The sequence below is a fragment of the Streptomyces sp. NPDC028289 genome (genome assembly GCF_055565975.1).
The window spans coordinates 1-56363 of record NZ_JBVHTI010000014.1; the positions used below are offsets into that span (position 1 = coordinate 1).

Annotated in this window: 49 protein-coding genes and 1 pseudogene (1 of these 50 running past the window's edge); 14 read left to right on the forward strand and 36 right to left on the reverse strand. The window is 71.4% G+C overall.

All coding sequences use genetic code 11. From position 1 onward, the window contains the following. On the forward strand, positions 1-590 hold a 590-nt coding region (locus tag ACZ4UV_RS47845), incomplete at its 5' end, for a DUF5753 domain-containing protein (RefSeq protein ID WP_467848042.1). Further along, on the forward strand, positions 587-769 hold the full coding sequence (locus ACZ4UV_RS47850) for a DUF397 domain-containing protein (protein WP_467848047.1): 183 nt from the start codon (positions 587-589) through the stop codon (positions 767-769). The genes ACZ4UV_RS47845 and ACZ4UV_RS47850, both read left to right, overlap by 4 nt. Before the next feature lie 294 nt (positions 770-1063). Here ACZ4UV_RS47850 and ACZ4UV_RS47855 read toward each other — a convergent pair whose 3' ends face one another. Further along, positions 1064-2119, reverse strand: coding sequence for an FUSC family protein (locus ACZ4UV_RS47855; protein ID WP_467848052.1), 1056 nt, complete (start codon positions 2117-2119; stop codon positions 1064-1066). Between the two features lie 62 nt (positions 2120-2181). On the opposite strand from ACZ4UV_RS47855, the gene ACZ4UV_RS47860 reads away from it, so the two are divergent. Then, entirely contained in the window at positions 2182-2604 is a 423-nt protein-coding gene (locus ACZ4UV_RS47860) for a MarR family winged helix-turn-helix transcriptional regulator (protein WP_467848056.1), read from the forward strand. Position 2605: 1 nt separating this feature from the next. On the opposite strand, the gene ACZ4UV_RS47865 is transcribed toward ACZ4UV_RS47860, so the two are convergent. Beyond that, a complete protein-coding gene (locus ACZ4UV_RS47865) occupies positions 2606-3985 on the reverse strand; it encodes a hypothetical protein (protein WP_467848061.1) in 1380 nt (459 codons plus the stop codon). Positions 3986-4027: 42 nt separating this feature from the next. Next, complete coding sequence (locus ACZ4UV_RS47870) at positions 4028-7039, reverse strand: glycoside hydrolase family 3 protein (protein ID WP_467848067.1); 3012 nt, start codon at positions 7037-7039, stop codon at positions 4028-4030. A gap of 127 nt (positions 7040-7166) precedes the next feature. On the opposite strand from ACZ4UV_RS47870, the gene ACZ4UV_RS47875 reads away from it, so the two are divergent. Next, the gene (locus ACZ4UV_RS47875; protein ID WP_451020081.1) at positions 7167-9032 is read left to right on the forward strand and encodes a ricin-type beta-trefoil lectin domain protein; all 1866 of its coding nucleotides are present in this window, start codon (positions 7167-7169) and stop codon (positions 9030-9032) included. Between the two features lie 141 nt (positions 9033-9173). On the opposite strand, the gene cimA is transcribed toward ACZ4UV_RS47875, so the two are convergent. The 6 genes from cimA to ureA form a co-directional block, all read right to left on the reverse strand. Beyond that, positions 9174-10784 (reverse strand): citramalate synthase, encoded by a 1611-nt coding sequence (cimA, locus tag ACZ4UV_RS47880; RefSeq protein WP_451023176.1) that lies wholly within the window; start codon positions 10782-10784, stop codon positions 9174-9176. Positions 10785-11060: 276 nt separating this feature from the next. Next, the gene (locus ACZ4UV_RS47885) at positions 11061-11264 is read right to left on the reverse strand and encodes a hypothetical protein (RefSeq protein ID WP_451023175.1); all 204 of its coding nucleotides are present in this window, start codon (positions 11262-11264) and stop codon (positions 11061-11063) included. A 49-nt stretch (positions 11265-11313) separates the two neighbouring features. Continuing rightward, complete coding sequence (locus tag ACZ4UV_RS47890) at positions 11314-11913, reverse strand: TetR/AcrR family transcriptional regulator (protein WP_451023174.1); 600 nt, start codon at positions 11911-11913, stop codon at positions 11314-11316. Between the two features lie 42 nt (positions 11914-11955). Next, on the reverse strand, positions 11956-12993 hold the full coding sequence (locus ACZ4UV_RS47895; protein ID WP_467848083.1) for an agmatine deiminase family protein: 1038 nt from the start codon (positions 12991-12993) through the stop codon (positions 11956-11958). A gap of 24 nt (positions 12994-13017) precedes the next feature. After that, positions 13018-14730 (reverse strand): urease subunit alpha, encoded by a 1713-nt coding sequence (locus ACZ4UV_RS47900; RefSeq protein ID WP_451019368.1) that lies wholly within the window; start codon positions 14728-14730, stop codon positions 13018-13020. Further along, the gene (gene ureA / locus ACZ4UV_RS47905; RefSeq protein ID WP_467848093.1) at positions 14727-15425 is read right to left on the reverse strand and encodes an urease subunit gamma; all 699 of its coding nucleotides are present in this window, start codon (positions 15423-15425) and stop codon (positions 14727-14729) included. Before ureA ends, ACZ4UV_RS47900 begins: the two co-directional genes overlap by 4 nt. 191 nt (positions 15426-15616) lie before the next feature. Here ureA and ACZ4UV_RS47910 point away from each other — a divergent pair, with 191 nt between their 5' ends. Further along, on the forward strand, positions 15617-15910 hold the full coding sequence (locus tag ACZ4UV_RS47910; RefSeq protein ID WP_451019383.1) for a cytosine permease: 294 nt from the start codon (positions 15617-15619) through the stop codon (positions 15908-15910). Further along, positions 15844-16308: pseudogene (locus ACZ4UV_RS47915) on the forward strand (cytosine permease); the annotation flags it as partial. The gene ACZ4UV_RS47910 and the pseudogene ACZ4UV_RS47915, both read left to right, overlap by 67 nt. A 614-nt stretch (positions 16309-16922) precedes the next feature. Here the strand turns inward: ACZ4UV_RS47915 and ACZ4UV_RS47920 are convergent. The 4 genes from ACZ4UV_RS47920 to ACZ4UV_RS47935 form a co-directional block, all read right to left on the reverse strand. Continuing rightward, on the reverse strand, positions 16923-18224 hold the full coding sequence (locus ACZ4UV_RS47920) for a KamA family radical SAM protein (protein WP_467848098.1): 1302 nt from the start codon (positions 18222-18224) through the stop codon (positions 16923-16925). A 14-nt stretch (positions 18225-18238) separates the two neighbouring features. Next, positions 18239-19312, reverse strand: a complete 1074-nt coding sequence (locus tag ACZ4UV_RS47925; protein WP_451019371.1) for a hypothetical protein — start codon at positions 19310-19312, stop codon at positions 18239-18241. Between the two features lie 81 nt (positions 19313-19393). Continuing rightward, positions 19394-20482, reverse strand: a complete 1089-nt coding sequence (locus ACZ4UV_RS47930) for a branched-chain amino acid aminotransferase (protein ID WP_451019372.1) — start codon at positions 20480-20482, stop codon at positions 19394-19396. Between the two features lie 274 nt (positions 20483-20756). After that, a complete protein-coding gene (locus tag ACZ4UV_RS47935; RefSeq protein WP_451019373.1) occupies positions 20757-21800 on the reverse strand; it encodes a 3-isopropylmalate dehydrogenase in 1044 nt (347 codons plus the stop codon). Between the two features lie 132 nt (positions 21801-21932). On the opposite strand from ACZ4UV_RS47935, the gene ACZ4UV_RS47940 reads away from it, so the two are divergent. Continuing rightward, entirely contained in the window at positions 21933-23504 is a 1572-nt protein-coding gene (locus ACZ4UV_RS47940; RefSeq protein ID WP_451019374.1) for a purple acid phosphatase family protein, read from the forward strand. Positions 23505-23627: 123 nt separating this feature from the next. On the opposite strand, the gene ACZ4UV_RS47945 is transcribed toward ACZ4UV_RS47940, so the two are convergent. The 3 genes from ACZ4UV_RS47945 to ACZ4UV_RS47955 form a co-directional block, all read right to left on the reverse strand. Continuing rightward, the gene (locus ACZ4UV_RS47945) at positions 23628-23759 is read right to left on the reverse strand and encodes a hypothetical protein (RefSeq protein ID WP_294004210.1); all 132 of its coding nucleotides are present in this window, start codon (positions 23757-23759) and stop codon (positions 23628-23630) included. 274 nt (positions 23760-24033) lie between these two features. Further along, positions 24034-24579: a GNAT family N-acetyltransferase gene (locus ACZ4UV_RS47950; RefSeq protein WP_467848117.1), complete on the reverse strand. Its 546-nt coding sequence runs from the start codon at positions 24577-24579 to the stop codon at positions 24034-24036. A gap of 20 nt (positions 24580-24599) precedes the next feature. Next, positions 24600-25295, reverse strand: a complete 696-nt coding sequence (locus ACZ4UV_RS47955; RefSeq protein WP_451019375.1) for an SDR family NAD(P)-dependent oxidoreductase — start codon at positions 25293-25295, stop codon at positions 24600-24602. A 95-nt stretch (positions 25296-25390) separates the two neighbouring features. On the opposite strand from ACZ4UV_RS47955, the gene ACZ4UV_RS47960 reads away from it, so the two are divergent. Beyond that, complete coding sequence (locus ACZ4UV_RS47960; protein WP_451019376.1) at positions 25391-26230, forward strand: helix-turn-helix transcriptional regulator; 840 nt, start codon at positions 25391-25393, stop codon at positions 26228-26230. Between the two features lie 77 nt (positions 26231-26307). Here ACZ4UV_RS47960 and pruA read toward each other — a convergent pair whose 3' ends face one another. Together pruA and ACZ4UV_RS47970 are read right to left on the reverse strand one after the other, a co-directional pair. Next, positions 26308-27939, reverse strand: a complete 1632-nt coding sequence (gene pruA / locus ACZ4UV_RS47965) for an L-glutamate gamma-semialdehyde dehydrogenase (RefSeq protein WP_451019377.1) — start codon at positions 27937-27939, stop codon at positions 26308-26310. 182 nt (positions 27940-28121) lie between these two features. Then, complete coding sequence (locus ACZ4UV_RS47970) at positions 28122-29048, reverse strand: proline dehydrogenase family protein (protein ID WP_451019378.1); 927 nt, start codon at positions 29046-29048, stop codon at positions 28122-28124. A 142-nt stretch (positions 29049-29190) separates the two neighbouring features. Here ACZ4UV_RS47970 and ACZ4UV_RS47975 point away from each other — a divergent pair, with 142 nt between their 5' ends. Both ACZ4UV_RS47975 and ACZ4UV_RS47980 read left to right on the forward strand, forming a co-directional pair. Continuing rightward, on the forward strand, positions 29191-30489 hold the full coding sequence (locus tag ACZ4UV_RS47975; protein ID WP_451019379.1) for a PucR family transcriptional regulator: 1299 nt from the start codon (positions 29191-29193) through the stop codon (positions 30487-30489). A gap of 94 nt (positions 30490-30583) precedes the next feature. Next, the gene (locus ACZ4UV_RS47980) at positions 30584-31171 is read left to right on the forward strand and encodes a hypothetical protein (protein ID WP_451019380.1); all 588 of its coding nucleotides are present in this window, start codon (positions 30584-30586) and stop codon (positions 31169-31171) included. 34 nt (positions 31172-31205) lie between these two features. Here ACZ4UV_RS47980 and ACZ4UV_RS47985 read toward each other — a convergent pair whose 3' ends face one another. Further along, positions 31206-31781: a TetR/AcrR family transcriptional regulator gene (locus ACZ4UV_RS47985; protein WP_451019381.1), complete on the reverse strand. Its 576-nt coding sequence runs from the start codon at positions 31779-31781 to the stop codon at positions 31206-31208. A 96-nt stretch (positions 31782-31877) separates the two neighbouring features. On the opposite strand from ACZ4UV_RS47985, the gene ACZ4UV_RS47990 reads away from it, so the two are divergent. Further along, complete coding sequence (locus ACZ4UV_RS47990; RefSeq protein WP_467848141.1) at positions 31878-33398, forward strand: MFS transporter; 1521 nt, start codon at positions 31878-31880, stop codon at positions 33396-33398. Positions 33399-33463: 65 nt separating this feature from the next. On the opposite strand, the gene serA is transcribed toward ACZ4UV_RS47990, so the two are convergent. The 6 genes from serA to ACZ4UV_RS48020 form a co-directional block, all read right to left on the reverse strand. Next, positions 33464-35053, reverse strand: coding sequence for a phosphoglycerate dehydrogenase (gene serA / locus ACZ4UV_RS47995; RefSeq protein WP_390040687.1), 1590 nt, complete (start codon positions 35051-35053; stop codon positions 33464-33466). 230 nt (positions 35054-35283) lie between these two features. Next, complete coding sequence (gene ilvC, locus ACZ4UV_RS48000; RefSeq protein WP_351961305.1) at positions 35284-36282, reverse strand: ketol-acid reductoisomerase; 999 nt, start codon at positions 36280-36282, stop codon at positions 35284-35286. A gap of 141 nt (positions 36283-36423) precedes the next feature. After that, positions 36424-36948, reverse strand: coding sequence for an acetolactate synthase small subunit (gene ilvN / locus ACZ4UV_RS48005; RefSeq protein WP_046726929.1), 525 nt, complete (start codon positions 36946-36948; stop codon positions 36424-36426). 20 nt (positions 36949-36968) lie between these two features. Next, complete coding sequence (locus ACZ4UV_RS48010; protein WP_451020710.1) at positions 36969-38819, reverse strand: acetolactate synthase large subunit; 1851 nt, start codon at positions 38817-38819, stop codon at positions 36969-36971. Between the two features lie 243 nt (positions 38820-39062). Beyond that, positions 39063-42065: a putative bifunctional diguanylate cyclase/phosphodiesterase gene (locus ACZ4UV_RS48015; protein ID WP_467848160.1), complete on the reverse strand. Its 3003-nt coding sequence runs from the start codon at positions 42063-42065 to the stop codon at positions 39063-39065. A gap of 402 nt (positions 42066-42467) precedes the next feature. Then, positions 42468-43418: a 2-hydroxyacid dehydrogenase gene (locus tag ACZ4UV_RS48020; protein WP_390040680.1), complete on the reverse strand. Its 951-nt coding sequence runs from the start codon at positions 43416-43418 to the stop codon at positions 42468-42470. A gap of 74 nt (positions 43419-43492) precedes the next feature. Here ACZ4UV_RS48020 and ACZ4UV_RS48025 point away from each other — a divergent pair, with 74 nt between their 5' ends. Together ACZ4UV_RS48025 and ACZ4UV_RS48030 are read left to right on the forward strand one after the other, a co-directional pair. Further along, on the forward strand, positions 43493-44494 hold the full coding sequence (locus ACZ4UV_RS48025; protein WP_390040678.1) for an aldo/keto reductase: 1002 nt from the start codon (positions 43493-43495) through the stop codon (positions 44492-44494). Between the two features lie 156 nt (positions 44495-44650). Further along, a complete protein-coding gene (locus ACZ4UV_RS48030) occupies positions 44651-45808 on the forward strand; it encodes a PQQ-dependent sugar dehydrogenase (protein WP_451020708.1) in 1158 nt (385 codons plus the stop codon). A 21-nt stretch (positions 45809-45829) separates the two neighbouring features. Here the strand turns inward: ACZ4UV_RS48030 and ACZ4UV_RS48035 are convergent, their stop codons facing one another. From ACZ4UV_RS48035 to ACZ4UV_RS48060, 6 genes are all read right to left on the reverse strand, one after another. Then, entirely contained in the window at positions 45830-46051 is a 222-nt protein-coding gene (locus ACZ4UV_RS48035) for a DUF6191 domain-containing protein (protein ID WP_467848179.1), read from the reverse strand. Between the two features lie 22 nt (positions 46052-46073). Continuing rightward, positions 46074-49139, reverse strand: coding sequence for a helix-turn-helix transcriptional regulator (locus tag ACZ4UV_RS48040; protein WP_451020707.1), 3066 nt, complete (start codon positions 49137-49139; stop codon positions 46074-46076). A 161-nt stretch (positions 49140-49300) separates the two neighbouring features. Next, a complete protein-coding gene (locus tag ACZ4UV_RS48045) occupies positions 49301-49504 on the reverse strand; it encodes a hypothetical protein (RefSeq protein WP_451020171.1) in 204 nt (67 codons plus the stop codon). A 207-nt stretch (positions 49505-49711) separates the two neighbouring features. Next, the gene (locus ACZ4UV_RS48050) at positions 49712-50329 is read right to left on the reverse strand and encodes a hypothetical protein (protein WP_451020170.1); all 618 of its coding nucleotides are present in this window, start codon (positions 50327-50329) and stop codon (positions 49712-49714) included. Positions 50330-50364: 35 nt separating this feature from the next. After that, on the reverse strand, positions 50365-50940 hold the full coding sequence (locus ACZ4UV_RS48055) for a GNAT family N-acetyltransferase (protein WP_390040668.1): 576 nt from the start codon (positions 50938-50940) through the stop codon (positions 50365-50367). Positions 50941-51041: 101 nt separating this feature from the next. Next, entirely contained in the window at positions 51042-51368 is a 327-nt protein-coding gene (locus ACZ4UV_RS48060) for a hypothetical protein (protein WP_451020169.1), read from the reverse strand. 186 nt (positions 51369-51554) lie between these two features. On the opposite strand from ACZ4UV_RS48060, the gene ACZ4UV_RS48065 reads away from it, so the two are divergent. Continuing rightward, positions 51555-52364, forward strand: a complete 810-nt coding sequence (locus tag ACZ4UV_RS48065; RefSeq protein WP_451020168.1) for an SAM-dependent methyltransferase — start codon at positions 51555-51557, stop codon at positions 52362-52364. A 57-nt stretch (positions 52365-52421) separates the two neighbouring features. Here the strand turns inward: ACZ4UV_RS48065 and gatB are convergent, their stop codons facing one another. From gatB to ACZ4UV_RS48090, 5 genes are all read right to left on the reverse strand, one after another. Further along, on the reverse strand, positions 52422-53936 hold the full coding sequence (gene gatB, locus ACZ4UV_RS48070; protein ID WP_451020167.1) for an Asp-tRNA(Asn)/Glu-tRNA(Gln) amidotransferase subunit GatB: 1515 nt from the start codon (positions 53934-53936) through the stop codon (positions 52422-52424). Between the two features lie 15 nt (positions 53937-53951). Further along, positions 53952-54194 (reverse strand): hypothetical protein, encoded by a 243-nt coding sequence (locus tag ACZ4UV_RS48075; protein ID WP_123973960.1) that lies wholly within the window; start codon positions 54192-54194, stop codon positions 53952-53954. Then, entirely contained in the window at positions 54191-55684 is a 1494-nt protein-coding gene (gene gatA / locus ACZ4UV_RS48080) for an Asp-tRNA(Asn)/Glu-tRNA(Gln) amidotransferase subunit GatA (RefSeq protein WP_451020166.1), read from the reverse strand. The genes ACZ4UV_RS48075 and gatA overlap by 4 nt, the downstream gene beginning before the upstream one ends. A gap of 6 nt (positions 55685-55690) precedes the next feature. Beyond that, positions 55691-55987 (reverse strand): Asp-tRNA(Asn)/Glu-tRNA(Gln) amidotransferase subunit GatC, encoded by a 297-nt coding sequence (gene gatC, locus ACZ4UV_RS48085; protein WP_293990396.1) that lies wholly within the window; start codon positions 55985-55987, stop codon positions 55691-55693. A gap of 279 nt (positions 55988-56266) precedes the next feature. Next, on the reverse strand, positions 56267-56363 hold the final stretch of the coding sequence (locus ACZ4UV_RS48090) for a cupin domain-containing protein (protein WP_467848206.1). Its footprint extends 395 nt past the window's final position; the window shows 97 of its 492 coding nt (coding positions 396-492); its start codon lies off the right edge, out of view — the gene reads right to left on this strand; it ends in the stop codon at positions 56267-56269.

Sequence of the window (56363 nt, forward strand, 5' to 3'; positions counted from 1 at the left end):
CCAAGATGCCGGTGCGGGAGCGGATCGTGCAGTTCGCGCAGGGGCTGGTCGATCACGAGCAGGAGGCGGTGGGAATCCTCTCGTACGAGAGTCTGGTCGTTCCGGGGCTTCTGCAGACCCGTGACTACTGCCGTGCAGTCTTCAGCTACCGGTATCCGGCCCTCGGGAGCGAGACGTCCGAGCAGTGGGTGGACGCCCGCATGGAGCGGCAGTTGGTCTGGCAGCGGGAACGGCCGCCCGTCGGTCACTTCATCATCGAGGAGAGCGTCCTGCGGCGGAAGGTCGGGGGCCCGGAGGTGATGCGGGAACAGATCCGGCAGATCCTGGAGTACACCGAGCCGGTTCACATGAGCTTTCAGATCATGCCCGAGGACCGGACACCGCACGCCGGTCTCGGTGGCCCCATGGTCCTGCTGGAGACACCCGAACACGAGCGTCTGGCGTATCTGGAAGTGCAGCGGGTCAGCTTCCTCGTGGACGACCCCGACGAGGCCAGCGACTATCACCACAAGTATGGAATGCTGCGGTCACAGGCCCTCTCACCCGATGAGAGCGTGCGCCTCCTCGACGGACTGCTAGGAGACCGATGAGCACCGCACTTCAGTGGTTCAAGTCCAGCTACAGCAGCAGCGAAGGCGGCAACTGCGTCGAGGTCGCCGCCACGTCCGCGACGGTCCACATCCGTGACTCCAAGACCCCCGACGGTCCCGTACTCACCGTCTCCCCCTCCATCTGGAGCGAGTTCCTTGACCGCGTCACCCGCGACTGAGCAGACCGACTGGGTCCTCGTCACCTCGTACGAGAACGTACCGGGACGCCCCCGTCCCCTCGCCGCCCTCTGCGCTTGACTGCGTGAACGCGGCATCGACTGGATGCCGTTCGCGGAAGCAGAACTCCGCTGGGACCTCGCGTGTCGGCGGGAGGCCGACGGGCACTGGCGTGGGTGGATCGGCCTGTCGGTCGACGCCCGCGCCCTCTGGCGGCTCGGTCTGCACCCGGATCAACCGTCCTCCGTCGTCAACGGACCGTCTCCGCCCGCCTGGTGGCATGCCGCCGGGCTGCGTTACGCCACCGCCGGCCGGGTCGCGCCAGGCTCGCGGCGCTTCGGTACCGGCAGCAGCCACCACGCCGACACCACCGACAGGACCGCGCCCACCGCGATGCCTTCCAGGCGGGTGGGCAGCAGGGACGCGGCGTCCTGGCCGAAGTAGCCGAGGAGGAGGGAGAGGGCGCAGGTCATACCGGCCGCCCAGTAGGCGTAGCTGAGGGGGCGCAGCCAGAGAGCGACGGCGAGGGTCGCGAACATGAGGGTCACCGCGGTGTGGCCGGTGGCGCCGACGGCCGCCACGCCCGCCGCCAGGAGCGTGCCCGCGCAGGCGCCGGCCAGCCGCTCGATTCCCTTGCGCAGTACGTCGGTCCGGCCACGGTTGCCGCTCGCGGCGACGTAGGCCGTCAGCACGACCCAGGGCCAGTGGTCGTCGAAGAGCAGGTGACCGAGGACGAAGGCGGTGGCGATCCCGGCCGCCATCTGGAGTGCCATGCGGGTGCTGGGGCGCGGGTTGAGGCGGGAACGGCGTGAGGGCGGGTCGGGGGTCGGGTCCGGGCGCCAGGGGCCGAAGCGGTCGCCCAGGGACTGCACCAGCCAGACCGAGCCGCACGCCATGGCCCCGATCAGCGCCGACCAGCCCCAGGTCACCAGCCCGCTCTGTGCCTCGGGCGGCAGCGCGGGGCCGGGGACCACGAGCAGGGCGACCAGCGGGAGGGCGATCAGTGTGCCGGCCTTGGTGGCGGCCGGGCCGTAGCGGCGGATCCAGATGGCCAGCGCCATCCCGGCCGTGTAGACGGCCGCGCCCGCCGCGTAGTGGGAGGCGAGCAGGCGGCCGACGAAGATCGAGACGGCGGCCGTCGCGGGCAGCAGCACCAGTGAGATCAGCCGTCGGCGGGTGTCGGCGGTGCGCTGGGTCGAGGCGAGGGTCAGGGTGAGGGCGACCGCGAGGACCAGCACGTCGGTGTGCAGCCCCGCCGTTCCCTCCAGTGCCAGCGCGGCTCCCCAGGAGAGCAGCACGGCCGTCATCGTCAGCCCGGCTTCGTACGCGTTGCGTATGAGTTTGACGGTCACGAGCCGAGAGTACCGGGCAAGTCTCACAGTCAATAGTAAGTATTCGCGTACGATCCGTCGCCATGGACCACCTCACCGAAGCCGCCCGTATCCGTCGTGCCGTCCTCCGGTTCAACCGTCGGCTGCGGCAGGAGCGCGGGGAGGGGAGCCTCAGTCCCAATCAGCTGTCGGTGCTCGGCCATCTGTACCGGCACGGGCCGTCCACGCCCGGCGAGGTCGCGGCGGCCGAGCGGCAGCGGCCGCAGTCGCTGACCCGGGTCTTCGCGGAGCTGGAGGCGGAGGGGCTGGTCGGGCGGGCGCCGGACCCGTCGGACCGGCGGCAGTCGGTGCTGAGCCTGACCGGGGCGGGGCGGCGGGCGCTGGAGGACGACATGGCGCAGCGGGACGCCTGGCTGGCGGGGGCCCTCGGGTCGCTGAGCGAGACCGAGCGCGGGGTGCTGATGCTCGCCGCCGCCGTGATGGAGCGGCTGGGGCAGGCGGACTAGGTCAGAAACCGCCGCCGAAGTCCCCGCTGTCGCCGCCCCCGCCGCCGAAGTCCCCGCCGCCGCCCCCGAAGTCGCCGAAGTCCCCGGGGTCGAAGTCCCCGCCCGAGACGTCGCCGCCCTGGTAGCCGGCGGTGTCGAAGCCGCCGAAGTCGCCGTATCCGGTGCCGTAGTCGGCCGCGTAGGCGGGGGCGGACATCCAGCCGCCCAGGGCGGTGCCGATGAGGAGGCCGGGGAGGATGCCGCCGCCGAAGTAGCCGCCCGCCCAGGGGCCGTAGGCCGGGCCCGCGTCCCAGTAGGGGCGGCGGCCGTAGTCGGTGTCGACCTCGCGGACCGCGGGATCGCGGCCGTCGGCCAGGCGGGTGGCGTCGGCCGCGCAGACCGGGACCTCGCGGGGCGCGCCGCCGGCCGGGGTCCAGGTGGCGTCGGTGACCGAGGGGCCGTGCCGGGGGTCGAAGAAGCAGGGCGGGCGGCGCTCCGGGAGCGGGCGGCCCTCGCGGCGGGCGGCCAGCTGGGCGAGCGAGAAGCGGCCGTCCTCCAGCGCCTGGGTGACCGCCCGGACGTCCTCGGGTCTGCGGGCGTCGGCCATCGCGGACTTCGCCTGGTCGTAGGCGTTCAGCGCGCGCTCGTAGTCGGCGCGCATCGCGTCGTCGGCGCGCGGCTCGGCCGGGTGGAAGTCGAGGCGGTCCAGTTCCTCGCCGAACGCGGTGATGTCCTCGTCCACGACCACCCGGAGCCGGTCCAGGGCGGCCCGCCGCTCCTCCTCGTGGCGCCGGCGGTTGCGGCGGACCAGCGCGTACGCGCCCGCCCCGCCGGCCACGACCACGGCTCCGATCGCGATCAGCGCCGTACCGGAGACGCCCGAGCCGCCCGTGCTGCCGCCGCCCCAGCTCGCGGGGGCCTTGCCGCCCATGTTGGCCAGGGCGCGGTCGGTGAAGTCGGTCAGCTGGGTCTTCGCGCTCTCGCCCTGGACGCTGGTGACCAGGTTCTGGACGGCCGTCCGGGGCAGCACCGAGGAGTCGGCGCGGGCGTCGAAGCGGTCGCCGAGGCGGACGGCGTAGAGGCCGGTGATGCCGGTGGCGGTGCGCAGGTCCGTGAAGAGGTTCTTGGTGGGGTAGCCGGCGGGCAGGACGGCGACGAACAGGGGCTTGTCCGCGTCCTTGATCTGCCGGGCCAGCGCGTCGGCGTCGGCCGTGGAGAGCTGGGCGGCGGCGGCCGGGTCGACGTACACCGGGTTCTTGCGCAGGGCGTCGGCGACCGCCGAGACGCCGGTGGCCGCGCCCGCCCGTGGGGCGGGCGCGGCCACCAGGGCGGCCAGCGCCAGCGCAAGCGCCAGGAACAGCAGCCCCGGGAGGCTTCGGGTGGTCCGTCGCACCGCCTTCATGCTTCGAAACTACCCCGAAGCCTCCCCGGGAGCGCTGTCCTCCTACGCTGCCCGGTACGCCTCCGTCAGCTTCTCCACCGCTGCCGCGTACCTGCCGGTCAGCAGCAGGTGGTCCGCGTCGGCGAAGGGCTTCGAGACGGCCGCCGTGACCGCCTGCCCGATCTTCGCCTGGACCAGCAGCCGGGCCTTGCCGATCAGCTTCCGCCCCGCCGGGTCGGAGCCCGCCCGTTCGGCCGCCTTCGCCGCCACGCCGAGCGCCCTCAGGGTGGCCTCGCCGCCCTTGGGGGCCTTGGTCAGCGTGGTCAGACCCCAGCCGTAGGGGTACTGCGGGTCGTACGACGCGTCGCCCACGTTGATCGGCAGCTGCGCCTCGGACTTCGGCCAGGTGACCGGGAGCTGCCCGGTGAAGGCCTTCTTGCCGTAGAGCACGTCGGCCACGCCGTCGCCCTCCGTGCCCGGCAGCCAGGACGCCACCAGGGCGTCGATCTCGCCGAGCCGGTCGCCGATCAGCTGCGGGCGCCCGGAGACGACCAGCACCGCGCACTTCATGGCCGCGCAGACCTTGTCCACGGCGGCCTGGTCGGTGGCGGACAGCACGAGGTCGTTGCCGTTGCCGACGTCTCCGACGCCCTCGGCGTACGGGGTCTCGCCGACCACGACCACGCCCACGTCGTAGCCGCTCGTCGGCGCCGAGGCGTCCTTGGAGTAGGTGACGTCTCCCCCGGCGTTCTTCATGCCCTGAAGGATGGTGGTGCCGGTGGTGTGGGTGCCGGACTGGCCCTGCCAGGTGATGGTCCAGCCGCCGGTCTGGTTGCCGAGGTCGTCGGCGTTGGACCCGGCGACGTACACCTTCTCCGACTTCTTCAGGGGCAGGACGCCGCCGGAGTTCTTCAGCAGCACCTGCGACTCGGCGGCCGCCTGCCGGGCGACGGCCCGGTGCCCGGCGGAGCCGATCTTCGAGGCGTTGCCCGTCTCGGCGTACGGGTGCTCGAAGAGGCCCAGCTTGAACTTCTGGGTGAGGATGCGGGACACCGCGTCGTCGACGCGCCGCTCGCTGACGCCGCCCGCCTTCACCTGGGCGATCAGGGTCTTCGTGAAGTCCTGGTAGCTGTACGGCACCATCATCATGTCGACGCCCGCGTTGACGGCCGTGCTGACGTGGGACGCGTAGTCGCCCGGGAGCTGGTCGATGGCGTTCCAGTCGCTGATCACGAAGCCCTGGAAGCCCATCCGGCCCTTGAGCACCCCGTTGATCATGTCGGCGCGGGCGTGCATCTTCACCGGGCCCTGGCCGTCGCCGACGATGTCGAGCGAGGAGTACGACGGCATGACCGTGCCGACGCCCCGGTCCACGGCGGTCTGGTACGGCGCCAGGTGGATGGCCTCCAGCTGCTGCCGGGTGACCGTGGTGACGCCCTGGTCGGTGGTGTAGGTGCCGGTCGTGGACGAGCCGTAGGCGGTGCCGCCGTCGCCGACGAAGTGCTTGGCGGTGGCCAGGACCTTGTCGTCGTCCTTCAGGTCCCGTCCGTCGGCGCGCCCCTGCAGACCCTGGATGACGGTCTCCATCGACTTCACCAGCGCCGGGTCCTCGCCGAAGGACTCGTAGGAGCGGCCCCAGCGTTCGTCACGGGTGACGCAGAGGCAGGGCGCGAAGTCCCAGGAGACGCCGGTGGCACGGACCTCGGAGGCGGTCACCTCGCCGGCCTTCTCGGCGAGCCCGGGGTCGCGGGTGGCGCCGATGCCGATGTTGTGCGGCAGGATCGTGGCGCCGGCCAGGTTGTTGTGGCCGTGGACGGCGTCGGCGCCGTAGATGAGCGGGATCTGGTAGCGGGTCGCCTGCGCCCGGAGCTGGAAGTCGTCGATCATCTGCGCCCAGGCCGCGGCCGTGTTGGGCGTGGGGGTCGAGCCGCCGCCGGAGAGCAGCGAGCCGAGGTCGTACGCGGCGACGTCACCGCCGGTGCCCACGGCACCGCGCTCGGCCTGGGTCATCTGGCCGGCCTTCTCCTCCAGGGACATCCGGGAGAGGAGGTCGGCGACCCGCTTCTTCACGGGCAACTTGCTGTCCAGGTACGGCAGTCCGTGCGCGTCGACGACGACCTGCGGGGTCTCCGCGGGGGCCTTGGCGCCGGTGACCGTGAGCTTCAGCGGGATGGTCTCCGCCGACTCGGCCGAACGGTCCTTCAGCGTCGGCACCTTGATGGTCTGCGTGGCCCCGGAGGCCGTACCGGCCGGGAAGGTGAGGGTGCCGGAGACCGCCTGGTAGTCCTTGCCGGCCTCGGCGGTCCCGCCCGTCGTCTCGTACGCGACGGTGACCGGGTCGTCGATGGGGGCGGAGCCGGTGGTGGCGACGGTGACCTTCACGGTCGCCGTGCCGCCCTCCTTCACCGGGTACACGGCCGCGTCGGTGGTGACCGACGCGCGCAGCGCCTGGTCGGCCTTGCCGTACAACTCCACGTCGTCCATGGCGAAATGACCCTGCACGCCGACCGGGAGGGTGACCGCGTAGCCCCACATCTGGGTCAGGCCGAGGACGTGGTCGATGCCGCCGACCGGCTGGTAGTCGGTCCGGTAGACGAAGTCGGTGAACGGGATCTCGATCTGCTTCCAGCCGGTGAAGTCGTCGGTGAAGGACGTCGTCCACAGCTCGGAGGCCTCGCCGTTGGCGCCGCCGTCCTTGATCTCGAAGGCGATCTTCTTGCCGTTGTCCTGGCCGTCCCACCAGAAGCGGATGCCCTGGTGCGCGGACCAGTCGTGGGCGGGCTCGGTGGCGGCGAAGTCGTGGGTGAAACCGCCGTAGCCGCTGATGTCGTAGGTCCCGGAGAGGACCTTGGCGCCCTCGGGGGCGTCGGCGCGGTCGGCGAGCTGGAGCGCGGGCGGGTCGTCGCTGTCGCCTCCCCAGGTGAAGATGCCCTCGGCGGGCTGGGAGGCGAAGGGGACCTCGCCCTCGAAGCGGTCGACGGGGGTGGGGGCCGGGTCGTCGGCGGCGCTGGCGGCGGACAGGGGGATCAGGGCTGCGAGCAGTGCGGTGGAGACGAGCAGGGCGGCTCTTGGCATGGACCTTCCCTCGACTCTCTGGTTCACTCTGGGCTCTCACAGTTCACTCATGGCTTAGATCACGTCGTGAGTTAACTAACGGCTCGCACCCCCGTCAAGACGTCCCGTCAGGAAGGGCGATGTGCCCATGAGGAGAACCCCCCACACACTGCGCCTGTTGCTGGCCGGGCTGCTCGCCGCGGCCGGCTTCAGCGCCGTCGTACCGCCGGCGCACGCGGCCGGCGAGCAGGTCACCGCGTACCTCACCACCACCGACGACTCCGCCGGACGCCACGTCACCCGCGGACTCCAGGCGCAGACGCCGTTCGCCTTCTCCTCCGGGACCGGGGGCGGCGGCACGAACATCACCGTCGACGAGAACACCCGCTACCAGACCTTCACCGGCGGCGGCGCGTCCTTCACGGACACCGCGGCCTGGCTGATGAACAGCAGCGGGGCGCTGTCCCAGGCCACCCGGGACGCCACCATGCAGAAGCTGTTCTCGCCGACGAACGGCATCGGGCTGTCGTTCCTGCGCAACCCGATGGGCGCCTCGGACCTGGCACGGTACGGGTACACCTACGACGACGTACCCGCCGGGCAGACCGACCCGAACCTCAACGGCTTCTCGATCGCGCACGACCTCGCGGACGTCGTGCCGCTCACCAGGCAGGCGCTGCAGCTGAATCCCTCCCTGACTGTCATGGCCTCGCCATGGACGGCGCCGGCCTGGATGAAGGACAGCGGTTCGCTCAACGGGGGCTGGCTCAAGTCCGAGGACTACGCCGCCTACGCGGCGTACTTCGTGAAGTACATACAGGCGTACCAGGCACAGGGCGTCAAGGTCTCCTACGTGACCCCGCAGAACGAGCCCACCTGCTGTTCCGGCTACCCGTCGATGAGCTGGAACGCCTCCGGGCTGCAGTACTTCCTCAAGAACGACCTGCTGCCGCAGCTCCAGTCGGCCGGCCTGTCCACCAAGGTCCTCGCGCACGACTGGAACTGGGACGTGTACGACTCCTACGCGTCCGCCCTCGTCAACGACGCGACGATCCGCAACCACCCCAACTTCGGCGGGATCGCCTGGCACGGCTACGGCGGTGACGTCTCCGAGCAGACCACCGTGCACAACCAGTACCCGACGCTGGACGCCTTCGGCACCGAGCACTCCGGCGGCACCTGGGTCGCCGACCAGCAGAAGGAGGACATGTCCAACATCATCGACTACACCCGCAACTGGGCGAAGTCGGTGACCAAGTGGTCGCTGGCCGTGGACCAGAACATGGGCCCGCACAACGGCGGCTGCGGCACCTGCACCGGCCTGGTCACCGTGCACAACGGGGACGGCGCGAGCGGGACGGTCGACTACACGGTCGAGTACTACGACATGGGCCACCTGACCAAGTTCGTACGGCCCGGCGCGCAGCGGATCGCCTCCACCGCGTCCAGCACCGTGCCGAACGTGGCCTGGCGCAACCCGGACGGGTCGAAGGCGCTGATCGCCTACAACGGCTCGTCGAGCGCGCAGACGGTGACCATCGACTGGGGTTCGCAGCACGCCACCTACGCGCTCCCCGGCAAGACCTCGGCGACCTTCACCTGGTCCGGCACCCAGTCGGGCGGCGGCAGCCAGACCGGTGCGTTCGTGGGGCTCGCGAGCAAGTGCCTGGACGTGGCGGGCGGTTCGACCGCGAACGGGACGGCCGTCCAGCTCTACGACTGCAACGGCACCACCGCCCAGCAGTGGACCGTGCAGTCCGACGGGTCGATCCGGGCGCTCGGCAAGTGCCTCGACGTGACGTCGGCGTCGACGGCGGACGGGGCGAAGGTGCAGTTGTACGACTGCAACGGCACCGGTGCGCAGCAGTGGTCGTACAACTCGTCCACCGGTGACGTGGTGAACACGGCGGCCGGCAAGTGCCTGGACGTCACGGACAACTCGTCGGCGAACGGGGCGCGGGCGCAGATCTGGTCCTGCACGGGCGCCGCCAACCAGAAGTGGCACCTGCAGTAGGCGAACCCACCCAGGGGGCTCCGCCCCCTGGACCCCCGGGCCTTCGCCCACCCACCACCCGACTCGGTCGGGAGAAAGGTGAGAGGTGAGGCCCGCCCGGCGTCCGGCACGGCCGGGGGGCAGCCGGACGCCGGCTTCCGCCTACTCGGCCGGCTCGACGCCCGCGCGCAGCAGGCCGTACGTGTACGCGTCCTCCAGGGCCTGCCAGGAGGCGGCGATGACGTTCTCCCCGACGCCCACCGTCGACCATTCGGCGCTGCCGTCGGAGGTCGAGATCAGCACGCGGGTGGTGGACTCGGTGCCGTGCTTGCCCTCCAGGATGCGGACCTTGTAGTCGACCAGGTCCAGCTTGGCGAGCTGCGGGTAGATCTTCTCGAGGCCCACGCGCAGGGCGCGGTCGAGGGCGTTGACCGGGCCGTTGCCCTCGGCGGTGGCGACGATGCGCTCGCTCTTGGCCCAGAGCTTGACGGTGGCCTCGTTGGCGTGGGTGCCGTCGGGGCGGTCCTCGACGATGGCCCGCCAGGACTCGACGCGGAAGTAGGAGCGGGGTTTGCCCTCGACCTCGGCGCGCAGGAGGAGTTCGAAGGAGGCGTCGGCGGCTTCGTAGGTGTAGCCCTTCAGCTCGCGTTCCTTGACGCGCTCCACCACCCGGCCGACCAGTTCGCGGTCGCCGCCGAGGTCGACGCCGAGTTCCTTGCCCTTGAGCTCCACCGAGGCGCGGCCGGCCATGTCGGAGACCAGCATGCGCATGGTGTTGCCGACCAGGGCCGGGTCGGTGTGCTGGTAGAGGTCGGGGTCGACCTTGATCGCGGAGGCGTGCAGGCCGGCCTTGTGCGCGAAGGCCGAGACACCCACGTACGGCTGATGCGTCGAGGGCGTCAGGTTGACGACCTCGGCGATGGCGTGCGAGATCCGGGTCATCTCACGGAGCCGGCCCTCGGGCAGTACCTGCTTGCCGTACTTCAGCTCCAGGGCGGCTACCACCGGGAACAGGTTGGCGTTGCCGACCCGCTCGCCGTAGCCGTTCGCCGTGCACTGGACATGGGTGGCGCCGGCGTCCACGGCGGCCAGGGTGTTGGCGACCGCGCAGCCGGTGTCGTCCTGGGCGTGGATGCCGAGCCGGGCGCCGGTGTCCGCGAGGACGGTGGAGACGACGGCGTTGACCTGGGCGGGGAGCATGCCGCCGTTGGTGTCGCACAGGACGACCACGTCGGCGCCGGCCTCGGACGCGGCGCGTACGACCGCCTTGGCGTACTCGGGGTTGGCGCGGTAGCCGTCGAAGAAGTGCTCGCAGTCGACGAAGACCCGGCGGCCCTGGCCCTTCAGGAAGGACACGGTGTCGCGGACCATCTCCAGGTTCTCGTCGAGGGTGGTGCGCAGTGCCAGCTCGACATGCCGGTCGTGGGACTTGGCGACCAGTGTGATCACCGGGGCGCCGGAGTCCAGCAGCGCCTTGACCTGGGGGTCGTCCGCGGCCTTGGCGTTCGCCCGGCGGGTGGCGCCGAAGGCGACCAGCTGGGCGTGCCTGAAGTCGATCTCCTGCTGGGCGCGGGCGAAGAACTCGGTGTCCCGGGGGTTGGCGCCCGGCCAGCCGCCCTCGATGAAGCCCACGCCGAAGTCGTCCAGGTGCCGGGCGATGGCCAGCTTGTCCGCGACGGTGAGGTTGATGCCCTCGCGCTGCGCGCCGTCGCGCAGCGTGGTGTCGAAGACGTGGAACGAGTCGTCCAGCTCGTTGGTTTCCGTCTCGGTCATGGTCTCAAGGCTCCTGATGTCGAATCTCGGTCGTACCGGAATGACCGGCTCCACCGTCCCTCCATGGTCCCTCGCGCCTGCCTTCCGGCTGAAGGTGGGCCGGAAAACGAAAAAACCCCTCGCGGGTGCGAGAGGTCTGCGCGCGGGTCGAGGACGACGATGGCCACCCGTACCTGGTCGTACGTGGTGGTCACTGCGGACCGGCGCGCCTGCTGCCAATAATCATGGCGAACGAGAGCACGGAGGCAGTCTGGCACAGCCCTGCCCCCGACTCACTCACTGTCTCAGCATGCGGTCGTCACGGACGGTGACATACACCACAGGTGTGACGGTTCCCGACCGCAGATGCCTGACGAACGCGTCCTGTTCGCCGCCGGTGCGGCCGTGCGGGTTGAGCGTGCCGTCGCAGGAGGCGAAGGCGACCCGGCCGGCGGTGACACCGCCGGGGGCCACGTACCCTTCGGGGGCGACCGATCGCACCACCGAATCCGGGCCAATCGCCCTTATTGCATACAACCCGGTCGGAAGGTCACGCGTCCGCGAGGAGATCCGCTTCCAGGAACTCGCGTACGTGGCCGAGAACCTGTGTCCGGTCCGTGCCGCGCAGGCCGATCGCCACGTGGATGGAGAAGCCGTCGAGCAGGGCGCGCAGCCGGGCGGCGAACCGGTCGGGGTCGACGGGCCGGAACTCGCCGCGCGAGATGCCCTCCGCGACCAGCGCCACCAGGTCGCGGTGCCAGGCGCCCTCGATGGCGGCCTGCCGGTCGCGGGCCGCCTCGTCGGCGTTCTGCGAGCGGTTCCAGACCTCCAGCCAGAGCGTCCAGTGCGGATCCCGGTGCCCGTCGGGGACGTACAGGTCGACGTAGGCGTCGAGGCGTTCGCGGGCGGTGCCGCGCCGGGTGAGCAGTCGGCCGCGTTCGGCGCCGAGCCTGCCCTCGCTCCACTCCAGGGTCTGGAGCAGGAGTTCGTCCTTGGAGTGGAAGTAGTAGAGGAGATGGCCGCTGCTCATGCCGACCTCGCGGCCGAGCGCGGCCATGGTGAGCTTCTCCAGGCCCCGTCCGGCGATCATCGTCATGGCGGCGGCGAGCACGTCCTCGCGGGGCGGGGCCTGTCTGCGCCCACCGGCCATCTTCGGCTCCTCGAACGGCGACTGGAACTGGATCTTCCAGAACTAGATCTTCGGCTGCTGCTGGGTGATGCAGTGGATGCCTCCACCCCCCGCGAAGATCGTACGGGCGTCCACCAGGGTGATCGTCCGTTCGGGGAAGAGACGGCGGAAGATCCCGGCGGCGATCTCGTCGCGCGGGTCGTCGAAGCCGCACAGCACGACCCCGCCGTTGCAGAGGTAGTGGTTGATGTAGGAGTAGTCGGCCCAGTGGCCGTCGGCCTCCAGGACGGTCGGGGCCGGCACCTCGACCACCTCCAGGGTGCGGCCGCGTGCGTCGGTCTGGGACCGCAGCAGGCCGATGACCTCCTTGGACACCTCGTGGTCCGGGTGCGCGGGGTCCGGCTGGGAGTGCGCGACCACGACTCCCGGGCGGGCGAAGGCGGCGACGATGTCGACATGGCCGAGGGTGCCGAAGCCGTACGGGGGGTAGTCGCCGGTGAGGCCGCGGGGCAGCCATACCGCCTTGCGGGTGCCGAGCATCCCGTGGATCTCGGCCTCGACCTCCTCCCTCGTCCAGCCCGGGTTGCGCTCGGGGCCGAGCTGCACGGTCTCGGTCAGCAGGACGGTCCCCTCGCCGTCGACGTGGATCGCACCGCCCTCGTTGACCAGCTTCGAGGCGTACGTCCGCGCGCCCGCGAGGTCCGAGACATACGCGGCGATCTTCGCGTCGTGCTCCCAGCGGGCCCAGTGCTGGGCGCCCCAGCCGTTGAACGTCCAGTCCACGGCGGCCAGTTCACGCCCGTTGGTGAGGAAGGTGGGCCCGATGTCCCGCATCCAGGCGTCGTCGAGATCCCGCTCGACCGTGTCGACGCCGGGGCCGAGCAGCGTCTGCGCCTCGGCCGACTGGCCGGGGCCGCACACGACGGTCACCGGTTCGAAGCGGAGGACGGCCCGGGCCACCGACGCCCAGGCCATCCGGGCGGCGATGAGGTCGTCGGCGGCGTCGAAGGTGGGGTTGGGGCCCGGCCACGCCATCCAGGTGCGCTCGTGCGGGGTCCACTCGGCGGGCATCCGGAAGCCGTCGGAGGCAGCCTTGTTCATGGGGGTCCTTAGAGGCTTTGACGTTCAGAGGAAGTACAGGCGGTTGAGGGAGACGGAGTCGGCGGGCTCCGAGCGCAGCGGTTCGCCGTCGAGGGTGACCAGGCCGGTGCGCTGGTCGACGTCGACCGCTCCGGTACGGGAGTTGCGCCGCAGGTCGGCCGGGCCGATGCCGCGGGTGCCGCGGACGGCGACCCGGCGGCGCCGGGTGGGCATGGTGTCGTGTCCCTGGTCGAGGGCGGCCTGGGCCACGAACGCGACGGAGATGTCGGCGGGGGTGGCGCCGTGCGCCCCGAACTGGGGGCCGAGGACGAGGGGTTCACAGGTGTCGGTGGCCGCGTTCGGGTCGCCGGTGACGCCGAACGCCGGGAAGCCGGCCTTCAGCACCAGCTGCGGCTTGGCCCCGAAGTACTCCGGGCTCCACAGCACGATGTCGGCGAGCTTGCCGACCTCGATCGAGCCGACCTCGTGGGCGAGGCCGTGGGCGATGGCCGGGTTGATGGTCAGCTTGGCCATGTACCGCAGCACGCGCTCGTTGTCGTGGCCGTCGTCCGGGGCGCCCAGCTCGGCCTTCATCTTGCCGGCCATGGCGAAGGTACGGCGGACGGTCTCGCCCGCCCGGCCCATGCCCTGCGCGTCGGAGGAGGTGATGCCGATCGCGCCCAGGTCGTGCAGCACGTCCTCGGCGCCCATGGTCCCGGCGCGGATGCGGTCGCGGGCCATGGCGGCGTCGCCGGGCAGGTCGGTCTTCAGGTCGTGGACGGAGACGATCATCCCGTAGTGCTCGGCGACCGCGTCCCGGCCGAAGGGCAGGGTGGGGTTGGTGGAGGAGCCGATGACGTTGGGGACGCCGGCCATCTTCAGGACGTTGGGCACGTGTCCGCCGCCGCAGCCCTCGATGTGGAAGGCGTGGATGGTGCGGCCTTCGAGGACCCGGAGGGTGTCCTCGACCGACAGGCACTCGTTCAGCCCGTCGCTGTGCAGGGCGACCTGGACGTCGTGCTCCTCGGCGACCCGCAGGGCCGTGTCCAGCGCCCGCGTATGGGCGCCCATGTCCTCGTGCACCTTGAAGCCGGAGGCGCCCCCCTCGGCGAGGGCCTCGATCAACGGGGCTCGGTGCGAGGACGAACCGCGCCCGAGGAAGCCGATGTTGACCGGCCAGGCGTCGAAGGCGCTGAACGCGTGCTTCAGCGCCCAGGGCGAGTTGACGCCGACGCCCCACACCGGCCCGAACTCCTGCCCGATGACCGTGGTCACGCCGGAGGCCAGCGAGGCCTCCATGATGCGCGGCGACAGCAGATGGACGTGCGTGTCGACGGCCCCGGCGGTGGCGATGAGCCCCTCGCCGGACACGATCGAGGTGCCGGTGCCGACGACGACGTCGACCCCGTCGAGGGTGTCGGGGTTCCCGGCCCGCCCGATCGAGCGGATCCGCCCCTCGCGGATCCCGATGGAGACCTTCCGGATCCCCAGCACGGCGTCGATGACGACGACGTTGCTGATCACGACGTCACAGGTCTCGCGGACGGCGGCGGCCTTGAGGTGCAGCCCGTCCCTGGCCGTCTTGCCGAAGCCGGCCAGGAACTCGTCGCCGTAGCGCTGGGAGTCGTCCTCGACGCGGATCACGAGGCCCGAGTCCCCGAGGCGGACGCGGTCGCCGGCGCGGGGGCCGTGGGTGGCCGCGTACTCGTGCGGGGTGAGGCGGCGTGCCTCGGCGGGATGACCTCCGGGGCGGCTCATCGACCGGCCTCCTGCTCTCGAGTGCCCAGGTATCCGCAGGCGGCGGCGCGGCGCAGCGCCTCCTCGCGGGCGCCGGGCGCGTCCAGCGGCCCGTCGACGAGCCCGGCGAAGCCGATGGCGACCCGGCCGCCGCCGATCGGGACGAGACCGACCTCGTGCGACTCCCCCGGCCCGAACCGCACGGACGACCCGGCGGGCACGGCGAGCCGCAGGCCGTAGGCGGCGGCGCGGTCGAAGTCGAGGCGCGGGTTGGCCTCGAAGAAGTGGAAGTGCGAGGTGACGGAGACGGGGACGGCAGCGGTGTTGGTGACCGTGAGCCGTACGACGGGCTCCGGGTCGGCGTGCTCGGGCCCCGGCAGCAGCGCACCGGGCGCGTCCTCGTCCAGTCCCCCGCCTCCGATCGGGTCGGTGACCACAGCGAGCCGCGAACCGTCGTCGAAGACGGCCTCGACGTGCACCTCGGTGACGATGTCGGCGACGCCGGGCAGCACGTCGGCCGGGCCGAGGACGGAGCGGGCCGCCTCTATCGCCTCGGCGAGCCGCCGGCCGTCCCGGGCGGCCTCGCAGACGGTGTCCGCGATCAGCGCGGTGGCCTCCGGCACATTGAGCCTGAGGCCCCGGGCGCGGCGGGCACGGGCCAGCTCGGCGGCTCCGAAGAGCAGCAGCCGGTCACGTTCCGTGGGGGTCAGTCGCACGCCCGGCACCTCCTTCACTTCCTCTTGCCTCGACTTAGAGCAACACTCTAAATGCCGGATTGTGAGAAGGGAACCGTTGCCATAGATCGCCAGGTCACCCACATTGAACGTCGCTCTAACGCGTAGACGGCCGTCGAAGGAGACCAGCCATGCCGATAGAACAGCGCGGAGTCGACACGATCCCGGACGGGATGGGGGTAACCGCCCATGCTCGAACGCTGTTGAGAGCGTGGGGGAGCACCAGCGGGCCGAAGGACCTGGTCTCGATCCTGCTCGGCTCCAGTCTCTGCCTCGGCGTGATCATCTTCGGCTGGCTGCCGCCGTCCTTCGGGCTCGGCCGGTGGGCGTCGGTGAGCGCGATCGTGGCGGGCACACTGATCGGTACGGTGCTCACGGCCCCGCCGGCCCCGGTCTCCCGGTCGCCGTCGTCGCCACGGCCTGCGTCTTCGCCGGCCACTACGCCTGGAACGCCCAGTCCACGATGACCTCCTTCGTCCTCCGGCTCACCGCCATCGGCACGCCGTGGGCGGTCATCACCCTGATCGGCTTCGCCCGCTGCCGGGGCGTCTACGACGCGGACACCCTCCAGGTCTTCAATCGCCGCTCGCGGGGCGGCATCTACTGGTACAGCGCTGGCTGGAACATCCGGGCCACACTGTCCTGGGCCCTGGGCGCGAGCGTCGACCTCCTGGCGGTCTCCCTCCCGTCGTACGAGGGCCCGCTACTGTCCCTGACGGGCGGGGTGGACTGCAGCTTCCTGCTGTCGGGGCTGGTGGGCGGAACGGTATATCTGCTGCTGCCCTCGCGCCCGGCCGACCCGTCTCGTCCGGCCCCCGAGGACGAAGGCAGGACGGCACCACTCTCCAGCCCGTCCGGCGTCTGAGGACAGCGCCTTACCGAAGCTGCCCGGGCTCAGTGGGGTCTTCGGGTGAGCCGGTCGGTGGATTCGACGGCCCACCGCTTGTGGGGGTTCTGCTCAGATGCGCCAGAACTTCGGCTGGTTCTGAGGCTCGGAGTGCCCGCCGTTCGTAGACGCCGTCCATGAGTGTGTTCCACGGGTTGACGAGACCTTGGGCGCTGCTGACGACCACGAAGCAGACCGTGACCCCGCTGACGATCGGCCACGGCGTGTGGGCGAGTGCGGTGAGCGTTATGGCGAGACTGCCGCCCACTGTGGCAACGGAGGCGCTCACCGCGCCCTCCGGTCACGCGGGCAGAGGCCGTCGGCCGGGCCGGCCGGGCCACGGGACGTGAACGCGCGAAAGCGGGGGTGGTGTGCGGAGTTCATGTGTGGCAGGGCCCCCTGTTCACTCCGTGACCAGGACCGTGGACGGCCGCAACTCCACGAAGCGGCCGCCCGCGCATCGTACTTCTCGGCGAAGTGGTGGATGAGCCGACGATGCAGCTCGCTCTCGTCGTCCACCACGATCAGCTCGTGCGCACCGGACCGGCTCAGCGCCTGGCTGTACGCGCCGAGCCGGTCGGGCCGACGGAGGGTCAGCCGACGTCCAGTCCCGGCAGGAACCGGCTGGCCCCGAACGCCGGCTTGAGGTCGGTGAACCAGGTCGCGCCCTCGTCGTACGCGGCGAAGAAAGGGCGGCCGACCAGGTCCGGGTCGCGGGCCTGGATCAGGTGCAGGGCGAAGACCTTCTCCCCGGCCACCTCGGCGACGCCGTCCACGCAGACCTTGCCCGGCATCGCCGACATGACAGGGCCGCGGACGGTACGGGCGAGGCCCGACACGCGGGCGTAGGCGTCGCGGAAGATGGCGTGGCCGCGGGCCAGCGGGACGCCGAAGTAGCCCTGGGGGCCGGTGTCCCGCTCCACGAACTGGTAGTACGGCACCGCGCCCAGCGTGGTCGTCTCCTCCCACAGCTCGGCCCAGGCGTCCGCGCTGTCGTTGATCCCGGCCACCAGCGGGCCCTGGCAGCGGATCACGGCCCCGGTGTCCCGGACCCGGCGCATCGCCTCCCGTACGACCGGCGGGCGGAGCTCCTGCGGGTGGGTGAAGTGGGCCATCAGGGCGAGGTGCCGGCCGCTCGCCACCACCTGCTCGAAGAGGCGCAGCAGGTCGTCGGCGTCGCGGTCGGTGGTGAAGCGGTACGGCCAGAAGGCGAGGGACTTGGTGCCGATGCGGACCGAGCGGATCGTGTCGATCGCGAGGAGCGGCTCGACGTAGCGGCGCAGCACCTCCGTGCTCATCACCAGCGGGTCCCCGCCCGTCACCAGGACGCTGGCGACCTCGGGGTGGGCGCGCAGATAGGAACCGGTGGCCGCGATGTCGTCCGTCGCGATGCGCAGGTTGGCCTCGCCGACGAACTGCGGCCAGCGGAAGCAGTACGTGCAGTAGGCGTGACAGGTCTGGCCCTGGCGCGGGAAGACCAGCACCGTCTCCGGATACTTGTGCTGCAGGCCGGTCAGCCGCTGCCCCTCGTGCACGGGGACGTTGGCGTCGAGCTGGCCGGAGGGGTGCGGGTTGAGCCGCATCCGGATCTCGTGCGCGGCGCGCTGGATCTCGGCGCGCGGGGCGTCCCTGACCAGCAGGTCGGCCATCCGGCGGACGTCGGGTGCGGGCAGCATCCCGGACTGCGGGAAGGTCAGCCGGAAGATCGGGTCCTCGGGTACGGCCGTCCAGTCGATCAACTCGTCGACGACGTACGCGTTCGTGCGGAACGGCAGGACCGAGGAGACCGCCCGCAGCGCCAGCCGCTGATCGTCCGTCAGGGAGACACGCCGGAGCAGACCGTCCAGGTCACGGGGCGTGAAGGCGCGAAAGCGGGGGTGGTGCGCTGAACTCATGGTGCGGGGGCCCTCTATTCCGTGACCAGGACCGTCGACGGCCGCAACTCCACGAAGGCGGCCGCCTGCGCATCGTACTTCTCCCCGAAGTGCTGGATGAGCCGACGGTGCAGCTCGCTCTCGTCGTCCACCACGATGACGTCGTGGGCGCCGGCCCCGGTCAGCGCATCGCTGTAGGCGCTGAGTTGGTCGAGGCGGTGGCGGGCCAGGTAGGTGACGAGGTCGGGGGCGGCGACGTACAGGCGGTCGTCGACGAAGACGAAGCGGCAGACGAACTCGCGTCGCCCGTCCGTGGCGTCGACGAGAGTGACGGGCAGGCGGGTGAAGCGTTCCATCGGCTTGCCCTGCTGCCACAGTTCGTCGAAACGCTGTTCCACGAAGGTGCCCAGCGGGGAGCGGACCGCGACCTCCAGCTGGACACCCTCGCCGGAGAGCCGGCCGACGGTCAGGAAGGAGACCAGGCAGCGCTCGTCCCAGCGGTAGAGGGTGACGCCGGGGGAGGTGGAGCACAGCCGTACCTCCAGCAGCTGCCGGGAGGCGGCGTCCAGGCGGCGCGCGAACTCGTCGAGCGTGCGCAGGTTACGCATGATGTCGCGGCGGATGTCGGCGCTCTGTTCGCCCAGTTCGCGGCCGCGCAGGATGACGGCGAGGGAGTCGGGGTCCAGGAGCAGGATCTGCACCCGGGCGCCGCTCGCGGTGGCCGACCTGACGCCCCGGAAGAGGCGCTCGGAGAACTGCGGGCCGAACAGGTTGGAGAAGGTGTCCAGGACCTTCACGTTGGAGGTGGAGCCGTACACCTGGGAGGCGAACCACTCGTAGTCCAGCCGGGTGTGTTCGCGGACCCGGCCCTCCTGGGCCCGGGATATCAGCGGGCCGATGACGAACACGGTGACGACCACGCCGACGATGTCGGTGCCGAGGTTGAGGGCGAGGTTCTGCCCGTAGTTGTCCATCGTCGAGGCCCGCCACAGCAGCACGCCCGCGACGGCGGTGAGCAGGGCGAGGACGGTGAGGCTCTGCGGACGGCGCGGTGTGCGCAACGTGCGCATCAGCCAGCGCAGCCGAGGCATCGGCGACCGTCCGCTCACGTGTGCTCCCTCCCCCGTGTGGACTCAGGAGATACCCGTACGCGGGAGGTGATACGCGTCGAACGGACAACCGAAGATCGATCAGCCGAGCTGGTGCATCCAGCCGTGCTTGTCCTCGGCCTTGCCGCGCTGGATGTCGAGGAGGGCCTCGCGGAGCCGGAGCGTGACCTCGCCGGGCTCGCCGCCCGACTGCTGCCACTCGGCGTTCGCCCGCTTGACCGTGCCGACCGGGGTGATCACGGCGGCGGTGCCGCAGGCGAAGACCTCGGTGAGGGTGCCGTTCTCCGAGTCGCGCTGCCACTGCTCGATGGAGACCCGGGCCTCCTCGGACTCGTAGCCGAGGTCGCGGGCGACGGTGAGGAGGCTGTCGCGGGTGACGCCTTCGAGGATGGAGCCGGTCAGGGTCGGGGTGACGATCTTGTCCCCGTACACGAAGTACAGGTTCATGCCGCCGAGCTCCTCGACCCACTTGTGCTCGACCGCGTCGAGGTAGCAGACCTGGTCGCAGCCCTGGGCCGCCGCCTCGGCCTGGGCGAGCAGGGAGGCCGCGTAGTTGCCGCCGGTCTTGGCGTCGCCCATGCCGCCGGGGACGGCGCGGACGCGGTCCTCGGAGGCCCAGATGGAGACCGGCTTCACGCCGCCGGGGAAGTAGGCGCCCGCCGGGGAGGCGATGACCAGGAAGAGGTACTCGTTGGCCGGCTTGACGCCCAGGCCGACCTCGGTGGCGATCATGAAGGGGCGCAGGTAGAGGGATTCCTCGCCGCCGTGCGCCGGGACCCACGCCTTGTCCTGCTGGACCAGCAGGTCGCAGGCCTCGATGAAGGTCTCCACCGGCAGCTCGGGCATGGCGAGGCGGCGGGCGGAACGCTGGAAGCGCTTGGCGTTCTGGTCGGGGCGGAAGGTGGCCACCGAGCCGTCGGGGCGGCGGTAGGCCTTCAGGCCCTCGAAGATCTCCTGGGCGTAGTGCAGGACGTTGGTGGCCGGGTCGAGGGGGATCGGCGCGTACGGGACGAGCTGGCCGTCGTGCCAGCCGCGGCCCTCGGTCCACTTGATCGTCACCATGTGGTCGGTGAAGTGGCGGCCGAATCCGGGGCTGGCCAGGATCGCCTCGCGCTCGGCGGCGGCGAGCGGGTGTGCGGACGGCTTGAGCTCGATCGTGGGCGTCGTCATGAGTGGTTAATCCTTCACCGGTTGTAGTGATGGGCCGCGCTCACACCCCTACGGCCGGTGTCCCGTACAACAGGGCGAGTGCCCTCTCCTAGGACGTCCGAGCATTCCCTCATGGCGCGGTCCGCGTTCGATTATCGCGCGGGGGCCGGGGTGGAAGGAATCGGGGTGAATACGGACCCGGGGTTGATGGTGGCACCCGGCGGCAGGCATGGGGAAGCCGCCGAGCGCTTGTGCGACCCGGCGGCTTCGAAGATCTGCGAAGAGGCTCGGCGGGTCAGCCGGCTACTCGTACGGCGAGCGCGTCGCCGATCTCCGAGGTGGAGCGGGCGGGCTTGCCCTGGCGTTCGGTGAGGTCGGCGGTGACGGCCTCGTCGATACGGGCGGCCTCGGCCTCGTAGCCGAGGTGGCGCAGCAGCAGGGCGACGGACAGGACCGTGGCGGTGGGGTCGGCCTTGCCCTGGCCGGCGATGTCGGGCGCGGAACCGTGGACCGGCTCGAACATGGACGGGAACTCACCACCGGGGTTGATGTTCCCGCTCGCCGCGACGCCGATGCCGCCGGAGACGGCCGCGGCGAGGTCGGTGATGATGTCGCCGAAGAGGTTGTCGGTGACGATGACGTCGAAGCGGCCGGGGTCGGTGACGAGGTAGATCGTCGCCGCGTCGACGTGGATGTAGTCCGTGGTGACCTCGGGGAACTCCGCGGCCACCTTGTTGAAGATGTTCGTCCACAGGTGCCCGGCGAAGGTCAGCACGTTGTTCTTGTGGACCAGCGTGAGCTTCTTGCGGGGGCGGGCCTGGGCGCGGGCGAAGGCGTCCCGGACGACGCGCTCGACGCCGAAGGCCGTGTTGACGGACACCTCGGTGGCGACCTCGTGCTCGGTGCCCTTGCGGATGGTGCCGCCGTTGCCGGTGTACGGGCCCTCGGTCCCCTCGCGGACCACGACGAAGTCGATCTGCGGCTCGCCGGCCAGCGGGGTGGCGACACCCGGGAGCAGCTTCGACGGACGCAGGTTGACGTGGTGGTCGAAGGCGAAGCGGAGCTTCAGCAGGAAGCCGCGCTCCAGGACGCCGGAGGGCACGCTCGGGTCGCCGATGGCGCCCAGCAGGATGGCGTCGTGCTGCTTCAGCGCGTCGAGGTCGGCTTCGGTGAGAGTCTCACCGGTGGCGTGGTAACGCTTGGCGCCGAAGTCGTACTCCTTGGTCTCCAGCTTCACGTCCTCGGGGAGGACGGCGGAGAGGACCTTGAGGCCTTCGGCCACGACTTCCTGCCCGATGCCGTCACCGGGGATCACTGCGAGATCGATGCTGCGAGACATGCCCGGCACCCTACTCCTCGTCCCATGGGATGACATGGAGCGTCCGGCATGCGGACACGGCGGGTCGTTCCGTCGACTGGCGTTCACCCGTACGTGTGGCCGGTGTTGGCCTGTGCTGGGCATGTTTCCGGCATGGACCTCCCCGGCACGGACATCCCTGACTTCGGCATCCCGCCGCGGCTCGCCGCCCGGATGAGCATGGCCGAGCAGTACGAGTATCTGCGCGCCCGGCTGGTGAGCCGCCGCACCCTGGTGACGGCGGGCGCGATGGCGGGCGGCGCACTGGTCACGGGCTGCGCGAAGACGTCCGCGAAGTCGGCGAACCCGGCTCCGGCGACCTCCGCGGTCCACGGTGCGGCGGTCGTGCCGTTCGGCCGGCATCTCGCCTTCGGCGCCGACCCGCGGACGCAGATGCGGATCTCCTGGCAGGTCCCGTCCGCGGTGAGGAAGCCGTTCGTGCGGATCGGGACGCGCCCGGACCAGCTGGGCACGCGCGTCGCCGCGGAGATCCGGCACCTTCACACGCCCGGGGTGCAGGGGGTGCGCCCGGTGGTCGAGCAGTACTACGTCCACGCGGCCCTGACCGGCCTCACCCCCGGGACCACGTACTACTACGGCGTCGGACACGACGGCTGGGACCCGGCCGCCCCCGCCCACCGCACCGCCATCACCCCCTTCCGCACCGCGCCCGCGAGCCCGGAGCGGTTCGTGTTCACGGCCTTCGGCGACCAGGGCGTCAGCCAGGCCGGAAAGGCGAGCGACAACGCGCTGCTCAAGCAGAACCCCGCCTTCCACCTTCACGCGGGCGACATCTGCTACGCGGACGGCAACGGCGCCGGGAGGACCTCGGACGGCTACGACGCCCGGGAGTGGGACCGGTTCCTGCAGCAGAACGACCCGGTGGCGCGGTCGGTGCCGTGGATGGTGACGACCGGCAACCACGACATGGAGGCCTGGTACTCCCCCGACGGCTACGGCGGCCAGTACGCCCGCTTCGCCCTCCCGGACAACGGCTTCGACCCGCACGGCTCACCGGGCGTGTACGCGTTCACCTACGGCAACGTCGGCTTCGTGGCCCTGGACGCGAACGACGTGTCGTACGAGATCCCCGCCAACCTCGGCTACAGCGGCGGCCGGCAGACGAAGTGGCTGGAGCGGAAGCTGAAGGAGCTGCGGGCGGCGCGCGGCGTGGACTTCGTCGTCGTCTTCTTCCACCACTGCGCGTACTCGACGTCCTCGCACGCCTCCGACGGCGGGATCCGGGCGGCCTGGCTGCCGCTCTTCACCAGGTACCAGGTGGACCTGGTGATCAACGGGCACAACCACGTCTACGAGCGCACCGACGCGGTCAAGGGCGGCGGGGTCGGCCGCGCGGTCCCGGTCGGCGGCTCGACCGACCCGACGCGGGACGGGATCGTGTACGTCACGGCGGGCGGCGGCGGGCGGAATCTGTACGCGTTCCCGTCCGGGGTCAAGGACAGCTACGAGGGGCACGTCACCCGGCACGACGCGGTGGACAGCTTCCACTGGGCCAAGGGGCAGCACAACGTCGCGGAGACGGTGGAGTGGTCGCGGGTGCGGTACACCGGCTACTCCTTCCTCAGGGTCGAGGCGGAGGCGGGTGCGGCCCCGAGGCTGAAGGTGTCGGCGCTGGCGCAGAGCGGTGCGCGGATCGACCACTTCGAGGTACGCCGGGGCGGCTGATCCCCGGAGTTCCCCGGAGTACGGCGCGGCTGTCCCGGCCGCGCCGTACTCCGTGCGGGTGCGGCTCCCGTTGAGGGGTTGTTACACGTGTTACCGACGGTGCGTCAACGGCTCGTCAACGGGTCAGTGGCCGGTCTCGCCGCCGTTGTCGCGGCGGTCGAGGGCGCGCTGCAGAGCGGCGGCGGCGTTCTTGCGGTCCGAGTCGCTCGTGCGGGACACGTGGCGGACTCGGCGGCGGACGGTCGTCTCGGCCATGGGAATCGACTCCTTCGACATACGTGGAGTACGGCAAGGGGGGATACGAGACGCCGGAAGGGGCGGGGAGCGGTGCCGCAGGGGTTGCCTGCACGGGGCCCGCTCACGACCGCCATTCGCTTGATCGAGCGAGACGTTCGGCTCCTACAAAAGTAAGGGAGCGGCCCGCTTCTGTCTGCACAATTACTCGGACTTCCTACTATCTGAGACGGCGAGGCCGGTCACCCGCGTGTGAGCTGGGGTTTTGACGGTTGGGGCGGTTGGGGCGAACGGGTTACATGACGTCTCCGTCGCGCCAGTCGAAGATCAGCTCGTGGGCGGGGTCGAGGGCACCGGCAAGGGCGGGCCGCACGAACACGTCCCCCTCCTCCGCCGCGAGCCGCACGATCCCCCGGTCCGGGGACAGGGCGCAGATCCGGCCGGGCCAGCGCTGCCAGCCCCGGACCGTGTACAGCCGGGCGCCGTCGTCGCTCGCGCCGAGCGCGCCGAGGTCGTACGCCCGCTCGACGATCCGTTCCAGCGCCACCATCACCCGCCCGCCGTGCCCCCGCCGCCGGGCGTCGGGCCGTACACCCACCGCCTCGACGTAGCCGACGCGCAGCCAGCGGTCCCGGTGCCGGGCGCGGCGCATGACGACCGAGCCGTGGGCGGCGAGCCCGGCCTCGTCGTGGACGAGCGCGTGCAGGCCGCCCAGGCCGTGCTCCCAGTCGCTGTCGCCGAAGTCCCCGCCGAACGCCTCGTGGAGAAGGGCGCGGGCGGCACGCAGGTCGGCCGGGTCGAGGTCGGCGGTGTGGGCGATGCGGAGCGACGGGAGAGACATGGCCCCAGTGTCGTACGGGACTACCAGGCGACGGGACCGTTGCGGTCGACGAAGCGGCCCGTTCCGGCGTCGGACGGCTCGGTGGCGAGGCGGACGATCGCGTCGGTGCCCTCGGTGACGGTCTGCGGACCGCTGTGGGCGTTGAGGTCGGTCGCCGTGTAGCCCGGGTCGACGGCGTTGACGCGGATGTCCTTGAGGGCCTTCGCGTACTGGGTGGTGAGCATGGTCAGGGCCGACTTGGAGGCGGTGTAGAGGGGCGAGACGACGGAGGACTCGACGCGTGCCGGGTCGTGCGTGACCGCGAACGACCCCATCCCGCTGCTGACGTTGACGACGACCGGGTCCGGCGAGCGGCGCAGGAGCGGGAGGAAGGCGGTGGTCGTGCGGATGACGCCGAAGACGTTGACGTCGAAGACGCCGAGGGCGTCCGCGCCGGTCAGCTCCGCCGGGTCGCGGTGCGGGCCGGAGATGCCGGCGTTGTTGATCAGTACGTCGATCCGGCCCTCATGGGCGGCGACGTCGGCGGCCGCGGCGGCGACCGAGGCGTCGTCGGTGACGTCGATCCGGACGAACCGCGCGCCGAGCGCCTCGGCGGCCGCCACGCCCTGCTCGGGGTCGCGGGCGCCGACGAGCACGGTGTGGCCGAGTCCGACGAGGCGGCGGGCGGTCTCGCGGCCGAGACCCTTGTTGGCCCCGGTGATGAAGGTGATGGTCATGGATCGATGGTCGGCCCGGCGCGGGGCCGCTGCCAGAGACGCTTCGACCGTAGGAACGGCGATACCAGGATCGCGGACGAGGCAGGATGGAGGGCATGGCGAGGAAAGAGGCGGCCGGTCTGGGCCCGACGATCCGTGCCTGGCGGGAGCGGCTGTCACCGGCGTCCATGGGAGTGCCCGCGACCGGCCGCGCCCGCCGGGCGACCGGGCTGCGCCGCGAGGAACTGGCCGAGCTGGCCGGGGTGTCGGTCGACTACGTCGTACGGCTGGAGCAGGGCCGGGCCACGGCGCCGTCCGGGCAGGTGGTCGCCGCCCTGTGCCGTGCCCTGCGGCTGACGGCCGCCGAGCGCGAACACCTCTACCGGATGGCCGGGCTGGTCCCGCCGGACGGCGGCCCGGTCCCCGATCACCTCCCGCCGGGTGTGCTCCGCGTGCTGGACCGGCTGGGCGGTGTGGCGGTCGGCGTGTTCACCGCGCACTGGCAGCTGCTGTGGTGGAACCCCGGCTGGGCCGCGCTGCTCGGCGACCCGGAGGCCACCCCGCACGAGCTGCGCAACCTCGCCCGCGAGCGGTTCCCGGTCGGCGCCGAGGAGGCCCGCCTCTCGTCCTGGCCGGTACGCGTGGCGGACGCCGACGGCTCCGACCTCGCGATCGTGGCCGACCTGCGCCGCGCCACCGGCCGCTTCCCGCACGACGCCCGCCTGGCCGAGCTGGTGCGCGAACTGGGCGAGGGCAACGAGCGGTTCGCCCGGCTCTGGGCACGCGGCACGGTCGCCGCCCACCGCACGGACCGCAAGACGGTCGAGCATCCGGGGGTGGGGCCGGTGGAGGTGGACTGCGACGTCCTGACGGACGGCGACTCGGAGCTGAAGATCGTCATCCTCTCGGCGGCGCCGGACACCGAGGGGGCGGCCCGGCTGCGCACGCTGCTGTAGCCGGGCAGGGCATGGGAACGGGCCGGGAAGCCTGCTCGTGGGTCAGGCTTCCCGGCCCGTGCTCGGGGGGCTGGGGGTCAGCCCATGTGCGGGTACGCGTAGTCGGTCGGCGCGACCAGCGTCTCCTTGATCGCACGGGTCAGCGTCCAGCGCAGCAGGTTCTGCGGGGCGCCGGCCTTGTCGTTGGTGCCGGAGGCGCGGCCGCCGCCGAAGGGCTGCTGGCCGACGACGGCGCCGGTCGACTTGTCGTTGATGTAGAAGTTGCCGGCCGCGTAGCGCAGCTTCTCCATCGTGTACGCGGCGGCGGCGCGGTCGTTCGAGATGACCGAGCCGGTGAGCGCGTAGTCCGACACCGACTCCATCTGGGTCAGCATCTCGTCGTACTGGTCGTCCTCGTAGACGTGCACGGCGAGGAACGGGCCGAAGTACTCGGTGCGGAAGACCTCGTTCTCCGGGTCGCTGCACACCACGACCGTCGGGCGGACGAACCAGCCGACCGAGTCGTCGTAGGAGCCGCCCGCGACGATCTCGCAGGACGGGTCGGTCTTCGCGCGGTCGATCGCGGCCTTGTTCTTGGCGAACGCGCGGTCGTCGATGACGGCGCCGATGAAGTTCGACAGGTCGGTGACGTCGCCCATGGTCAGGTAGTCGACCTCGGCGGCGAACTCCTCACGGAAACCGTCGTTCCAGATGGACGCGGGGATGTAGGCGCGGGAGGTCGCCGAGCACTTCTGGCCCTGGTACTCGAAGGCACCGCGGGTGAGCGCCGTCTTGAGGACGGCCCGGTCGGCGCTCGGGTGGGCGACGAGGAAGTCCTTGCCGCCGGTCTCGCCGACCAGACGCGGGTACGAGCGGTACTTCTCGATGTTGTTGCCGACCGTCTTCCACAGGTACTGGAAGGTCTTGGTGGAGCCGGTGAAGTGGATTCCGGCCAGGTCCCGGTGCTCGAGGGCGACCTTGGACACCTCGATGCCGTCGCCGGTGACGAGGTTGATGACGCCCTTCGGGAGACCGGCCTCCTCCAGCAGCTGCATCAGCAGCACCGCGGCGTGGGTCTGGGTCGGGGACGGCTTCCACACGACCACGTTGCCCATGAGAGCCGGGGCGGTCGGCAGGTTGCCGGCGATCGCGCTGAAGTTGAACGGCGTGATCGCGTAGACGAAGCCCTCCAGCGGGCGGTGGTCGAGGCGGTTCCAGACGCCCGGCGAGTTGGCCGGGGGCTGCTCGGCCAGGATCTGGCGGGCGTAGTGGACGTTGAACCGCCAGAAGTCGACCAGCTCGCAGGGCGAGTCGATCTCGGCCTGCTGGGCGGTCTTGGACTGGCCGAGCATGGTGGAGGCGGCGATCGTCTCGCGCCAGGGGCCGGCGAGCAGTTCGGCGGCGCGCAGGATGATGGCGGCGCGGTCGTCGAAGGACATCGCGCGCCAGGCGGGCGCGGCGGCGAGGGCCGCGTCGATCGCGTCCTGGGCGTCCTGCTGGGTGGCGTGCCGGCCGGTGCCGATGACGGCCTTGTGGTTGTGCGGCTGCACGACCTGGAAGGGCTCGCCGCCGCCGAGCCGCTTCTCGCCGCCGATGGTCATCGACAGCTCGATCGGGTTCTCGGCCAGCTCCTTGAGCTTGGCCTCCAGGCGGGTGCGCTCGGCGGAGCCGGGGGCATAGCCGTGCACCGGCTCGTTGACGGGGGTGGGGACCTGGGTCACAGCGTCCATGGGATCCGTAACTCCTTGTACGTGAGCGGGTGTTGAGGCTTGTCGGGGCTCAGCCCTTGCTGATCGTCGAGCGGAGGAAGAAGCGCAGGTTCGCCGGCTTCTCCGCGAGCCTGCGCATACTGTGCCTTCCCGGGGGACAACCCCCGGACCCCCGGCCGAAGCCGCGGCACAGGTCTGTCGCGTCAGTCATGAGTGATCATGCTCCGCAGGAAGAAGCGCAGGTTCGCCGGCTTCTCCGCGAGCCTGCGCATGAAGTAGCCGTACCAGTCGGTGCCGTAGGCGGTGTAGACGCGCATCCGGTGGCCCTCGGCGGCCAGCCGCAGGTGCTCGTCGCTCCGGATGCCGTACAGCATCTGGAACTCGTACTCGTCAGGCTTGCGCCCGGCGTGCCGGGCGAGTTCCTGGGCGATGGAGATCAGGCGCGGGTCGTGGGAGCCCACCATCGGGTACCCCTCGCCCTCCATTAGAGTCCGCAGGACCCGCACGTACGCCTTGTCGATCTCGTGCTTCTGCTGGTAGGCGACCTCGGCGGGCTCCTTGTAGGCGCCCTTGACCAGGCGGACACGGCTGCCGGCAGCGGCGAGGCGGCGGGCGTCGGCCTCGGTGCGGAAGAGGTAGGCCTGGATGACGCAGCCGGTCTGCGGGAAGTCCTTCCGCAGCTCCTCGTGGATGGTGAACATCGAGTCGAGGGTGGTGTGGTCCTCGGCGTCGAGGGTGACGGTGGTACCGATGGCCGCGGCGGCCTCGACGACCGGGCGGACGTTGGCGAGGGCCAGCTCGTGGCCGCCGGGGAGGGCCTGGCCGAACATGGACAGCTTGACCGACATCTCGACGCGCTCGCCGAGGCCGAGGTCCTTCAGCCGCTCGACGAGCTCGAGGTAGGCGTCCCGGGCCGCGGTGGCCTGCTCGGCAGTCGTGATGTCCTCGCCGACGACGTCCATCGTCAGCTCCAGGCCGCGGCCCGTGAGCTCCTCGATGATCGGGACGATGTCGGCGACCGACTCACCGGGGATGAAGCGGTCGACGACCTGCTTCGTCACCGGGGCCGCCGAGATCAGACGTCGCATCCGGTCGCTGCGCGACGCGGCGAGAATCACGGGACCCAGCACGGGGCACCTCCACAACACATGCCGGACAGGCCGCGATCCGACGATTTGGATACGGCACGGGGAACCACCGTGAAAGTTAAGGATCCCTCCGATCGTGAGCCATCGACAGCTGTCACGCATCCGTGCCACGGATCTCAGACAGATGTATGAAGGCGGTCGGGAATTGCGGGAGAATGCCCGGGTGACGTCGGAATTCAAGGGTGACTACCAGGAGCTGGTCGACGAGATCTCGGAGCTGCTGGGCGTCCCGGCGACCCTGGAGAACCGCGACTTCGAGCTGATCGCCTTCGGGGCGTACGACAGTGAGGGCGACCTCGACCCGTCGGCGCTGGACCCGGTGCGCACCCGCTCGATCCTGACCCGGCGTTCGACGGCCGCGGTCCGTACCTGGTTCGAGGGCTTCGGCATCACCCGGGCGACCGGACCGGTCCGGATCCCGCCGACCCCGGAGGCCGGCGTCTACCGGGGGCGGATCTGCCTGCCGGTACGCCATCGGGGTGTCGTCCTCGGCTATGTGTGGCTGCTCGACTCCGATCCGGGTCCGACGGACGCCCAGCTGGCCGCCGCCATGGGGGTGGCCGGGCGGATCGGGGCGCTGCTCGCGGACGAGGCGCGGGCGGGGGCGGGTCTCGGCCGGGAACTGCGGGCGGTGCTGGTCGCGGAGGGCGGCTGGCAGCGGGACATGGCGGTGGCCGAACTCCGCACGGCCCTGGGCACCCGCGCGGACGCCCCGCACACCCTGGTCTGTGTCGCCCCCTGGCCGTCCGCGGACCCGGACGACGCCCCGTCCCCGCGCACGGTCCCGCACGCCACCGCGCTGTGCGCCCTGCCCTGGGGGGCAACGGGCCACAGCCTCGCCGTACTGGTCCGGCTGCGCAGCACGGACACGGCCACGCCCGCCCTGACCGCCGCCGCCCGACTGCTCAAGGACGCGGAGGAGGCCCGGTCGGCGGCGGCACGCGGGGCCGGGGCACGGACGGCGGCGGCCGTCGCCGCGGGACTCGCGGGCCCGGTCCCGGCGGCGCAGGGCTGCGCCGCCGGGGTGGGCGGGGCCCGGACCGGGCTGGCCGAGCTGGGCGCGGTCTGGCAGGAGGCGTCGGCCGCGGCCCGGGCCGCGCTGGCCGAGCCGCGGTTCGGGCCGGTCGCGCAGTGGGCGGACATCGGCCCGTACCGCCTGCTGACCGCGCTGCCGCCGCAGACCCCGCAGGACCCGGCCGCGGCCCCGCTCCTCGCCCCGGCCCACCGCGAACTCGCCCGCACCGCCGAGGTCTACCTCGACCACGCGGGCCAGGCGGGCCGCACGGCCACCGCGCTCGGCATCCACCGGCAGACCCTGTACTACCGCCTCTCCCGCGTCGAACAGCTCACCGGTCTCGACCTGGACGACGGCGAGGACCGCCTGCTGCTGCACATGGTGTTGAAGGGGGCCCGGCTCGCCTGAGGTGGGCCTTTCGGTGCCGTGTGGGGATGCCGGTCGGCGTATGCTCCGCGTGGTCACATGCGTGTTCACATCAAAGATGTCGGCGGGGGCGGACATGGGTGATTCGGGTCCGGACATACGGCAGGGCGAGGCGGCCGAACCGTCGGCGGCGGCCGAGGAGAGCGGGGCGCGCAGACAGCTCGGGCCGGGCCGCCGGGCGGCCGCGCTGGGCATCGGGGCGCTCGCCCTCGCAGGGTGCGCCGCGGGGGCCGTCTGGCTGTTCCGGGACGACCTGCCCCACCCGCTCGGCGACGAACGGGCCTGCGCGGGAAGCGAGCAGCGGCTGCCGGACCGGATCCTCGTCCACGGCACGCCGATCCCCTCCGACGCCGCCGACGTCCACTACTTCACCCGGAACGGCAGGGCCGCCCTGTCCTTCCGCAGCGGCCTGCTCCCGGACTACCTGCGCGGCGCGGGCATCGTGCCGTCGGGCGCGGACCTGTTCGACAAACGGCACGGCAGCGTCGGCGTGGCCGGCGAGCCGTACAAGCTCCCGGACGGCCTGTGCGGAGCCGCACTGCGGAGCCCCGTCTGGTACTACCACCCCGAGGACGGCGTCCGGGTCACCGTCGAGCGCTCGCCGCTGTACGGCGACGCGCTCCGGTTCCCGGCCCGTGCCGTGATCACGTACTCGCTCGGCTGACCGGCGCCGCGCGGGGGCCGACTCCTCGGGCGTGTCAACTCCGGTTCGCGGCCTCGACGATCTGGCGCAGCCCCGCGGCGAGCGCGTCGCCGTCGGGGGCGGTCTTCGGGTCGAAGGTCCACTGCGAGATGAGGCCGGACATCAGGGTCATGTAGAAGCGGCCCAGGGTGTCGGCGGTCTCGTCGGAGACCTCCTCCTCCGGTACGCCCATCAGCAGCGAGGTCAGCCCGCGGCCGCCCTCGCGCTGGGCGCGCGCCAACTGGTCGCGCGCCTCCGGCATCTGATCGCCCATCGTCACGATCTCCACGCTGAGCCGCCACATGGAGCCGGGCCCGCGCATGCTGTCGACGATGTTCGACCACACCTCCCGGAACCGCTCGAGGGAGCCGGGCGCTCCGGTCAGCCCCCCGTCGCCGCCCTCGAAGGACATCTCCTCCACCAGGGCGATGTAGGCCTGCGCGAGCAGCGCGTCCTTGGAGCCGTAGTGGTAGCCGATCGAGGCGAGGTTGGTCCCCGACTCCCGGACGATGTCGCGCGCCGTCGTCCGCGCGAACCCCTTCTCGAGCAGGCAGCGCTTGGCGCCTTCCAGCAGATCCTCACGGTGTCCCATGCGCCCACCCTACCCGGGATCCATACACACGTCCTAGACGCGTGAATTATACAAGCGTTCTAGACAAGCGTTTAAGACGCCCGTACATTCCTTGGCATGACGAACCCGACGGGCACGAACGCAACCACTCCACCGAGCACCAACGCCCTGGCGGGGCGCCGCGAATGGACGGCGCTGGGCGTGCTGATGCTTCCGCTGCTCCTGGTCTCGATGGACGTCTCGGTCCTCTACTTCGCCCTCCCGGCGATCGGCGCGGACCTGGCGCCGAGCGGCACCCAGCAGCTGTGGATCCTCGACATCTACGGCTTCGTCCTGGCCGGTCTGCTGATGACGATGGGCGCGCTGGGCGACCGCATCGGCCGCCGGCGCCTGCTGCTGTTCGGCGCCGCGGCCTTCGGCGGCGCCTCGCTGCTCGCCGCGTACGCGGACAGCGCCGGGACCCTCATCGCCGCCCGCGCGGTCCTCGGCATCGGCGGCGCGACCCTGATGCCGTCGACGATGGCGCTGCTGCGCACGATGTTCACCGACCCTGGCCAGCGCGCGAAGGCGATCGGCCTGTGGTCCGGGGTGATGACGGGCGGGATCGCCCTCGGCTCGGTGATGAGCGGGATCCTCGTCGAGCACTTCTGGTGGGGCTCGGTCTTCCTGGTCAACCTCCCGGCGATGGCCCTGCTCCTGCTCATCGGCCCGTTCCTGCTCCCGGAGTCCCGCAACCCCTCCCCCGGCCGCTTCGACTGGCTGAGCGTCCCGCTCTCGATGGCCGCCGTGCTCCCTGTGATCTACGGCGTCAAGGAGATCCCCTCCGAGGGCTGGCACCCGCTCTACGTCGTCTCGGTCACCGTCGGCCTGCTCTTCGCCGCCCTCTTCGTCCACCGCCAGCGCACCACCGGCTCCCCGCTGATCCCGCCGGCCCTGCTGAAGGGCCGGGGCTTCTCCCCGGCACTGGTCCTGAACCTGGTCGCCTCGCTCGCCATGATGGGGTCGGCGATCTTCACCACCCAGTACCTCCAGTCGGTCCTCGGGATGAGCCCGCTCACGGCGGCGCTGTGGAGCCTGCTGCCCTCGGTGTTCATCGGGGCCGCGGGGCCGCTCACGGCACAGCTGGTGCAGCGGGGCGCCGACCGGGGGTACGTCGTCGCCGGCGGCTTCGCGGCCATGGCGGCCGGGTTCGTGCTGCTCGCCCTCATCGGCACCGACTCGCTGTGGCCGGTGCTGGCCGGCGCCGGCGTCCTGGCCTGCGGGATGGTCGCGATCATGTCCCAGCTGACCGACCTCGCGATGACCGCCGCGCCGGTGGAACGGGCCGGGACGGCGTCCTCGCTCCTTGAGACGGCTTCGGAGTTCGGCGGTGCGCTCGGTATGGCGGTACTGGGCTCGATCGGCACCGCGGTCTACCGCCACGAGATGCCGGCCACGGCCCCGGCCGGGGCCCGCGAGACGCTGGGCGGCGCACTGGCCACGGCGAGCCGGCTGCCGGGGCCCGCGGGAGAGGCCCTGACCCGGACCGCACGGGAGGCGTTCACCAGCGGGATGCACGGAGCGGCGATCGCGGGGGCGGTGCTGCTGACGCTGGCCGCGGTGGGGGCGGGGGTGACGCTGCGGAAGCTCGGTGAGTAGCAGGACATGCGAACGGCGGGCGGGCTGACTTGCGTCAGCCCGCCCGCCGTTCGCAGAAGTGGCTGTTACACGAGGTTCACCGAACGAGCCGACGTAGCCCCGATCTCCGATTCCACCTCGGCCAGCACGCCGGAGGCCACCGTGTCGTCGACGGTGAGGACGGCGAGCGCCTCGCCGCCCGCCGCCGCACGGGAGACCTGCATACCGGCGATGTTGATCCCGGCCTCCCCCAGGATGCGGCCGACGGTGCCGACGACGCCCGGCCGGTCCTCGTACCGCAGCACCAGCAGGTGGTCGGCGATCGCGAGGTCGACGTCGTAGTCGCCGACCGCGACGATCTTCTGGAGGTTCTTCGGGCCGGACAGCGTGCCGGAGACCGAGACCTCCTCGCCGTTGCCGAGGGTGCCGCGCACGGTGACGACGTTGCGGTGGTCGGCCGACTCCGAGCTGGTGGTGAGGCGGACCTCGACACCGCGCTCCTGCGCGAACAGCGGCGCGTTGACGTACGACACCGTCTCGTCGACGACGTCCTCGAAGACGCCCTTGAGCGCGGACAGCTCCAGCACCTTCACGTCGTGCTGGGTGATCTCGCCGTAGACCTCGACGTCGAGGCGGACCGCGACCTCACCGGCGAGCGCGGTGAAGATGCGGCCGAGGCGCTCGGCGAGGGGCAGGCCCGGCTTGACGTCCTCGGCGATGACACCGCCCTGGACGTTGACCGCGTCCGGGACCAGCTCACCCGCGAGGGCGAGGCGCACGGACCTGGCGACCGCGATGCCCGCCTTCTCCTGGGCCTCGTCGGTGGAGGCACCGAGGTGCGGGGTGCAGACGACCTGGTCGAGCTCGAAGAGCGGGGAGTCGGTGCACGGCTCCTTGCTGTAGACGTCGAGGCCGGCGCCGGCGACCCGGCCCTCCTTGAGCGCCGCGTACAGCGCCTCCTCGTCGACGATGCCACCGCGCGCGGCGTTGACGATCCGCACGGACGGCTTGACCTTGCGCAGCGCCTCGTCGCCGATCAGGCCGACCGTCTCGGGGGTCTTCGGGAGGTGCACGGTGATGAAGTCGGCGACCTCGAGCAGCTCGTCCAGCGACAGCACCTTCACGCCCATCTGGGCGGCGCGGGCGGGCTGGATGTAGGGGTCGTAGGCGACGACCTTCATGCCGAAGGCGGACATGCGCTGCGCGACCAGGGCGCCGATGCGGCCGAGGCCGACGACACCGAGGGTCTTCTCGGCCAGCTCGACACCGGTGTACTTGCTGCGCTTCCACTCGCCGTTCTTCAGCGCGGAATTGGCCTGCGGGATGTGGCGGGCGCTGGAGATGAGGAGACCGCAGGCCAGCTCGGCGGCGGTCACGATGTTGGAGGTCGGGGCGTTGACGACCATCACGCCGGCCTTGGTGGCGGCGGAGACGTCGACGTTGTCCAGGCCGACGCCGGCTCGTGCGACGACCTTCAGCTTCTTCGCCGCGGCGATGGCCTCGGCGTCGACCTTGGTGGCGGAGCGGATCAGGATCGCGTCCACGTCGGCGATGGCGGGGAGCAGTTCGGCCCGGTCTGCTCCGTTGGTGTGCCGGATCTCGAAGTCCGGGCCCAGCGCGTCGACGGTGGCGGGCGACAGCTCTTCAGCGATGAGTACGACAGGTTTCGAGCTCACGTGAGTCCTCACATGTCCAATGCGGACGGCCGTCCCGACGGCCGCAGGCGGTGGAGGTTGGCTAGCCGCGTGGAGACGCACGACGCTGTGGGCCTGACGCGTATGTAGTACGGCAGTGTAGTGGCGTGACGGAGGTCGTCCTGCGCCCCTGCGGAAGGATCACCCGTCCGAGATTCGACGGGGCGGACAACAGGGCCGGGGCGGCTCGCCCCGGCCCTGTCACCTGGGGCTCACGCGTCTTCGTTCACCCAGGACATCAGCTTGCGCAGCTGCTTGCCGGTGGTCTCCAGCAGGTGCTCGGAGTCCTGCTTCTTGTACTCGTTGTACTTCTTCAGACCGCCGTGGTACTCGTCCATCCAGTTGCGGGCGAAGGTACCGTCCTGGATCTCGGCGAGGACCTGCTTCATCTCGGCCTTGGTGGCGTCGGTGATGATCCGCGGGCCGGTGACGTAGTCGCCCCACTCGGCGGTCTCGGAGACCGACCAGCGCATCTTCTCCAGGCCGCCCTCGTACATCAGGTCGACGATGAGCTTCAGCTCGTGCAGGCACTCGAAGTAGGCGATCTCCGGCTGGTAGCCGGCCTCGACCAGGGTCTCGAAACCGGCCTTGACCAGGGCGGAGGTACCACCGCAGAGGACGGCCTGCTCGCCGAACAGATCGGTCTCGGTCTCCTCGGTGAAGGTCGTCTTGATGACACCGGCGCGGGTGCCGCCGATGCCCTTCGCGTACGACAGCGCCAGCGCGAAGCCGTTGCCCGTGGCGTCCTGCTCGACGGCCACGATGCAGGGCACGCCGCGGCCCTCCTCGTACTGACGACGGACGAGGTGGCCCGGGCCCTTCGGGGCGACCATGCAGACGTCGACGCCCGCCGGGGGCTTGATGAAGCCGTAGCGGATGTTCAGGCCGTGGCCGAAGAACAGGGCGTCGCCGTCGTTCAGGTTCGGGGCGATGGACTCCTCGTAGACCTGGGCCTGGATCGGGTCCGGGACGAGGATCATGATGACGTCGGCCTCGGCGGCGGCCTCCGACGGGGTCACCACGCGCAGGCCCTGCTCCTCGGCCTTCGCCTTGGACTTGGAGCCCTCGTGCAGACCGACACGCACGTCGACACCCGAGTCGCGCAGCGACAGCGCGTGGGCGTGACCCTGGCTGCCGTAGCCGATGACCGCGACCTTGCGGCCCTGGATGATGGACAGGTCGGCATCGGCGTCGTAGAACAGCTCGGCCACTTTGGGTTCTCTCCTTGGTGTGCAGGTGTTGCGTCCCACCGTATGACGGCGGGCGGAAGGGAAGTTTCGGGGTCTCGGTATACGGGCGGCCGCCGAGCCGGGAAGGAGCGCCGGCCGCCCGTATCAAGCCTTGCTCAAGCCTTACGCAGATCGGTCGAGGGCGCGCAGCGAACGGTCGGTGATCGAACGGGCCCCGCGTCCGATCGCGATGGTGCCGGACTGCACCAGTTCCTTGATGCCGAACGGCTCCAGCATCTTGAGCATGGCCGTCAGCTTCTCGCTGCTGCCGGTGGCCTCGATGGTGACGGCCTCCGGGGAGACGTCGACGGTCTTGGCCCGGAACAGCTGGACGATCTCGACGATCTGGGAGCGCGTCTCGTTGTCGGCGCGCACCTTCACCAGAACGAGTTCGCGCTGAACGGCCGAACCCGGCTCCAGTTCGACGATCTTGAGCACCTCGACGAGCTTGTTGAGCTGCTTGGTGACCTGCTCCAGCGGCAGCGCCTCGACACTCACCACGATCGTGATGCGGGAGATGTCGGCGTGCTCGGTGACCCCGACGGCGAGCGAGTCGATGTTGAAGCCGCGGCGGGAGAACAGGGCCGCGATCCGGGCCAGGATGCCCGGCTTGTTCTCCACCAGGACGGAGAGCGTGTGCTTGGACATTTTTTCTGCGTCTCTCTCGCTCAGTCGTCTTCGTTGTCGCCGAAGTCGGGACGGACGTCCCGGGCGGCCAGGATCTCGTCGTTGGAGGTGCCGGCGGCGACCATCGGCCACACCATGGCGTCCTCGTGGACGATGAAGTCGACGACGACGGGGCGGTCGTTGATGGAGTTCGCCTCTTCGATGACCTTGTCGAGGTCGTCCGGGGACTCGCAGCGGATGGAGTAGCAGCCCATGGCCTCGGACAGCTTGACGAAGTCGGGGACCCGGGTGCCGCGGGCGTCCGGGTTGACGTCGTCGGGCCCGGAGTGCAGCACCGTGTTGGAGTACCGCTGGTTGTAGAACAGGGTCTGCCACTGGCGGACCATCCCGAGGGCGCCGTTGTTGATGATGGCGACCTTGATCGGGATGTTGTTCAGGGCGCAGGTGGTCAGTTCCTGGTTGGTCATCTGGAAGCAGCCGTCGCCGTCGATCGCCCAGACGGTCCTGCCCGGCTGGCCGGCCTTGGCCCCCATGGCGGCCGGGACCGCGTAGCCCATGGTTCCGGCGCCGCCGGAGTTCAGCCAGGTGGCGGGCTTCTCGTACTGCACGTAGTGCGCGGCCCACATCTGGTGCTGGCCGACGCCCGCCGCGAAGATCGTGTCCTCCGGGGCGAGCTGCCCGATGCGCTCGATGACCTGCTGCGGCGAGAGCGAACCGTTGTCGGGCAGGTCGTAGCCCAGCGGGTACGTCTCGCGCCAGCGGTTGAGGTCCTTCCACCAGGCGGTGTAGTCCCCCTGGTGGCCCTCGCCGTGCTCCCGCTGCACCGCCTGGATCAGGTCGGCGATGACCTCGCGGGCGTCACCGACGATCGGCACGTCGGCGGCGCGGTTCTTGCCGATCTCCGCGGGGTCGATGTCGGCGTGGACGATCTTCGCGTACGGGGCGAAGCTGTCCAGCTTGCCGGTGACGCGGTCGTCGAAACGGGCTCCGAGGGCGACGATCAGGTCGGCCTTCTGCAGCGCGGTGACGGCGGTGACCGCACCGTGCATGCCCGGCATTCCCACGTGCAGCGGGTGGCTGTCGGGGAAGGCGCCGAGCGCCATCAGGGTGGTGGTGACGGGCGCTCCGGTGAGCTCGGCGAGGACCTTGAGCTCGGCGGTGGCGTGCGACTTGATGACACCGCCACCGACGTAGAGGACGGGCCGCTTCGCGGAGGTGATCAGCTTGGCGGCCTCGCGGATCTGCTTGGCGTGCGGCTTGGTCACCGGGCGGTAGCCGGGCAGGTCCATGACCGGCGGCCAGGAGAAGGTGGTCTTCGCCTGGAGGGCGTCCTTGGCGATGTCGACCAGGACCGGGCCGGGGCGGCCGGTGGAGGCGATGTGGAACGCCTGGGCGATCACCCGGGGGATGTCCTCGGCCTTGGTGACGAGGAAGTTGTGCTTGGTGATCGGCATGGTGATGCCGACGATGTCCGCCTCCTGGAAGGCGTCCGTGCCGATCGAGGAGGACGCGACCTGTCCGGTGATCGCCACGAGCGGCACCGAGTCCATGTGCGCGTCCGCGATCGGCGTCACCAGGTTCGTCGCGCCCGGGCCGCTCGTCGCCATGCAGACGCCGACCTTGCCGGTGGCCTGCGCGTAGCCGGTGGCCGCGTGGCCTGCGCCCTGCTCGTGCCGGCACAGGACGTGGCGCACCCGGGTGGAGTCCATCAGCGGGTCGTAGGCCGGCAGGATCGCGCCACCGGGGATGCCGAATACCGTGTCAGCGCCGACCTCCTCAAGCGAGCGGATGAGGGACTTCGCACCCGTGACGTGCTCGACGGTCGGGGTCTGCTGTCCTCCGGAACGGGGCCGCGGCTGCGGATGGTGGGCCCCGGTGGCCTGCTCGGTCATCGGCATTCTCTTCTCGATGCTGAGGGTTTTTGCGAGGTTCGTACGGATTTTCGCTGCCGTACGTCTGGTGCTGGTGCAACAAAAAACCCCTCGTGCCAAAAGGCAAGCGAGGGGAGCGCGCCGGTGTGGTCGCTGGGGATTCCGGATCGTCCTCCGGTGGGCCCCAGCTCAGCCGACGCGCTGTCCAAGTACGAGAATTCGGGTGCGCATGGGACTGACCCTCCCTCTGACGCGCACCACGTGTCAAGCGGGTGGGACGGGAGTCTCATTATGTGAGCGTAGGGCACTTCCGCCTCCGAGTACGGCGGGCACACCACCGGTGTACACCCCCGGGCCGCCTCCCGCGAAGGCAGGCTCGGCCGGGACGTGCGGAACCGGGTAGTGGCCGGAACCGAGCGCCCGGCGCAGCCGGTACTCGTCCACCGGGCCGGAGAACGCCATGCCCATACCGTGCGTGCACCCCATCGTACGGAGCGCGGTGACCTGCTCGGGCAGGTCCACGCCCTCGGCCACGGACTGCAGGCCGAGGTCTCCGGCGATCCGCAGCAGCCCGTTGGTGATCTTGTGCAGCCGGGCCGACTCGACGACCCCCTCGACCAGGCTGCGGTCGAGCTTGAGCACGTCGACGGGGAGCTTGCGGAGGGCCGTGATCGCCGCGTAGCCGCTGCCGAAGCCGTCCAGCGCGATCCGGACACCCTGCCGGCTGAGCGCGGTCAGCCGCCGCTCCAGCTCGTCCAGCGGGACCCTGGGGTCGGTGTCGGACAGCTCCAGGAGCAGCGCCCCCGAAGGCAGCCCGTGCCGGGTGAGCAGGACCTCCACGGAGCCGAGCGGCGAGGACCGGTCGAGCAGCCGCCGGGCGGACGTCCGGACGGCGACCGGCACCACGAGCCCGCTCGCGGCCCGCTCGGCGGCCTGCTCGATCGCCTCCTGGAGGATCCAGCGGTCCAGCTCGGCCGTCTTGTCGCTGTCCTCGGCGACCCGCAGGAACTCGGCCGGCGTGAACAGCACCCCCTGCGAGGAGCGCCAGCGCGCCTGTGCGGAGACCGACTCGATCCGGCCGTCCTCCAGGCACACCACGGGCTGGTGGAGCAGCGTGAACTCGCCGTCGTGCAGGGCGGCCCGCAGCCGGGTGGCCAGTTCCGCCTTGCGTACGACGTCCTGCTGCATCTGCGGCTTGTACAGCTTGACGCGGCCTTTTCCGGCCGACTTGGCGCGGTACATCGCCAGGTCGGCGTTGCGCAGCAGCTCACCGGCGCCGAGACCCGGTTCGGCGAAGGCGACACCGATGGACGCGTTGACACGGACATCGTTGCCGTCAATCGCGTACGGCTGGGAGAGGGTCACCCTGAGGCGGTCGGCGAGCTCCAGGATGTGCCGCTCCCGGGCACTGCGGTCACGGGTGCCGTCGCCGACGATCAGCGCCGCGAACTCGTCGCCGCCCAGCCGGGACGCGGTGTCGCCCTGGCGGACCGCGTCCTGGAGTCTGCGCGCGGCCTGGACGAGCAGTTCGTCCCCGGCCTGGTGCCCGATCGTGTCGTTGACGGCCTTGAACCCGTCCAGGTCGATGAAGAGCACCGCCGTGTTCCTGAGGGCGGGGCCCCGGTCGGAGGAGCGGCGGCCGGACAGGGCCTGCTGCACGCGCCGGGTGAACAGGGCGCGGTTGGGCAGGTCGGTGAGCGGGTCGTGCTCGGCGTTGTGCTGGAGCTGCGCCTGCAGCCGCACTCTTTCGGTCACGTCCCGGCTGTTGAAGATGAGGCCGCCGTGGTGGCGGTTGACGGTGGACTCGACGTTGAGCCAGCCGCCCTCGCCGGAGCGGAACCGGCACTCGATGCGGGTGGTGGGCTCCTCCTGGGAGCTCGCGGCGAGGAAGCGGCGCACCTCGTGCACCACGCAGCCCAGGTCCTCCGGGTGGATGAGGTTGGCCAGTTCCGAGCCCACCAGGTCCTCGGCGGACCGGCCGTAGACCCCGGCGGCGGCCGGGGAGACGTACCGGAGGATGCCGTTGGGCGCGGCGATCATGATGACGTCGCTGGAGCCCTGCACCAGGGAGCGGAAGTGGTTCTCCTGCTGCGCCAGTTCCTGGGTGAGGGTGATGTTGTCGAGCAGCATGATGCCCTGGCGCACGACGAGCGCGAGGACCACGCAGCCGGCGGTGATCAGGACGACGTGGTCCGGACTGCGGCCGTCGAGGACGTTGTAGAGGATGCCCAGGGTGCACACGGCGGCGGCCAGGTACGGGGTGAGCGCGGCCAGGGAGCCGGTGATCGGCCGTCCGGACGGGTACCGGCTGTGGTCGCCGCCCGGGGCCGGCGCCGGCGGCTGCTTGGGCGCCGGGGCACGGCCGCCGGGCACGTGCTCGTGGACCACGCGCGTGTGCCCGTCGGGATCCTGGGCGCCCTGCGACCGGGGGGCGGCCCAGGGGGCGTACGCGAGCAGCAGCGATCCGGCGAACCAGCCCGCGTCCAGCAGCTGGCCGGAGCGGTAACTGCTGTGCAGCAGCGGCGAGGTGAACAGGGCGTCGCACATCACGGTCAGGGCGAGGGCGCCGATCGCGGTGTTCACCGCGGTGCGGTTGCCCGGCGAGCGCCGGAAGTGCAGCGCAAGCACCATGCTGACCAGGGCGATGTCCAGCAGCGGGTACGCCAGCGAGAGCGCGGTGTGCGCGACGCTGGGCCCGTCGAACCGGGCGGCCTGGGCGAGCGCGAGGCTCCACGACAGGGTGAGCAGGGAGCCGCCGATCAGCCAGGCGTCCAGCGCGAGGCAGATCCAGCCGGCCTTGGTCACCGGCCGCTTGGCCAGCACCAGCAGACCCACGATGGCGGGCGGCGCGAAGCACAGGAAGAACAGGTCGGCGTAGCTGGGGCTGGGCACGGGCCGCTGGAGCACGACCTCGTACCACCCCCAGACCGCGTTGCCCAGGGCCGCCATCGCCGAGGAGAGGGCGAACAGCAGCCAGGCGGGTCGAAAGCGGACCCGCGGGGAGCGGGCGTAGAGGAAGCACGACACGGCGGCGGTGCCGGCGGCCGCGGTCAGACCGAAGTCACCCATGAACAGGGCGATCTGGTTCGAGCCCCAGTCGAACGCGGAACCGACGGCGTATCCCGCGCAGATCAGGGCCAGGACGAGTTGGCGGACCACGCCGGTCCCGCCGCCGGTGGCCGGCGGCCGGGGGTGCGGCATCCCCGCCGGAGGCTGTGCCCGCAGCGCTCCGGGGAGGGTGGTCGTCACGGATGTCGGCGCTGTCACGGGACCCTCCAGGTCCGCGTCGCTCCCGTGTCCCTCAGGTCCCGGTGCGCTGGATGTGCGTGCCTCCGGCGTCCGCTGTGCCTGCGGTGGTGGTGATGGCTGGTGTGGTGGCCGCGTCTGCGCGCAGCTGTGCGCCAGGGTCGCCGCCGGCGGCTCCGCCGCGTCGGATCGTTCGTCCATAGGCCGTGCATCGCCCGTCGCCCCCCTCACAAATCTGAAATGTCCATCCCCGGCGCCGTACGGTGCGCGGCGCAGCCCCTTCCGGGACGATACACCAGTCTCGTCACTCAGGGACATAGCTTCTCTACGCTCCGTGACGACCAGGGGCTATGCGCGCACGCACCGCGCCCGGAAGGTTGCGGACCGTACCGGAAGCGGATTACACGCGTATTGCCGTGATGGTCAGTTGTCGGTGGATCCCGTCGTCAAAATCACGTTCCGCAACGGCTCCCGGTTCACGAAACGGTTCAACTGCTCGGTGACGAGGCGCTTGGCGCGCGGCAGGAAGGCCGAGGTGGGGCCGCCGACATGAGGGCTGATCAGGACTCCGGGCGCCTGCCACAAGGGGTGTCCGGCCGGCAGCGGCTCGGGGTCGGTGACGTCCAGGGCGGCGGTGAGGCGGCCGCTCTCCAGCTCGGCGAGGAGGGCCTTGGTGTCCACGACGGCCCCGCGCGCGATGTTCACGAGCAGTGCGCCGTCCTTCATCCGTGCGAGGAACTCCGCGTTGACCAGGCCACGCGTGGTGTCCGTGAGGGGCGTGGAAAGGATGACGACATCGGCTTCCGGAAGCAGATTCGGCAGTTCGGTGAGCGGATGCACGGGACCGCGCGCCGAGGCGCGCCCGGAGCGCGCGACGCGCGCCACCCGCGCAACCTCGAAGGGCACGAGCCGGTCCTCGATGGCCGAACCGATGGCGCCGTAGCCGACGATGAGGACGGACCTGTCGGCGAGGGCGGGGTGGAATCCGCCCTGCCAGTGCTCCTGCTGCTGGGCGCGCACGAATCCCGGGATGCCGCGCAGGGAGGCCAGGGTGAGCGCGAGCGCGAGTTCGGCGGTGCTCGCCTCGTGCACACCGCGCGCGTTGCACAGCGGCACGCCGGGGACGATGCGGTCGCCGGCCGCGATCATGTCGTCCACACCGGCCGTGAGGGTCTGGACGAGCCGCAGGTTCCGCATCCGCACCAGCGGCCGCACCTTCACGTCCTGCCGCTTCATGTAGGGGACGACGTAGACGGCACAGTCGGCGGGGTCACCGGGGAACTCCTGGTCACCGTCCCAGAAGAGGTAATTGAGCCCTTCGGGCAGATCCGTGAACTCGTCGGGCGGGATGGGGAGCCATGCGTCCTGGGTCATGGTCAGGAGGCTATGTCAGGGGTGTGGCGGCGGGCGGGTTAGGTTGGGGGCCGGAGAAGGAGGTTCACGGGCTGGTGGAGCGCAGGACGATCGGCGCGGGGGCGCTCGCGGTGGGGGCCGTCGGACTCGGGTGCATGCCGATGAGCTGGGCGTACAGCGGGTCGCGGCAGCGGGGTGACGAGTCGCTGAGAGCGGTGCACCGGGCGCTGGACCTCGGCGTGACGCTGCTGGACACGGCCGACATGTACGGTCCGTTCACCAACGAGCTGCTGCTGGGGAGGGTGCTCAGGGAGCGGCGTGCGGAGGCCTTCGTCTCGACGAAGGTGGGTCTGCTGGTGGGCGACCAGCACATCGTGGCGAACGGCCGGCCCGGATACGTGAAGCGGGCCTGCGACGCGTCGCTGCGCCGGCTCCAGACCGATGTCATAGACCTCTACCAGCTGCACCGCGCCGACCCGGAGGTTCCGGTCGAGGAGACCTGGGGCGCGATGGCGGAACTGGTGCAGGCGGGAAAGGTGCGGGCACTGGGGTTGTGCGCCGTGGGGGCGCGCGGGGGGCGCAGGTCCGGCGCGCGGTTGCATGACGCGACCCTGCGGCAGCTTCGGCGGGTGCAGCAGGTGTTTCCGGTGAGCACGGTGCAGGCGGAGCTGTCGGTGTGGTCGCCGGAGGCGCTCGAGTCGCTGCTGCCGTGGTGTGCGGCGCGGGGGGTGGGGTTCCTCGCGGCGATGCCGCTCGGCAACGGCTTCCTGACCGGGACGCTCACGCCGGGTGAGGGGTTCGAGCCGGACGACCTGCGGGCGCGGCACCCTCGCTTCACGGCGGAGATGATGGCGGCGAACCAGCCGATCGTGGCGGGGCTGCGGAGGGTTGCGGGCCGGCAGGACGGCGACGGTGTCACCGCCGCTCAGGTGGCGCTGGCGTGGGTGCTGGCGCAGGGGGCGCATGTGGTGCCGGTGCCGGGGACGAAGCGGGGGCGGTGGGTGGCCGAGAACGCGGGTTCCGTCGAGGTCCGGCTGAGTGCGGAGGATCTGGCGGAGCTGGGCGGGCTGCCTGCTGCGCAGGGCTCCTGGGACTGAGCGGTTGTAGAAGGTGCCGCGTTCTGCCGGTGGTCCGGTGCGGCGCCGTGGGGGCTGGTCGCGCAGTTCCCCGCGCCCCTGAAGGGGCGCGTTGTACTACCGTCGGTCGGAGGGGCCAGGCCGTTCGAAGGGACCGTGACCGTGCAACGTCGAGCTGTGCCCGCCTTGTTGGCCGCGGCCGGACTCCTGCTGGTGGCGGGGTGTTCCTCCGGGGGCGGGGGCGGGGATCTGCCCACACCGTCCTGGGCCGGGGGGTCGTCGGTGAACTCCACCGGGGCCTCCGCGTCGGCCGGGGCCACCGAGTCCGCCGCCCCTGCCAAGGGGTCGGTGAAAGTGCTGCGTACCGTCGCCGAGGGGCTGAAGTCGCCCTGGGGGCTGGCGCCGTTGCCGGACGGGGCGGGGCTGCTGGTGTCCGACCGCGACGACGGGACGATCAGCAAGGTCGACGAGAAGACCGGGAAGATCACGGAGCTGGGGGTGGTCTCCGGGGTGTCCGCGGCGGGTGAAGGGGGCCTGCTGGGGATCGCGCTCTCCCCCGACTTCGCCTCCGACCACATGATCTACGCGTACTTCACGTCGGCCTCCGACAACCGCATCGTCCGGATGCTCTGGGACGGGAGCAAGCCGGCCAAGGAGCAGCTGGGCGCGCCCGACACGATCTTCAAGGGCATTCCGAAGGGGTTCATCCACAACGGCGGACGGATCGCCTTCGGCCCGGACGGCATGCTCTACGCGGGGACCGGCGAGAGCGGGCAGCGGGGCCTCGCACAGGACAAGGGCTCGCTCGGCGGGAAGATCCTGCGGCTGACGCCGGAGGGTGACCCGGCTCCCGGCAACCCGTTCCCGGACTCCCCCGTCTACACCTACGGCCACCGCAACGTCCAGGGCCTCGCCTGGGACGACCGGCAGCGGCTGTTCGCCTCGGAGTTCGGGCAGGACACCTGGGACGAGCTGAACGCCGTCAAGCCCGGCGGCGACTACGGCTGGCCGAACGCGGAGGGCAGGTCGTCGGACCCGAAGTACGTCAACCCGATCGCCCAGTGGCACACGGACGACGCCTCACCCAGCGGCATCGCCTACGTCGACGGCGTCATCTGGATGGCCGGTCTGAAGGGGCAGCGGCTGTGGCGCATCCCGCTGGACGGCACGACCGCGGCCGCGGCTCCGCAGGCCTTCCTCACCGGTGAGTACGGCCGCCTCCGCACGGTCGTCGCGGCCGGCGGCGACAAGGTGTGGCTGGTGACCAGCAACACCGACGGACGGGGCAAGCCGAAGGCGGGCGACGACCGGATCCTGGAGCTGGAGGTGAGGTAGGCGCGGCGGGGGCGGCGCCGCTCACGTCTCGTCGTCCCCCGAGTCCGCTGAAGGCTCCCCTTCGGACTCCGCCGCGGGCTCCTGCTGCGGGAGCCGGATGACGACCTTGCCGGACGCGAGGTCTATCGGCCCGCGTCCCGGGTCCGTGTCCCCCACGTCCTCCCTGGTCAGCTCCAGCCGCTTCTGCTCCTCGTGGGTGTGTTTGCGGCCGGGTGCGAACAGCTCCTCGAACATGTTGAACACGGTGCCTCCTGTGCCGGTCCCCTTACCTGGTCGGGCCGAGGGCCTCGACGGGGAACATCCCCAGTCTGTGTGCCACCGCCGCCGCCTCGCCCCTCCCTGCAACGCCCAGCTTGCCCAGAATGTTCGAGACGTGGACGCTCGCGGTCTTCGGGGAGATGAAGAGCTCCTCGGCTATCTGGCGGTTGGTACGGCCGGCCGAGACCAGGCGCAGGACGTCGCGCTCCCGGCTGGTGAGGCCGAGGCTCTCGGCGGGGTCGAGGGCCCGGGGGGCGGCGCGGGTGGTGAGGGTGAGGCGGGCGCGCTGGGCGAGGAGGGCGACGGCCTCGGCGAGCGGGCGGGCGCCCAGGTGGTCGGCGACAGCCCCGGCCAGCCGGAGGAGTTCCGTCGCGCGGTCGCGTTCGTCGTCGCCGGTGGCCTCTTCGAGCAGGGCCTGGGCGAGGCGGCGGCGGACCCGGGCGAGGTCGTAGGGGCGGTCCAGGCGCTCGAAACCGGTGACCACGTCCGACCAGACGGCGGCGGTGCCGGTGCCCCGCGCGCGGAGCAGCTCGGCGCGGGTCCAGCGCTCGTACGCCTGCCAGAGGGGTGCGCCGGTGGTGAGCTTGCGGGCGGCCTCGGCGAGCCGGTCGAGCGCCTCGGCGCGGCCCTCGGCCGCCGCGGGCAGGGCGCGGGCGTCGGCCTCGGCGGTCGCGGCGGCCAGCAGCAGGGGCCAGCCGTAGCGATGGGTGCCGGGCGGGAAGCCGGCCGCCAGGGCGCGGTCCAGCTCGGCGCGGGCGTCGAGGATCCTGCCCTCCTCGGCGGCGACGCCGATCGCGATCCGGGCGACCGGCAGCTGGGCCTGGGGCATCGGGTCGTGGGTGCCGTAGTGGGCGCGTGCGACGGCCAGCCGGCGGGCGGCCTCAGCCGTGTCGCCCCGGGCGAGGGCGACATGGGCGAAGTGCAGGGCGCCGGCGCCCCGGGGCTTGGCGCTGGCCGCGGAGCCGAGGGCGCCCGCGGCGGCTTCGGCGGCCTCGTCCCACTGGCCGAGCGCGTACAGCGACTCGGAGAGGTTGCCCCAGATCCATGCCTCGGCGTCCAGCAGGCCGTATCTGCGGGCGAAGGCGATGCCCTCGCGCTGGATCGGCACCGCCTCCCGGGAGCGGCCCACCGACTCCAGCTCGGAGGGGAGGTTCGTGTAGGCGCGGCCCGCGACATGGGCGACGCCCTCCTGGAGCGCGGCGTCCTTGACGCGCTCCAGCTCCGCCAGGCCGTTGTCGACGTCACCCGCGTCGACCATGAGGCAGCCCAGAGTGACGCGCGCGTTGAGCTCGATCTCGCGGGCGCCCACCATCCGCGCGTACTCGACGGCCCGTTCGGCGGCGGCGAAGGCCTCGGGGCCCGGCTCGTGCAGCATGGACCAGGCGGCGGCGTTGGCCAGCACGTCGGCGTGCACCTCGGACGGCGGCAGGCCGCGCACGAGGTCCTGGGCGGTGCCGAGTTCCTGCCAGCCGTCGCCGCGGGCGAGGCCCTGGACCAGCCGGGAGCGCTGCACCCAGAACCAGGCGGCGCGCTGCGGGTCGTGCTCGTCCTGGAGGATCCGCAGCGCCTTCTTGGTGATCTTCAGAGCGCGTTCGCGCTCCCCGCAGAAGCGGCCGGCGACGGCCGCCTCCGCCATCAGGTCGAGATAGCGCAGCGGGGTGGACGCGGGATCGCAGCCGCTGGGGGTCCCCCCACGGCTTTCGGGCAGTGGGGGAGGGTAGACGTCGGTGTAGTCGACGGGGCGCAGGGCCGCACGGATCTCCTCGGGGGCGGTGTCCCACAGCTCCATCGCCCGCTCCAGAAGCCGCAGTTGCTCGCTGTAGGCGTGCCGGCGGCGGGCCACGACGGAGGCGTCGAGGGCAGCGGGCAGGGCCTTGGCCGGGTCGTGGGCCTGGTACCAGTAGCTGGCCAGGCGGGTCACGCGCGCGTCGGCCGGGACCAGCTGGGGGTCGGCCTCCAGGGCCTCGGCGTAGCGGCGGTTGAGCCGGGAGCGTTCGCCGGGCAGCAGGTCGTCGGCGACGGCCTCGCGGACCAGGGAGTGCCGGAAGCGGTAGCCGTCGCCGGCGGGGGTGGCGGTGAGGAGGTTGGCGCCGACGGCGGCCCGCAGCGCCTCGATGAGGTCGTCCTCGGCAAGCTGGGCGACGGCGGCGAGCAGCCGGTACTCGACGGTGGAGCCGCCCTCGGCGACGACCCGGGCCACCCGCTGGGCGCTCTCGGGCAGTGCCTCGACCCGGACCAGGAGCAGGTCGCGCAGTGAGTCGGTGAGTCCGGTGCAGCAGCCCTCGGCACCGGCCACGGCGAGTTCCTCGACGAAGAAGGCGTTGCCGTCGGAGCGTTCGAAGATGTCGTCGACCTGGGCGGGGTCGGGTTCGGCGGCGAGGATGCCGGCGATCTGGCGGCCGACCTCCTCGCGCGTGAACCGGGCGAGTTCGAGGCGGCGGACGGTGCGCAGCCGGTCGAGTTCGGCGAGCAAGGGGCGCAGCGGGTGGCGGCGGTGGATGTCGTCGGAGCGGTAGGTGGCGAGGACGACGAGCCGGCCGGTGCGCAGGGTGCGCAGCAGGTAGGCGAGGAGGTGGCGGGTGGAGGCGTCCGCCCAGTGCAGGTCCTCCAGGGCGACGACCACCGTGCGCTCGGCGGCGACCCGCTCCAGGAGGCGTGCGGTGAGTTCGAAGAGGCGGGCCATGCCCTGTTCGTCGTGGCGGCCGGAGGTGGCCTCGCCGAATTCGGGCAGCAGCCGGGCCAGCTCGTCCTCCTGGCCGGCGGCGGCCTCGGCCAGTTCGTCGGGCAGGGCGGCCCGCAGCGCGCGCAGGGCAGTGGAGAAGGGGGCGAACGGCAGCCCGTCGGCGCCGATCTCCACGCAGCCGCCCAGGGCGACGACCGCGCCCCTGCGGCAGGCGGCGGTGGCGAACTCCTCCACCAGCCGGGTCTTGCCGACGCCGGCCTCGCCGCCGAGCAGCAGCGCCTGCGGCTCGGCGGCCCCGGCGCGGTCGAGCGCGTCGTTCAGTGTGTCCAACTCGTCGTTGCGGCCTACGAACACGGGACTCACGGACCTGGTTTCCACAGGCCAGAGCATGGCATGGAGCCCGGAGCCCACGGCAGCGGTTTTCCACAGCACCGGTGCGCTTGTCGTACCGGTGGACGGCAACGGGGGAAGCCGGTGGCCGACCCCCGTGCGGCCACCGGCTTCCCCGTTCCCGGTCGCCGGGCGGTCTGCCCCGCCCGGCCGTCCCCTGTTCACGCGGCGCGCGGGAGCCGGCGCCGGCCACGGCGGTCGGTATGGGCCTCCTGCGCCGCCGGGACCTCGCCCGCCGTCCCGGCTGCCCGTGCCTCCCGGCGGGCGGCGCGGCGGGAGCGGACGGCCTCGCGGACGAGACGGGCGTCGTCGGCCTGCCGACGCAGTTCGGCGGAGCGGATCCGGTGGAGTTCGTACTCGAACATGGTGGGTTCCCTTGTGAGAGTGGGTGGTTGGGCTTCGCTTCTTGCGATGCCTCCACCTTCGTCTCCCAGGGGGGTGCGCCACATCGGGAGAGTTCCGCATCTTCGCGGGGCCGCCCGGCCCCGGACACGCATAAGGGGCCTCAGACCGTCCGTAAGGTGCTTACGGACGCCCTAAGGCCCCTTCTGACCTGGGCCGTCGCGGTCGGCTCAGCTGGTCGACGGCAGTCCGAGGAGTGCGTCGGAGTACTTGAGGACGGCCAGCAGCAGGCCGATGACGCCGAGCGCGACACCCGCCCAGGCGACCGACTTGATCCACGGCGCCTGCGGCCTGCCGGGGGCGCCGAAGGCGGGCCGGGCCAGCACCACGACGCCGGTGAGCAGCGCGGCCAGCGCGAACAGGCCGGCCCACAGCGCGGTGGTCGCCCACGCGTCGCCGTACACCTCCTTGACCTGCTTGGCGACGCTCGCGGTCGACGAGGTCTGGAGCTGGCCGACGAGGGTCTCGCGGGCGGCGGCCACCGTACCGATCCAGCCACCCGTGAGGGAGACCAGGCCGAGCGCGACGGAGACGACGGCGGCGGCGCCCTGGCCGACCCCGGACGGGCCCTCGGCCTCGGCCGGGTCCCCGGCGAGGTCGGCGTCGTCCACCAGGTCCTCGGCGTCCTCCGCGCCCTCCGCGTCAAGGTCGGCGTGCGTGCCGTCGGCGGCCTCGGTAGCAGACTCCGCCACGTCGTCGGCGCTCTTGGTGACGCTCACCTTCTCCTCGTCGGTCGTGGCTTCGGCGCCCGTCTCGGCACCGGTCTCGTCAGCTGTCTTGGTTCCCATGTCCGGCACCGTACGGATCCTGTCTGAGAGGCGTCTTAATGATCGTTCTCTGCGGCACGCGCGCGTGCTTCACGCCATTCCGGGGCGAGGATCGACCACACCTCCAGGTCGTGCCGTAGGCCACCATAGGGGTGCGCCTGGCGGCGTACGCCATCGCGGGTCATCCCCAGCCGCCGGGCCACGTTCAGGCTGGGCTCGTTGCCCGAGGCGGCGACCCACTCGATCCGGTGGATGCCGCGCTGCTCGACCGCGAAGTCGAGCAGTACCCGCATCGCGCGCGTGACGAGTCCGCGCCCGGTGCCGGCCGGCTCCAGCCAGCAGCCGACCTCGGCGTTCCCGCGTTCGGCGTCGAAGTTCAGGAAGAGCACCCCGCCGACGAGCGTGCCCTCCAGCCACAGGCCGTGCAGGGAGCCGGTGTCGGCGGCCCGCAGGTCGGCGTACCGCTGGAGCATGGCCCGTGCGGCGGGCACGTCCGTCTCCTTGGAGCCGAAGGAGATGAACTGTCCGATGAACTCCCGCCCGCGCTCCAGGTGGGCCAGGAACTCCTCGGCGTGCCAGGGCTCCAGTGGGCGCAGTTCGGCGCCGTCGTCACCCAGCGATATCGCGTACATCGTGCTTCTCCAGTTCCACCACGTCCTCGGCCGACCCGTCGAGCCTCTCATGCGCGTCGGGGCACCCGGGCGGCCCGACGCCGGTCCGGGGGGCGGGTGTGTCAGTCGAACTGGTCGCCGAGCGCCATCACCATGGTGCCCAGGATCATCAGCCAGAGGGCCCAGCGGGTCCGGCCGCGGGCCCCGAGCCATCCGGCGAGCACGCACACGGCGGATCCGGAGCCGTAGGCGGCCGGCACCAGGGCGGGCACGCCCCCGCCCACTCTCATCGACGCGGCGGTGAGCCCCATCAGGGCCAGCAGCGCCCCGGTCACGGTGGCGGTCCAGCGGGCCCGACGGGCGTCCTCGTAGAGGTCCTCGCCCACGTCGTCCGCGGCCTCCACCCCGGGTATCTCGGGTTCGGCGTCGGATTCGGCGTGTGCGGTCATGGCGGGCGAGCGTAGTACCCGCAGCTGAGGAAACCGGCTGCGAACCAGGTGGACAACTGCTAGCTTCCGCTGGTCAGCACCGACCGGCTCCTCGCCGACGACCGAAGCGGGTGCATTGTTTGACGGTTCGAACGAGCTCCTACGCATCGCCTTCCACTACGAAGATCACAAGGAGCCCGTTCAGTCATGTCCGACGCCGTCTCTCCCGCACCGTCGAAGGACGCCTCACTCACTGACCGTCTGACCCTGCCCCGGTACCCGCTCAGCAGTACCTACGACGCCCGCTGGGCCGTCGAGAACCAGATGGGCCCGCACGCCCTGTGGCTGCTGGAGTGGCTGGCCCCCGCCCTCGGCCTGGATACCCTGCGCCCCTGCGCGCGCGTGCTCGACCTGGGCTGCGGCCGGGCGATGACCTCGATCTTCCTGGCCAGGGAGTTCCACGCCCAGGTCACCGCCGCGGATTTGTGGATCAGTCCCGACGACAACGCCGGGCGGATCGCCGAGGCGGGGTTCGCCGACCGCGTGCAGCCGGTGCACGTGGAAGCGCACGACCTGCCCTTCGCCGAGGGCGGCTTCGACGCGATCGTCTCGGTCGACGCGTACCAGTACTTCGGCACCGCCGACCTCTATCTGCCCACGCTCACCCGGCTGCTGAAGCCCGGCGGCCGGATCGGGATCGTCGTGCCCGCGGTGCGCGAGGAACTGGCCGGCGCCGAGCCGCCCGAGCACCTGAGGGCGCACTGGGACCCCGGCTTCTGGGCGTTCCACTCCCCCGGCTGGTGGCACCGGCACTGGACCCGCAGCGGAGCCGTGCAGGTCGAGGCCGCCGACTGGCTGGAGGACGGCTGGCGCGACTGGCTGCTGTGGAGCGAGGTGTGCGCCGCGGAGAGCCCGGACCCGGAGATGGCCCGGATGGCCCGGGAGTCGGTGGAGCTGGTGAAGGCGGACCGGGGGCAGCTGCTCGGCTTCGCCCGGATCGTGGGCCGCCGCCTGTGACGCGGTACGGCCCCGGAGGCAGCGCCTCCGGGGCCGTACCAGGTGCGTGGCTGCCGCTCAGCCCTCGCTGACGCCCAGCTTCTCCAGGATCAGCTCCTTGACGCGGGCCGCGTCGGCCTGGCCGCGGGTCGCCTTCATGACCGCGCCGACCAGGGCACCGGCCGCGGCCACCTTGCCGCCGCGGATCTTGTCGGCGACGCCCGGGTTGCCGGCGATGGCCTCCTCGACGGCGGCGGCGAGCGCGCCCTCGTCGGAGACGACCTTCAGACCGCGCTTGTCGACGACCTCGTCCGGGGTGCCCTCGCCCGCGAGGACGCCCTCGATGACCTGCCGGGCCAGCTTGTCGTTCAGGTCACCCTTCGAGACCAGCTCGGTGACCCGGGCGACCTGCGCCGGGGTGATCGCCAGCTCGTCGAGCGAGGTGCCCGACTCGTTGGCGCTGCGTGCCAGTTCGCCCATCCACCACTTGCGGGCGGAGGCCGCGTCGGCCCCGGCGTCGATGGTGGCGACGATCAGGTCCAGCGCGGCGGCGTTGATGATCGCCTGCATCTCCACCGCGGAGATGCCCCACTCGGCGAGCAGCCGGTTGCGGCGGGCCAGCGGCATCTCCGGCAGCGCGGCGCGGATCTCCTCGACCCACTCGCGCGAGGGCGCCACGGGGACCAGGTCGGGCTCCGGGAAGTACCGGTAGTCCTCGGCCTCCTCCTTCACGCGGCCCGAGGTCGTCGAACCGGTGTCCTCGTGGAAGTGCCGGGTCTCCTGGACGATCGTCCCGCCGGAGGACAGCACGGCCGCGTGCCGCATGATCTCGAAGCGGGCCGCACGCTCCACGGACCGCAGCGAGTTCACGTTCTTGGTCTCGGAGCGCGTGCCGAACTTGTCGGTGCCGTTGGGGCGCAGCGACAGGTTCACGTCGCAGCGCATCTGCCCCATCTCCATGCGGGCCTCGGACACGCCGAGCGCCCGGATGACCTCGCGCAGCTCACGGACGTACGCCCGCGCGACCTCCGGAGCCCGCTCGCCCGCGCCCTCGATCGGCTTGGTGACGATCTCGATGAGCGGGATGCCGGCGCGGTTGTAGTCGAGCAGGGAGTGGGACGCGCCGTGGATACGGCCGGTGGCGCCGCCGACGTGGGTCGACTTGCCGGTGTCCTCCTCCATGTGGGCGCGCTCGATCTCCACGCGGAAGGACTCCCCGTCCTCCAGCTGCACGTCGAGGTAGCCGTTGAAGGCGATCGGCTCGTCGTACTGGGAGGTCTGGAAGTTCTTCGGCATGTCCGGATAGAAGTAGTTCTTCCGGGCGAAGCGGCACCACTCGGCGATCTCGCAGTTCAGCGCGAGGCCGATCTTGATGGCGGACTCGACGCCGGTCGCGTTGACGACCGGGAGCGCGCCGGGCAGGCCGAGGCAGGTCGGGCAGGTCTGCGAGTTGGGCTCGGCGCCCAGCTCGGTCGAACAGCCGCAGAACATCTTCGTCTTGGTGCCGAGTTCGACATGGACCTCGAGGCCCATGACGGGGTCGTAGGACGCCAGCGCGTCCTCGTACGACACCAGGTCGGTCGTGGTGGTCACGGTGAAACTTCCCTCTCAGCCCAGCAGGACGTCGTCGTCGCCCAGCCGCTTCAGCTCGCGGTAGAGGATGGCGAGGCCGGTGACGATCGCGACGGCGGACACGGTGGCGTCGATGAGCCGGAGCGTGTCGTGCTCGGCGCGGGCCTTCTTGATCTGCTTGGCGACACCGACCGCGCCGAACGCGGTGGTGGCCATGGACAGGTACGTACCGGACTTCGACTTCTTGAAGCCCTTGGCCTTCGACAGTGCGTTGCTCACAGCGACGGTGCCTCCTCAAGGAGCGGGTGGCCCCACTTTTCCACGAAGGCGGCCTCGACGGCGGCGCCGACCTTGTAAAGGCGGTCGTCCTTCAGCGCCGGGGCGATGATCTGCAGGCCCACCGGGAGGTTGTCCTCCGGGGCGAGACCGCAGGGCAGCGACATCGCCGCGTTGCCCGCGAGGTTCGTCGGGATGGTGCACAGGTCGGCCAGGTACATCGCCATCGGGTCGTCGGCGCGCTCGCCGATCGCGAAGGCGGTGGTCGGCGTCGTGGGCGACACGATGACGTCCACCTGCTCGAAGGCCTTCTCGAAGTCCCGCGTGATGAGCGTGCGGACCTTCTGGGCGGAGCCGTAGTACGCGTCGTAGTACCCGCTGGACAGCGCGTAGGTGCCGAGCATGATGCGGCGCTTGACCTCGGGACCGAAGCCCGCCTCACGGGTGAGCGAGGTCACCTCTTCGGCGGAGTGGCCGCCGTCGTCGCCGGTCCGCAGGCCGTAGCGCAGGCCGTCGAAGCGGGCGAGGTTGCTCGAGCACTCGCTGGGCGCGATGAGGTAGTACGCCGACAGCGCGAGGTCGAAGGACGGGCAGTCCAGTTCGACGATCTCTGCGCCCAGTTCCTTGAGGAGGGCGACGGACTCGTCGAAGCGCTGGATGACGCCGGCCTGGTAGCCCTCGCCGCGGAACTGCTTGACGACACCGACGCGCATACCGGCCACGCTGCCGTTGCGGGCGGCCTCGACCACGGGGGGCACGGGCGCGTCGATGGAGGTGGAGTCCATCGGGTCGTGTCCGGCGATGACCTCGTGCAGGAGGGCCGCGTCCAGGACCGTACGGGCGCACGGGCCGCCCTGGTCCAGGGAGCTGGAGAAGGCGACCATGCCGTACCGCGACACCGCGCCGTACGTCGGCTTCACGCCGACCGTGCCGGTGACGGCGGCCGGCTGGCGGATGGAGCCGCCGGTGTCGGTACCGATGGCGAGCGGCGCCTGGAAGGAGGCGAGGGCGGCGGACGAGCCGCCACCGGAACCACCGGGGATCTTGGTGAGGTCCCACGGGTTGCCGGTCGGCCCGTAGGCACTGTTCTCGGTGCTGGACCCCATGGCGAACTCGTCCATGTTGGTCTTGCCGAGGATGACCACGTCGGCGGCCTTCAGCCGCTTGGTGAGCGTGGCGTCGTACGGCGGGATCCAGCCTTCGAGGATCTTCGAGCCGACCGTGGTCGGCACGCCCTCGGTGGTGAAGATGTCCTTGAGCGCGAGCGGTACGCCGGCGAGCGGGCCGAGCTTCTCGCCCCTGGCCTTCTTCTCGTCGACGGCACGGGCCTGCGCCAGGGCGCCCTCGCGGTCGACGTGCAGGAAGGCGTGCACCTTCTCGTCGACGGCCTCGATCCGGGCCAGGTGCGCCTCGGTGACCTCGACTGCCGTGAGCTCGCCGGCGGCGATCTTCGCGGCGATCTCGGCGGCGCCGAGCTTGATGATGTCCGTCATGGCTGTCTAGTCCTCCCCCAGGATCTGCGGCACCTTGAAACGCTGCTGCTCCTGGGCCGGGGCGCCGGAGAGCGCCTGCACGGGGGTGAGCGAGGGACGGACCTCGTCCGCGCGCATGACGTTCGTCAGGGGCAGCGGGTGCGAGGTCGGCGGTACGTCTTGGTCGGCGACCTCGCTGACGCGGGCGACCGCGCCGATGATGTCGTCCAGCTGGCCGGCGAAGTGTTCGAGTTCTTCGGGCTTCAGCTCCAGACGCGCCAGCCGGGCGAGGTGGGCGACCTCCTCGCGCGTGATGCCAGGCATGCAGCGTTCCTCTGGGGTGAGTGTGTGTGGTTTGGAGCGGGGTGCTGGCGTCACATTTCCGCCGTCCGCCCGAAGGGCGGGCCTCGCGGCGTCTGGTGCGTGCGATCGCAAGGCGCCGGAGCGCCCTCGTGGCGGAGCCACGTGGGCGATTCGGCAACGCGGCGAGCGCGCGTGCCAGGCGTCGCGAGGCAGGCGGAAATGTGACGCCAGTGCCCAATCCTATGGGGCGGGGCCCGGTGGCTGTTAAACGGTTTGCCCGGGCCCCCTATCCATCGGGTCTCAGTGGCGTTTCTCCCAGGCCGTGCTGCGCAGGAAGTGGTTGTCGTAGCGCTCCTGCACCTCCAGGAGGCTCTCCAGGGTGGCCTCACCCAGTCGC

Excerpts from the sequence above, each read along its gene's own strand:
- ACZ4UV_RS48020 (WP_390040680.1), bottom strand. The coding sequence starts at position 43,418 with ATGACCCAGGACGCATGGCTCCCCATCCCGCCCGACGAGTTCACGGAT.
- ACZ4UV_RS47890 (WP_451023174.1), bottom strand. The coding sequence starts at position 11,913 with ATGGCCGGTGGGCGCAGACAGGCCCCGCCCCGCGAGGACGTGCTCGCC.
- ACZ4UV_RS47895 (WP_467848083.1), bottom strand. The coding sequence starts at position 12,993 with ATGAACAAGGCTGCCTCCGACGGCTTCCGGATGCCCGCCGAGTGGACC.
- ACZ4UV_RS47990 (WP_467848141.1), top strand. The coding sequence starts at position 31,878 with ATGACGAACCCGACGGGCACGAACGCAACCACTCCACCGAGCACCAAC.
- ACZ4UV_RS48040 (WP_451020707.1), bottom strand. The coding sequence starts at position 49,139 with ATGCTCTGGCCTGTGGAAACCAGGTCCGTGAGTCCCGTGTTCGTAGGC.
- ACZ4UV_RS47860 (WP_467848056.1), top strand. The coding sequence starts at position 2,182 with ATGGACCACCTCACCGAAGCCGCCCGTATCCGTCGTGCCGTCCTCCGG.
- pruA (WP_451019377.1), bottom strand. The coding sequence starts at position 27,939 with ATGGACGCTGTGACCCAGGTCCCCACCCCCGTCAACGAGCCGGTGCAC.
- ACZ4UV_RS47865 (WP_467848061.1), bottom strand. The coding sequence starts at position 3,985 with ATGAAGGCGGTGCGACGGACCACCCGAAGCCTCCCGGGGCTGCTGTTC.
- ACZ4UV_RS48045 (WP_451020171.1), bottom strand. The coding sequence starts at position 49,504 with ATGTTCGAGTACGAACTCCACCGGATCCGCTCCGCCGAACTGCGTCGG.
- ACZ4UV_RS47960 (WP_451019376.1), top strand. The coding sequence starts at position 25,391 with ATGGCGAGGAAAGAGGCGGCCGGTCTGGGCCCGACGATCCGTGCCTGG.
- ACZ4UV_RS47975 (WP_451019379.1), top strand. The coding sequence starts at position 29,191 with ATGTATGAAGGCGGTCGGGAATTGCGGGAGAATGCCCGGGTGACGTCG.
- ilvN (WP_046726929.1), bottom strand. The coding sequence starts at position 36,948 with ATGTCCAAGCACACGCTCTCCGTCCTGGTGGAGAACAAGCCGGGCATC.
- ACZ4UV_RS47950 (WP_467848117.1), bottom strand. The coding sequence starts at position 24,579 with ATGTCTCTCCCGTCGCTCCGCATCGCCCACACCGCCGACCTCGACCCG.
- ACZ4UV_RS47920 (WP_467848098.1), bottom strand. The coding sequence starts at position 18,224 with ATGAGTTCAGCGCACCACCCCCGCTTTCGCGCCTTCACGCCCCGTGAC.
- ACZ4UV_RS47945 (WP_294004210.1), bottom strand. The coding sequence starts at position 23,759 with ATGGCCGAGACGACCGTCCGCCGCCGAGTCCGCCACGTGTCCCGCACG.
- gatC (WP_293990396.1), bottom strand. The coding sequence starts at position 55,987 with ATGCCTGGCATCACGCGCGAGGAGGTCGCCCACCTCGCCCGGCTGGCG.
- ACZ4UV_RS47870 (WP_467848067.1), bottom strand. The coding sequence starts at position 7,039 with ATGCCAAGAGCCGCCCTGCTCGTCTCCACCGCACTGCTCGCAGCCCTG.
- ACZ4UV_RS48055 (WP_390040668.1), bottom strand. The coding sequence starts at position 50,940 with ATGTACGCGATATCGCTGGGTGACGACGGCGCCGAACTGCGCCCACTG.
- ACZ4UV_RS47980 (WP_451019380.1), top strand. The coding sequence starts at position 30,584 with ATGGGTGATTCGGGTCCGGACATACGGCAGGGCGAGGCGGCCGAACCG.
- ACZ4UV_RS47850 (WP_467848047.1), top strand. The coding sequence starts at position 587 with ATGAGCACCGCACTTCAGTGGTTCAAGTCCAGCTACAGCAGCAGCGAA.
- cimA (WP_451023176.1), bottom strand. The coding sequence starts at position 10,784 with ATGACCGAGACGGAAACCAACGAGCTGGACGACTCGTTCCACGTCTTC.
- gatA (WP_451020166.1), bottom strand. The coding sequence starts at position 55,684 with ATGACGGACATCATCAAGCTCGGCGCCGCCGAGATCGCCGCGAAGATC.
- ACZ4UV_RS47940 (WP_451019374.1), top strand. The coding sequence starts at position 21,933 with ATGGACCTCCCCGGCACGGACATCCCTGACTTCGGCATCCCGCCGCGG.
- ACZ4UV_RS47985 (WP_451019381.1), bottom strand. The coding sequence starts at position 31,781 with ATGGGACACCGTGAGGATCTGCTGGAAGGCGCCAAGCGCTGCCTGCTC.
- ACZ4UV_RS47930 (WP_451019372.1), bottom strand. The coding sequence starts at position 20,482 with ATGACGACGCCCACGATCGAGCTCAAGCCGTCCGCACACCCGCTCGCC.
- ACZ4UV_RS48060 (WP_451020169.1), bottom strand. The coding sequence starts at position 51,368 with ATGACCGCACACGCCGAATCCGACGCCGAACCCGAGATACCCGGGGTG.
- ACZ4UV_RS47935 (WP_451019373.1), bottom strand. The coding sequence starts at position 21,800 with ATGTCTCGCAGCATCGATCTCGCAGTGATCCCCGGTGACGGCATCGGG.
- ACZ4UV_RS47910 (WP_451019383.1), top strand. The coding sequence starts at position 15,617 with ATGGGGGTAACCGCCCATGCTCGAACGCTGTTGAGAGCGTGGGGGAGC.
- ACZ4UV_RS48065 (WP_451020168.1), top strand. The coding sequence starts at position 51,555 with ATGTCCGACGCCGTCTCTCCCGCACCGTCGAAGGACGCCTCACTCACT.
- ACZ4UV_RS47955 (WP_451019375.1), bottom strand. The coding sequence starts at position 25,295 with ATGACCATCACCTTCATCACCGGGGCCAACAAGGGTCTCGGCCGCGAG.
- ACZ4UV_RS48050 (WP_451020170.1), bottom strand. The coding sequence starts at position 50,329 with ATGGGAACCAAGACAGCTGACGAGACCGGTGCCGAGACGGGCGCCGAA.
- ACZ4UV_RS47875 (WP_451020081.1), top strand. The coding sequence starts at position 7,167 with ATGAGGAGAACCCCCCACACACTGCGCCTGTTGCTGGCCGGGCTGCTC.
- ACZ4UV_RS47900 (WP_451019368.1), bottom strand. The coding sequence starts at position 14,730 with ATGAGCCGCCCCGGAGGTCATCCCGCCGAGGCACGCCGCCTCACCCCG.
- ACZ4UV_RS48010 (WP_451020710.1), bottom strand. The coding sequence starts at position 38,819 with ATGACCGAGCAGGCCACCGGGGCCCACCATCCGCAGCCGCGGCCCCGT.